Raw genomic sequence first — 55,500 nt, 5'->3', positions numbered from 1 at the left:
GCTGCCGATGTCGACCTCGACCGGCGCACCCGCTGCCTTCGCTTTCTCGGAGGGCTGGAAAGTGCTGACGAAGGGGATTGCGACTGCTGCGCCACCCACAGCGCCGGCACAGCCGGAGGCTATTAACCACGTTCGCTTGCTCTTGTCGATCCGTGGGGCTCCGACGGGGATGTCACTCATGGGGGTCCTCAATCTTGTCGCTGGGATCTGGTTCAACGCGCGATTGTAGCGGAGCGATACAAGTGGATTCAACGCGCCTCACGCACCGCAAATCGCCTGCGACGCCGTGTGCGATGCCCTCCTATACTGCCGACTTTCAACCCTGGAGAGAGGTCCCAACCATGAGCGTCCTGAAGGAATTTCGCGAGTTCGCGATCAAAGGCAACGTCATCGATCTGGCCGTCGGCGTGATCATCGGCGCCGCGTTCGGCAAGATCGTCGATTCGCTCGTCGGCGACGTCATCATGCCGGTGGCGAGCCTGGTCTTCGGCAAGCTCGACTTCTCCAACCTCTTCTTCGTGCTCGGCACCGTGCCGCCGGGCGTCGCGAACAATGTCGCCGACATCAAGAAAGCCGGCATCCCGGTACTCGCCTACGGCAATTTCATCACCATCGCGGTGAACTTCCTGATCCTGGCTTTCATCATTTTCATCATGGTCAAGCAGGTCAATCGCCTTCGCAAGAAGGAAGAAGCCGCACCCGCCGTCGCCGCGCCACCGGAAGACATCGCTCTGCTGCGCGAGATCCGCGACAGCCTCAAGCGCCCCTGATCAGCCCCTGATGCGCCCCTGATCGACTGAACCTTCCGGTCAGGCCACCGGCACCAGCGCCCGCGCCATGCGGATCGCTTCGATCAGGCTGGCCGGATCGGCTCTTCCGGTGCCGGCAATGTCGAATGCGGTGCCGTGGTCGGGGCTGGTGCGCACCAGCGGCAGCCCCAGCGTCACGTTGACGCCCTTGTCGACGCCCAGATACTTAACCGGAATCAGGCCCTGGTCGTGGTACATCGCGATAACGACATCGAATTCGCCGGTCTTGCCTGGCGTGGCGCGTGCGCGCATGAACACGGTATCGGGCGCATAGGGCCCGTGCGCATCGATGCCTTCCCGCTGCGCGGCAGCGACAGCCGGCGCGATGATGTCGCGCTCCTCGGTGCCGAACAGCCCGCCCTCCCCCGCATGCGGATTCAGCCCGGCGACGCCGATGCGTGGCGGACGGCCCAACGCGGTCTCCAGCGCACGATGCGCGATGCGGATCGTGTCCAGCACGCCTTGCGGATGCACGGCGGCGATGGCATCGCGCAGAGACATGTGGATGCTCACCAGCACGGTACGCAACTCGTCGTTGGCCAGCATCATGCGCACAGGCACTTTGGCGATCGGCAGTTTCAACCATGCCGCCGCCTCGGCCTGCAACAGTTCGGTGTGCCCAGGGAACCTGTAACCGGCCGCCGACAGCGATTCCTTGTGCAGCGGCGCCGTCACCAGCGCTGAAATCTCGCCGGCCAACGCCGCGCGCGCCGCCCATTCGACACATCCACCCGCAGCGCGCCCTGCCGATGCGCCGACCTGGCCGAGCGCGATGTCATGCGGCGGCTCGATCACCTGCAGCACCGGAATGCAATTCGGCGGCACGGACAGCAGTTCGCCCAGCGTCTGCAGTACGGCGACCGGCATCGCGAGCCGTCCGGGCGCTGCCAGCATCCGGCTGGCACGCCGAATCGTTTCGACATCGCCGGCCACGAAACAGTCTCGCGTGACGTCGGGCGCGTCGCGGAATGCCTTGACGACGATTTCCGGGCCGATGCCGGCCGGATCGCCCATCGTGATGGCTATCGGTTTCATGCTCATGCCGGGTTGTCGATGTCGATGAATTCGTGCGTCAGGCCCAGCTGTGCCGCGACATGCGCCGCTGCGGCCGGTGCGCCGTAGCGCTCGGTCGCATGGTGGCCGCAGGCCAGGAAGGCGACGCCCATTTCGCGCGCGTAATGCGCCTGCGGCTCGGAGATTTCGCCGGTGATGAAGGCATCGGCACCGGCTGCGATCGCGGCTTCAAAGTAGCCCTGCGCGCCGCCGCTGCACCAGGCAACGGTATGGATCGGCCTTTTTGCACCGCCACCGGGCACCAGCGTGACCTGTCGACCCAGCACCTGCTCGGCATGCGACGCCAGTGCACCGGCATCCGCGAACGCTGCGCCGTCGACGCGTCCGCCGACGAAACCCAGATCCTGCTCGCCGAAACGCCCTTCCGCACCCGCGCGCGGCACGAGCCCGAGCTTCAGGCCGAGTTGCGCGTTGTTGCCCAGATCGGGATGCGCATCCAACGGCAGGTGATAAGCGAAGAGATTGATGTCATGGCCGATCAGCAGCCCCAGCCGCTGGCGCATCCAGCCGGTGATGCAGCCGCTCTGTCCGCGCCAGAACAGGCCGTGGTGCACGAAGATCGCGTCGGCTTCGGCGCGGATGGCTGCCTCGATCAGCGCGCGGCTGGCGGTGACGCCCGACACGATCTTGCGCACCGTCGTGCGGCCTTCGACCTGCAGGCCGTTCGGCCCGTAATCCTTGAAGCGCGCAGGCGCGAGGAGAAGGTCGAAGGCGTGCAGGAGTTCGTGACGTGTCGTGCTCATCCGTTCATTGTGGCGCGGCGCGCATCGGATAGCCACGCGAAGCGATCGGCAGCAGCGCGAGCAGGAAACCCACCACCGCCAGCGTGCCGACATAGTGCGCCGGCGCCATCAGATCCTTCTGCAGCCACAGCGTGAGAATCACCGGCGTCAAGCCGCCGAAGATCGCGTAAGACATGTTGTACGAGAACGAGAGCCCCGAGAAACGCACATGCGCCGGGAACGCGCGCACACCGGCGATCGGCACCGTCGCGATCGTTCCGACGAACAGGCCGACCAGTCCGTAATGCCACACCAGAGAGGTCGGCGTGCCCGGAAGGCTCGTGTAGAAAAGATAGGACGTGACCAGCAGACCGGCCCAGCCGAACAGCATCACCGCGCGGGTGCCGAAACGGTCGGTCGCCCAACCGAAGATCACGCAGCCGATCGTCAGCATCAGCGTGGCGACGGCGTTGGCCTGCAGCGCGAGCGCCGCCGGAATGTGGTGCACCTTCTGCAGGTAAGTTGGCGTGTAGAGCACGACCACGACGATGGCCGCTGAGAGCACCCAGGTCAGCAGGCCGACGAAAAGGCTGGCGCCGCGATGGTCGCGCACGATGGTCTTGAGCGGCAGTTCGCGGTCGACGCTGCGGCGGCCGGCCAGTTCCTTGAACACCGGCGTCTCATGCAGGAAACGGCGCAGATACACCGATACCAGCCCGAACAGTCCACCCACGATGAAAGGCCAGCGCCAGGCGAAACCGCTGACTTCGGCCGGCGTGTAGTGCGTGTTGATGAACACCGCGACGAGCGAACCCAGCAGGATGCCGCCGGTGATGCCCGACGTCAGCGTGCCGATGGCGAAGCCGTAGCGCTTCTGCGGCGTGTGCTCGGCCACGAAGACCCAGGCACCGGGCATTTCGCCGCCGATCGCAGCGCCCTGCAGGACACGCATGGCCAGCAGCAGCAATGGCGCAGCGATGCCGATGGACTCGTAAGTCGGCAGCAGGCCGATGACCAGCGTCGGTGCGGCCATCAAGAAGATCGACAGCGTGAACATGCGCTTCCGTCCCAGGACATCGCCGAAATGCGCGATGACGATGCCGCCCAGCGGACGGGCCAGATAGCCGGCGGCGAAGATGCCGAAGGTCTGCAGCTGGCGCAACCAGTCGGGCATGTCGGCCGGGAAGAACAGCGCGCCCAGCACGGTGGCGAAAAAGACGTAGATGACGAAGTCGTAGAACTCGAGCGTGCCGCCGAGCGCGGAAAGCGCGAGCGTCTTGTAGTCGTTCTTGTCGAGGTTGCGGGCGGGCGCGGCGGAAGCCGGGCGCGCCAAGTCGGGTGCAGTCATGAAAAACCAGGAAAGAAATCAGGGAACCTGCCGGGCGATGTAGGAGGCAGCCGGCTGCGAGGGCCGTGATTTTAAGGGTTTGCACCTAATTGCACGAAACCTGGCGGCGTTGTCCTTCTCGACAGGGTCGCGCGAGCCCGGGTCGTTCAGGGACAATTGAGAACTACTTCCGACTATGAAATCCTGCCCCATGAAGCGCACCTGGCTGCTTTTCGCCCAAACCGTGACCGTTCTGCTGGCGGCCTATTTCGTCGTCTCGACGCTGAAACCCGAGCTGCTCAATCGGCGCACCTCGCTCGGCGGGCTGGTCTCGGTAATAGAGGCGCCCAGTGTCGGCGTCATCGCCGGCAACACCGCGTCCGGCAGCCTGAGCGCTGCGGCGAAGAAGGCCTCGCCAGCTGTGGTCAGCATCAACACGAGCAAAGCCGCGCAGCGCAATCCGCGCAACAACGACCCGTGGTTCAAGTTCTTCTTCGGCGAGCAGAACAGCGACCAGCCGCAGGTCGGCCTCGGCAGCGGCGTGATCGTCAGCGCCGACGGCTATGTGCTCACGAACAACCACGTCGTCGACGGCGCCGACGAAATCGACGTCACGCTCAACGATGGTCGCCACGCGCGCGGCAAGGTGATCGGCACCGACCCGGACACCGACCTCGCGGTGCTCAAGATCGATCTCGACAAGCTGCCGGTCATCGTGCTGGGCAATTCCGACGCGCTGCAGGTCGGCGATCAGGTGCTGGCCATCGGCAATCCGTTCGGCGTCGGCCAGACGGTGACCAGCGGCATCGTTTCGGCACTGGGCCGCAACCAGCTCGGCATCAACATGTTCGAAAACTTCATCCAGACCGACGCGGCCATCAATCCCGGCAATTCGGGCGGTGCGCTGGTGGACGTGAACGGCAACCTCGAAGGCATCAACACCGCGATCTACTCGCGCTCCGGCGGCAGCATGGGCATCGGTTTCGCGATTCCGGTGTCGATGGCGAAGCAGGTGCTCAGCGACATCGTGACCGAAGGCAAGGTGACACGCGGCTGGATCGGCGTCGAGCCGAACGACCTGTCGCCGGAGCTGGCCGAGACCTTCGGCGTGAAGGCGAACGCGGGCGTGATCATCACAGGCGTGCTGCAGAACGGACCGGCAGCCAAGGCCGGAATCCGGCCGGGCGACGTCATTACGCAAGTGGAAGAAAAGAAGATCGACAACGTCCAGGAACTGCTGACCGCCGTCGCCGGCCTCAAGCCCGGCAGCGAAGCGCGTTTTGCGCTGCAGCGGGGCAGCGACAAGATGGAGCTGAATGTGAATCCGGGTCTTCGGCCGAAGAGCCGGGCGCGGCGCAATCCGGCGGAAACCGAATAGTCATCATGGACGGCGCCGGCTTCGCACCGGTCCTGACGCCATCCCTCAGCTCAGCTCAGCTCAGCTCAGCTCGGCTTGATGTCGGTGCCGGGTTCTTCCGGCGCCTTGCTGATCTTGACGAAATACTTGGCGGCGATGATGCCGATCTCGTACAGCAGACACATCGGGATCGCCAGCGCCAGCTGGGAAACCACGTCCGGCGGCGTCAGCACCGCCGCCACCACGAACGACAGCACCACGAAGTAGCCGCGAAACTCGCGTAGCTTCTCGACCGTGACAATCTCGAATCGCACCAGCAGCATCACCACGATCGGCACCTGGAAGGCGCAACCGAAGGCGATGTAGAGCGACAGGATCGCCTCCACGTAGGAAGAGATATCGGGTGTCGCCGCAACGGATTCGGGCGTGAATCGCTGGATGAAGCCGAACATCTTGTCGAGCACGAAGAACTGCACGAATGCGATGCCGGTATAGGCCAGCAGGCTGCCGAAAAGGATCAACGGCAGCGCGAACTTCTTTTCGTGGCTGTAAAGCCCCGGCGCCACGAACATCCAGATCTGGTACATCAGCCACGGCAGCGCCAGCAGCACGGCCGTCATGCCAAGCACTTTGAGCGGCACGAAGAACGGCGAGAACACGCCGATCGCGATCAGCTTGGCATCGTGCGGCATGTGCGCGCGGATCGGCATCGCGATCATGTCGATCAGGCCGCTCGGGCCAGGCCAGAACGCAAGCAGCGCAGCCGCCACCGCGAGGCCGTAGCAGCAGTAGAGCAGGCGGTCGCGCAACTCCATGAGGTGCTGCACGAACGGCTGCTCGGTGCCGGCAAGTTCGTCGTCTTTTTTCGTATCGGAAGAGTCGGCCATGGAAATTGCTGCGAACGGAAAGGAGGCCGGTGTGCGGGAACGGATGGAAATGCCGGCGCAGCGATCTGCGCATCGGGCAGATCGGACTAGTCGATCTTGTGCGGCCGGAACCGCGCGACACGCGCCGCACCGGAAAGCGCCTTGGTACGCACGCCGTTGCGCGACTTGTACCACTGCGGCGTCGCGCCCTGCTTCAGCCGCCAGTTCTTGCGCGGATGCCGGTAGGCCGGATACACGGGATAAGAAGGCGTGTCGGGTTCGGCCAGCGCGGACAGGGTCTGTCCGCTTTCGGAAAACTGCTTCTCGAAATCGCTGGCGCCGGTGTGGATGCTCTGCTCGACGTCGCGCGCGGCGCTGTGCATCGTGTCCTTCATCTTGCGAAGTTCGTCGAGGTCCATCGAGCGATTGACCTCGGCCTTGACGTCGTTCACATAGCGCTGAGCCTTGCCCAGCATCGTGCCGACCATCCGTGCCACGCGAGGCAGCTTCTCCGGTCCGATGACGATGAGCGCGACCGCGCCGATCAGCGCGATCTTGGAAATGCCGAGATCGATCACGCGCTGCGGCTCAGGACTTCTGACGCGCTTCGACGTCGATGGTCGACTTGTCGACAGTCGGGCGGCTGGTCACCTGTGCGTTCGGGCCGGTGGCCGTATCGGTCGTTTCGGTAGTCGCGCCGTCCTTCATGCCGTCCTTGAAACCCTTGACGGCACCGCCGAGGTCGCCGCCCATGTTGCGAAGCTTCTTGGTGCCGAAGATCATGACCACGACGAGCAGCACGATCAGCCAGTGCCAGATTGAAAAAGAACCCATGGATTACTCCTGAAGAATGTGAAGAATTTTAAACAGGATGAGCGTACTCAACCCTTGAGCCACGGTCGTGGCCCGCCCATGACATGGACATGGAGATGATGGACTTCCTGACCGCCGTCGGTGCCCGTGTTGACGACGACGCGGAATCCGCCGTCCGGATAAGGCTTGCAGCCCTGCTCCACCGCCAGCCGCGGCGCCAACGTCATGATTTTTCCCATCAGCGCCGCATCTTCGGATGTCAGCTGCGCCATCGATGCGATGTGACGCTTGGGCACCAGCATGAAATGCACCGGCGCCCAGGGCGCGATGTCGTGGAAGCCGAAGATGTCATCGTCTTCATAGACCTTCTTCGCCGGGATCTGGCCGGCGACGATCTTGCAGAAGATGCAGCTCGGGTCGTGAGCCTGGGATTGAATGTGTTCAGACAAGATTCGGCTCCATCGAACGGCCGGCATTCATGCGGATCATTCCCTTGACGATTCGGTACAGGAACCAGAGCGAAATCACGCCCCAGGCGATCCAGCCCGGAATGACGAACAGCAGCCAGAGCCACGACGTCAGCAGATAAAGAATGCCCGCCCAGATCACCGACCGGATGCGCCAGCTGAAATGCGACGCCTGCCAGGTGCCATCCGCATCGGAGCGCTTGGCGATGTCGATGATCAGCGCGATCAGCAGCAGCACGATGGACGCCTGCGCGCCCGGCAGAACGGCGCCGACCGCCACCACCAGATGCAGCACGTAGCTGACCCAGCCCCAGGTCTTCAGCGTCGGATCGGGTTCGACGATCACGATGTCGTTCGGTCGCATATCTATTTACCCGTCTTTCAGTCGTTGGCAGCTTCGCGGGCCTGTGCCTTGCGAAGCGATTTCTCTTCGATGCCGCTGGTGCCTTCGCGGCGCTCGAGTTCGGCGATGACCGCATCCGGCGACAAGCCGTAATGCGCGAGCGCCACAAGACAGTGGAACCACAGATCGGCCACTTCGTTCACTATTTTTTGCGCATCGCCGCCGTGGTCGGCGTCTTTCGCGGCCAACACGACCTCGGTCGCTTCCTCGCCGATCTTCTTCAGGAAGGCGTCGGGACCCTTGTGCAGCAAACGGGCGACGTAGCTCTTTTCCGGGTCGCCGCCGTTCGCGGGAAGGCGGCTTTCGATCACCGCTGCGAGACGCGCCAGCGCGTCCTCGCCATTGGCTTTTTCTTGAATCGTCGAGGTTGTCATTTGTAGATGGATTCCGGATCTTTCAGCACCGGCTCGACGGCGGTCCACTGGCCGTCTTGCAGCTTGCTGAAGAAGCAGCTGTGACGCCCCGTGTGACATGCAATGCCCGGCTCGTGACCGAGCTGCGTCACTTTCAGCAGAACGACATCGTTGTCGCAATCCAGGCGGATCTCGTGCACCGTCTGCACGTGGCCCGATTCCTCGCCCTTGAACCAGAGCCTGGCGCGCGACCGGCTGAAATACACCGCTCGGCCGAGTTCCGCCGTCTTCGCGAGCGCTTCGCGGTTCATCCAGGCGAACATCAACACGTCGTTGCTGCCCTGCTCCTGCGCGATGACCGGCACAAGGCCGTTCGCGTCCCATTTCACATCGTCGAGCCAATTCATCGGCGGATTGTCGCAAACAGTCGGTACCGACCGATCAAAGCCGTACAGGAATGCCGCGCGCAGCCATGCAGGCCTTGGCCTCGCCGACCGTGAACTCGCCGTAATGGAAGATGCTGGCCGCCAGCACCGCGTCGGCGCCGCCGGTCTGTATGCCGTCGGCCAGATGGTCGAGCGTGCCGACGCCGCCCGATGCGATCACCGGTACGCCGACAGCGTCGCTGACCGCGCGCGTCAGCGCCAGATCGAAGCCGCTTTTGGTGCCGTCGCGGTCCATGCTGGTCAGCAGGATTTCGCCCGCGCCGCGACGTGCCATTTCGGTCGCCCACTGCACTGCGTCGAGCCCGGTGTTCTTGCGCCCGCCGTGGCTGTAGACGTCCCAGCCCGCGCCACGCGCAGCTGCGTCCTCGGGCGAGCGGCGCTTGGCATCGATCGCGACCACGATGCACTGCGCGCCGTAGCGATGCGATGCATCTTCGATCACCTGCGGATTGGCGATGGCTGCGGAGTTGAAGCTGGTCTTGTCGGCGCCGGCATTCAGCAGCCGGCGCACGTCTTCGACCGTACGAACGCCGCCACCGACCGTCAGCGGGATGAAAACCTGCGATGCGACCGCCTCGATGATCGGCAGGATCAGATCGCGGGCGTCGCTGGTGGCCGTGATGTCGAGAAAGGTCAGCTCATCGGCGCCCTGTGCGTTGTAGCGCGCCGCGATCTCCACCGGATCGCCCGCGTCGCGCAATTCCAGGAAATTGACGCCCTTGACGACACGGCCGCCGGTCACGTCGAGGCAGGGAATGATGCGTTTGGCGAGCATGAGAAGGGAATGGATTCGGAAAGATTGGAAAAGTCTGGAGATTCGAGAAGGACTTGCTTGCAGCGCGTCACTTCACGACGAGTTGCTGCCAGCCCAGCCATTCGTCGCCCGGCGCGAGCAACACCGGCTCATCGATGCGGGCAGCCTCGACGCACAGCATGTGGCGATAGCCGTCGTCCGGCATGTCGGCGAGCTTCGCGCAAAGCGCTGCACCGGGATTCCAGACGACCGTCTCGGTGCAGCTCGCACTCTGTGAAATCTCCAGCACGCCGGAAGGCTGCACCAGCCGAAGCGGTGCCGCCGGTGCCGAGTAGACGCTGTCGAATTCGCTGTCGAAGCGAAGTTTCTCCGCCATCTCGACGTGACGCTCGTCCCGCAAGGAATCCCAGCGGTTCGCGCCCTGCAGCCCTTCGAGCCGCACGCCGTCGATGTCGTCGACGCGCAGATAGCTGTGCAGCGCCGCAGCAAACGACCACGGCGCGCCGCCGCGGTTGGTGACCGACAGTGCGACGCGCAGCACGCTAGGTTCGAGCACGACGCGCAGGACGAGATGAAAAGCGTGCGGCCAGATGGCGAGCGTGACGGCATCGTCCTGGAGCGAGAAAGCCATCTGGTTCGGTGCGTCGTCCGGGGCCGCGTCCACAGCCCAGGCCACATTGCGGGCGAAGCCATGCTTTTGCAGAGGACCGCGTGCATTGAACTGCGGCCAGCACAGCGGCATGCCGCCGCGGATCGCGCTCTTGCCGTCGAAAAGAGCGCCAGGGCTCATGTAGAAGCGCTCGACGCCGTCGGCAGTGGTCCAGGAAATCACCTGGGCGCCGTGGAGCGCGACGGTACAGGTATCGCCCTCAGGCAGCGTGAGGCGGACGGCGGCCTGGCCGCGGAAGTCGATCGTTTCGATGGGCATCCGTCGATTCTAGTTTTCGAAAGATGTCCGTACCGATGCCGGGACCGCAACTTGCGTGCTGCACGGACTCCTACGACTCCGCAACGGAACGCCCCATGTCACGCATCGTCCGCGCAGCCCGCGCTTTCGGGCTTGCCGCCCTGCTGCTACCGGCGTTTGCTCGCGCGCAACTCGCCGCGCCGCCCGTCATCACGCTGAGGATGACAACCGAATATCCCGCCACTTCCATGCCCGGACTCGGCGTGTCGACTTTCGCAGCGCAGGTGCGACAGAACACCGACGGCAAGGTCGTCGTGGAGCCCGGCTTCGACGCGTCGGCGGGATTCAAGTCGGCGGACATGATCGATGCGGTGCAAGCCCGCAAGATCGACGCCGCCGATGCCTTCGCTGGCGGCATCGCCAACAAATATCCGCTGTTCGCCGTCTCGTCCCTGCCTTTCCTCGCCGATTCGCTTCCGCGCGCCGAAGCACTGCTCAAAGCGGCCCGCCCCGCCTACGAATGCTTCCTGCAGGCCCACGGTCAGAAACTGCTCTACACCACGCCCTGGCCCGCATCGGGCATCTGGTCGAAACAGCCGGTCGCATCGCTCGACGCACTGAAGTCGCTGCGCATCCGAACCTACGACGATGTCTCGCAATCGGTCATGACGTCGGCCGGCGCCAAAGCCGTCAACATCTCCTTCGCCGACGCGATGCCGCTAATCGCAGCCGGTGAAGTCGATGCCGTGCTGTCGTCGGGCGACGGCGGCGCGGGGCGCAAGCTCTGGGAATACCTGCCGCTGTTCGCTGAAATCAACTACGCGATGCCGATATCGATCGCGACGATCAACCTGGCTGCGTACGAAAGCCTCGATCCGGTCCTGCGCGCTGCAGTCGATCAGGCCGGCGCCGATACGGAAGCCGCGCAGTGGCTGCGCATCCGAAGCCGGCTGGAGGAGAACTACGCGACGATGCGCAGCAATGGTGTGGCGATCGACACGAAAGTGCCGCCAGCGGTGATGGAAGCACTGAAGGAGGCTTCGGTGGGCGTTGTGAAGAGCTGGCAGATGAAGGTTGGGGCGGATGCGGATGAGATCTTGCGGGGGTTGGGGAAGCGCTGAGCTGGCCGGCCATCTCGACGAGGACGATGGTTCGCGCGTGCTCTTTCGGAGGCTGCGGCCCCCTCCCCTGCCCCCCCCCGGAAGGGGAGGGAGTAAGACCGGCGCAGCTGTCGTGTAAATGTCAGCAGCGAGCGCACAAGTCGCGCCACCCCAAAGCCCGGTAGGTGAAGCGCTTGGGGCGACCCCTCTGCGCCGCTGAGGAGCGCAGCTTCAGGCGGATCAGGGCCAAAGCTGTCTGAGCGTGAACGAAGTGGAAGCGAGTTCTTTGGACCCCGCCTGAAGCGAGCACCGCAAGGCAGCCCGAAGGGCCGGCGCAGTGGGGTCGCCCCAAGCGCTTCACCTGCCGGGCGGCCCCCAACAGCGACCACCCTGCCGTTGCTAAGAACTGCGCCTCTTTCGAAGGCTGCGGCCCTCACCCCAACCCTCTCCCGGAGGGAGAGGGAGTAAGAAGAAATCAGCCAGCGGCCAGTTCGTCCGCCCTTGCCTGCGCAGCCGCAAAATCCAGATCGCCCGAGTAGATCGCGCGCCCGCAGATCACACCCTCCACCCCTTCGAACTCCACCGCGCACAACTGATCGATGTCCGCCATGTTCGACAACCCGCCCGACGCGATCACCGGAATCGTCAGCGCCTGCGCCAGCTTCACCGTCGCCTCGATGTTGATGCCCGACAACATCCCGTCGCGCCCGATGTCGGTATAGATGATCGACTCGACCCCGTAGTCCTCGAACTTCTTCCCCAGATCCGCGACCTCGTGCCCCGTCAGCTTGCTCCAGCCGTCCGTCGCGACCTTGCCGTCCTTGGCGTCGAGCCCCACGATGATGTGCCCGCCGAACGCCACGCAGGCGTCCTTCAGAAAGCCCGGATTCTTCACCGCCGCCGTGCCGATGATCACGTAGCGCAGGCCGTCGTCGATGTAGCGCTCGATCGTGTCCAGATCGCGGATGCCGCCACCCAGCTGCACAGGAATCTCGTCGCCCACCTCCCGCAGGATCGCCTTGATCGCCGCGTGGTTCTGCGGCTTGCCCGCGAAGGCGCCGTTCAGGTCGACCAGGTGCAGCCGTCGCGCACCGGCCTGGACCCATTTGCGCGCCATGGCGGCAGGGTCTTCGCTGAAGATGGTCGACTGGTCCATGTCGCCCTGTTTGAGGCGAACACAGTGGCCGTCCTTGAGATCGATGGCGGGAATCAGCAGCATGGCAGGATGACCGTGACGGTCATGGGTTCCAGTTTAGGAAATTTCGATAGAGCTGCAAACCGTGGTCCGCACTCTTCTCGGGGTGGAACTGGGTTGCAAAGATATTGTCGCGGGCGATCGCGGCGGTGAAGTACGCACCATAGTCCGCTTCGCCCACGCTGTAGCTCGCATCGGCAGGCCGCGCGTAGAAACTGTGGACGAAATAGAAGTACGCGTCGTCAGGCACGCCGGCCCAGACCGGATGCGGCTGCGACTGGCGGACCTGGTTCCAGCCCATCTGCGGCACCTTGAAGCGGCTGCCGTCCGGTTGCAGGCGCCCTGCAAGATCGAACTTCACCACTTCGCCGGGAATCAGCCCCAGCCCGTCCGTCGGACCTTCGTGGCTGTGCGACAGCAGCATCTGCATGCCGACGCAGACCCCGAACAGCGGTTTGCCGGCTGCCGCTTCGAGCACCGACGCCTGCAATCCGGAATCGCGCAATTCGCGCATGCAATCGGGCATCGCGCCCTGCCCCGGCAGCACCACGCGCGAAGCCTTGCGCACCACGTCCGGGTCGGAAGTCACGAAGACTTCCACGCCGACCTGATCGGCCGCATGCTGCACAGCCTGCGAAACCGAGCGCAGATTGCCCATGCCGTAATCGACGACGGCGACGGTATTGGATTTCATCGACGCGCTCAGAGCGAACCCTTGGTAGACGGGATCATGCCGGCCGAACGCGGATCGAGTTCCAGCGCACCGCGCAATGCACGGGCGAACGCCTTGAACACCGTCTCGCACTGGTGGTGCGCGTTGATGCCCTTCAGGTTGTCGATGTGCAGCGTGACCGACGCGTGATTCACGAAGCCCTGGAAGAACTCGTAGGTCAGCTGGCTGTCGAAGCCGCCGATCATTCCGCTGGTGAACGGAATGTGCATGTGCAGGCCCGGACGGCCCGAAAAATCGATCACGACACGGCTCAGCGCTTCATCAAGCGGCACGTAGGCATGGCCGTAGCGGCGGATGCCGCGCTTGTCGCCGACTGCTTTGGCAACCGCCTGGCCGAGCGTGATGCCCACGTCTTCCACCGTGTGATGACCGTCGATGTGCAGGTCGCCCTGACAGTCGATGTCGAGGTCGATCAGCCCGTGGCGGGCGATCTGGTCGAGCATGTGGTCGAAAAAGCCGATGCCGGTGGCGAGCTTCGCGCGGCCGGTGCCGTCGAGATTGACCTGGACGGTGATCTTCGTTTCCGCCGTGTTGCGTGTGACGGACGCTGTGCGTCCGACGGTGCTCACGACGGCTTCGGGTGCCGTGGGGGTGTTCATAGGGATGATTCGAGTGCCGCGAGCATCTGCGCGTTGTCGTCGGCCGTTCCGACGGTCAGGCGCAGACAGTTCGCCAGCAAGGAGTGCATTTTAGAAACGTTCTTGATCAGCACGCCGCGCGCCTTCATGCCCTCGAAGGTTTTTGTCGCGTCCGGCACGCGGATCAGGATCATGTTGGCGTCGCTCCGCCATTGCGTCACGCCGGGCAGTCGCGCCAATTTGTCGACGAGCCAGGTGCGCTGGCTGCGGATGTCTTCGGCCTGCGCGGCGAAAACTTCGGCATGTTCGAGCGCGAACAGCGCGCATTCGCAGTTCAGGACGCTGATGTTGTACGGCGGGCGCACCTTGTCGATCTCGCCGATCAGCGCAGCCGGGCCCATCAGGTAGCCGAGCCGCACGCCGGCGAGACCGAACTTGCTCAGCGTGCGCATCAGCAGCACGTGGCCGTGCTTCGCGACGCGGTCGAGGTAGCTGCGCGCGGCGAAGGGCTGGTACGCCTCGTCGATGACGACCAGACCGCCCTGCGCACCCTGCGCCTCGACGATCTGTTCGATCACGGCGTCGTCCCAGAGATTGGCCGTCGGGTTGTTGGGATAGGCCAGATGGACGATCGCCGGCTTCTCGCGCGCGATCGCTTCGAGCATCGCCGCGCCGTCGAGTTCGAAATCCGCCGTCAGCGGCACGCCGACGAAGCGCAATCCCTGCAATTGGGCGCTGACCGCGTACATCACGAAGCCCGGCACCGGTGCCAGCACGGTCGCGCCGGGCATGTCGCAAGCCATGGTGATCAGGGAGATCAGCTCGTCGGAGCCGTTGCCGAGCATCAGCTCGAAGCCATCCGGCATCTGCGCATAAGCGGCGAGCGCGCTGCGCAGGTCGTTGCCGCGATCGCCGGGATAGCGGTTCAGCGCCAGCGCGCCGAGCCTGCGACCGAGCGCTTCCTGGAGCTCCGGCGACAGCGTGTGCGGATTCTCCATCGCGTCGAGCTTGCAGAAACCGGTGGCGTCCTGCACGGCATAAGCGTGCATCGCGCGGACGTCGGGGCGGATGCGCAGCAGCGCGTCGTCGCTTGAACGGTCGAGAGTGGCGTTTGTCATCGGGAGCAATCAGGAATCACTGCGTACAGCGGAAGCTGCTTCGCAGCGCGGCCGACAGCACCAGCTGCACCGGCATGTCGGCTTCGTAGGTATCGGCGTTGCGCGCGAGTTCGCCTTGGTACAGGCCGCGCGCCATGACCGGCTCGAAACGCCGGCCCTGGACACAGAATGGCGGTTTCCGTCCTTCGCGCGCGGCGGCGTCGCCGGCCTCGCGCAGCCCTTCCATCACGCCGACCAGGTAGTAGTTGGCGTAGAGCTTGCCGTCTTTTTCGTTGTTTTCTAGCGTACGCAATTCGCGGATGCTCATCGCCTGCGCGTTTCCGGCGATGCCGGCAAGCCCGGCGACGCACGAAATCAAGGCCAGAGAAGCGGCAAAGCCTGTCGAAATCCTGCGCATGCCTTCACTCCTTGCGCAGACGCAAACGAGCGGCCTCGGCATGTGCCGAAAGCCCCTCGCCCTCGGCCAGCGTGACCGCGATGCGCCCGAGCACCTGCGCGCCCTGCTCGCTCACCTCGATCAGGCTGGAGCGTTTCTGAAAATCGTAGACGCCGAGCGGGCTTGAAAAACGCGCCGTGCCGCTGGTCGGCAGCACGTGGTTAGGGCCAGCGCAGTAATCGCCCAGGCTTTCGCTGGTGTACGCACCGAGAAAGATCGCGCCCGCATGGCGCAACAGCGGCTCCCAGCGGTGCGGCTCGTCGCTGCTGATTTCCAGATGTTCCGGCGCGATGCGGTTGCTGATGGCGCAAGCCTCTTCCATGTCGCGCGTCTGGATCAGCGCGCCGCGGCCGTTCAGCGACGCGGCGATGATTTCCTTGCGCGGCATCGTCGGCAGCAGCCGGTCGATGGATTGCTGAACGCGTTCTATATATGCAGCGTCCGGGCACAACAGGATGCTCTGGGCGAGTTCGTCATGCTCGGCCTGGCTGAAAAGATCCATTGCGACCCAGTCGGGCGGCGTGCTGCCGTCGGCCAGCACCAGGATTTCGCTCGGCCCGGCGATCATGTCGATGCCGACCGTGCCGAACACGCGGCGCTTCGCAGCAGCCACGTAGGCGTTGCCGGGACCGGTGATCTTGTCGACCGCCGGCACCGTCGCCGTTCCGTAAGCCAGCGCGGCCACGGCCTGAGCACCACCGATCGTGAAGGCGCGGGTGACGCCCGCGACGTGTGCCGCAGCCAGCACCAGCGCATTCTTCTCGCCGCCCGGCGTCGGCACGACCATGATGATCTCGCCGACACCCGCAACGTGCGCCGGAATCGCGTTCATCAGCACGCTCGACGGATACGCAGCCTTGCCGCCCGGCACGTAGATGCCGACGCGGTCCAGCGGCGTCACTTTCTGCCCGAGCAGCGTGCCGTCTTCGTCGCGATAACTCCAGCTCTCGCCGCTCGCCTTCTTCTGCGCCTCGTGGTAGCTGCGCACGCGCCGCGCCGCGGCTTCGAGCGCCTCGCGCTGCACGGCGGGAAGCGACTCGAAAGCCGCTTTCAGTTCTTCCGCCGTGAGCTCCAGCGCCTTCATGTCCGGCGCGTCGAGGCGGTCGAAGCGCGCCGTGTACTCGCGCACGGCCAAATCGCCGCGCTGCTGCACGTCGGCCAGGATCTCGGCCACGCGCTGTTCGATGGCCGCATCCGCTTCGGCCGACCAGTGCAGCCGCGCCTTGAATGCGGCTTCGAAATCGGCCGAGGCGGTGGACAGGCGTGCGGGAGCGGCGGTCGATGTCATGACGTTCAAACGTTGGACGTTTATTTCAGGATTACTTGGAAGGAATGGCAGACGCGAAAGCATCGAGGATGCGACGGATCGGTTCGCGCTTGAGCTTCAGCGCGGCCTGGTTCACCACGAGCCGGGCGCTGATGTCCATGATGCGTTCGACTTCGACCAGGTGGTTCGCCTTGAGCGTGTTGCCGGTCGACACCAGATCGACGATGGCATCCGCAAGCCCGGTCAGCGGCGCGAGTTCCATGCTGCCGTAGAGCTTGATCAGGTCGACGTGCACGCCCTTGCCGGCGAAAAAGTCGCGCGCCAATCCCACGTACTTGGTCGCGACCTTGAGCCGCGATCCTTGGCGCACCGCAGTGGCGTAGTCGAAATCGGCACGCACCGCCACGCTGAGGCGGCAGGCGGCGATCTTCAGGTCCAGCGGCTGGTAGAGGCCCTGGTTGCCATGTTCGAGCAGCACGTCGAGCCCGGTCACGCCGAGATCGGCGCCGCCGTACTGCACATAGGTCGGCACGTCGGAAGCGCGCACCAGCACCACACGCACGTCCGGCCGGGTGGTCGCAAGGATCAGCTTGCGCGACTTCTCCGGGTCTTCGGTGACCTCGATGCCGGCAGCCGCCAGCAGCGGCAGCGTCTCCTCGAAGATGCGGCCCTTGGAAAGCGCCAACGTGATCACGCTGCAACTCCGGTCACGCGGCTGATGTCGGCACCCAGGCCGCGCAGCTTGGCTTCGATTCGGTCGTAGCCGCGGTCCAGGTGATAGATGCGGTCGACCATCGTCTCGCCGTCCGCGACCAGACCGGCGATCACCAGGCTGGCGGATGCGCGCAGGTCGGTCGCCATCACCGTCGCACCGGACAACTCGGCGCCGCCCTCGATCAGCGCGAGCCGGCCGTCGACGTGGATCGACGCACCCAGCCGCACCAGTTCGTTCACGTGCATGAAGCGGTTCTCGAAGATCGTCTCGGTGACGGCCGCGGAGCCCTGCGCCACGCAGTTGAGCGCCATGAACTGCGCCTGCATATCGGTCGGGAAACCCGGATATTCGGTCGTGCGGAAGGCCTGCGCCTTGAGCGCAGGGCCGCCTTTCGAAGCGATGCGCACGCCGCCGTCGACGGCCTTCACGTCGCAACCGGCATCGCGCAGCTTGTCGATGACCGCGTCGAGATGATCGGCGCGTGCGTGGCGCAGGAAGACTTCGCCGCCGGTCGCCGCGACCGCGCACAGGAAAGTGCCGGCTTCGATACGGTCGGCCACCACCGCGTGTTCGCAGCCGTGCAGCCTGTCGACGCCCTGGATGCGGATCTGGCTGGTGCCGTGGCCGTCGATCTTCGCGCCCATCTTGATGAGCATTTCGGCCAGGTCGACGATTTCAGGCTCTTGCGCCGCGTTCTCCAGCAGCGTTTCGCCTTCTGCCAGCGCTGCGGCCATCAGGAAATTTTCGGTGCCTGTGACGGTCACCATGTCGGTCAGGATGCGTGCACCGAGAAGCCGCGTGCGACCCGCCGGCAGCTTGGCCAGCATGTAGCCGTGCTCGACGACGATCTCGGCACCCATCGCCTGCAGCCCCTTGATGTGCTGGTCGACCGGCCGCGAGCCGATGCCGCAGCCGCCGGGCAGCGACACCTTGGCGCGACCGAAGCGCGCCAGCAGCGGGCCGAGCGCCAGCACCGACGCGCGCATCGTCTTCACGAGTTCGTAGGGCGCTTCGAGGTTCGTCAGGTCGCCGGCATCGAGCCGTACCGTGCCGCTGCCGTCCGCGTTCTCGGTACGCTCGGCGACGACGCCCATGTTGCGGACCAGCTTGAGCATGGTCGTCACGTCCTGCAGGCGCGGCACGTTGTGCAGCGTCACCGGCTGGTCGGTCAGCAGGGCGGCGCAGAGTTCGGGCAGCGCCGCGTTCTTGGCGCCGGAAACGAGCACCTCGCCGCCGAGCTTGCGCCCGCCGCGAATCAGAAGTTTGTCCATGAGAAATCCAGCAGAAGACTAGCGGGGAAGGCGGGCCCATTCGGCCGGCGTGTAGGTTTTCATCGACAACGCATGCACCTCGTCGGTGTGCATTTTCGCACCCAGGGTCCTGTAGACGCGCTGGTGCCGCTGGATGAGGCGCAGCCCGTCGAATTCGGCCGCGACGATGGTCGCGTACCAGTGCCGGCCGTCACCTTCGAGAGCGATGTGCTCGCAAGGCAGGTCGGCGGAAATGATGGCTTGGAGTTCTTCGGCGGTCATAAAACTGTGTGGGCGGTTTAGCTTCGGATCTTGTAGCCGATGCGCAGCATGTGGACGGCAATGGCGCTGACGACCAGCCAGGCGGTGCCGACGATGCCCAGGCTGAGCCACGGCGACGCGTCGCTGACGCCGAAGAAGCCGTAGCGGAAGCCGTCGATCATGTAGAAAAACGGATTCAGATGGCTCACGGTCTGCCAGAACGGCGGCAGCGAACCGATCGAATAGAACACGCCCGACAAAAAGGTCATGGGCATGATCAGGAAGTTCTGGAACATCGCCATCTGGTCGAATTTCTCCGCCCACAGACCGGCGATCACGCCCAGCGTACCGAGCAGCGCCGCACCCAGGAACGCAAAAACCGCGATCCACAGCGGCGCAGCCATCGGAGGAATCGCGAAAAACAGCGTCACCAGCAGCACGCCCAGCCCCACGACCAGCCCGCGGATCATCGAAGACCCGACATACGCCAGAAACCAGCCCCAGTGCGACAGCGGCGTCAGCAGCACGAACACCAGGCTGCCCATGATCTTGCTCTGGATGATCGACGAAGAACTGTTCGCAAAAGCGTTTTGCAGCACGCTCATCATCACCAGGCCGGGGATCAGGAATGCGGTGTAGCTGACGGTTCCGTAGACCTTGACGTGATCTTCCAGCACGTGGCCGAACACCATCAGGTAAAGCACGGCGGTCAGCACCGGCGCGCCGACGGTCTGGTAGCCGACTTTCCAGAAGCGCAGCGTTTCCTTGTAGAGCAGTGCGCGCCAGCCGGTGGGGTTGAACATCATGGCTTGGCCACCTCCAGCGGCGTCTGTTCGCCGGCCATCAGGTCGATGAACACGTCTTCCAGATCGGCCTTGCGCATCTCGACGTCCTCGACCATCACGCCGGCCTGGCGCAGCGCGGAAAGCAGCTGCTCGACTTCATGCGCATCTTTCGCCGGCAGCTGCACGATGCGACCGGTGACGCGGGCGTGTTGCGCGATGTCCAGCGGCAGATCGGCATCGGTCTTGAAGCGAAGGACGTTGCTTGCCGCCGACTTCAACAGTTCGCTGGTGCGGTCGAGCGCGATCACGCGGCCCTGCTTGAGCATCGCGATCCGGTGGCACAACGCCTCGGCTTCTTCGAGATAGTGCGTGGTGAGCAAGACGGTGCAGCCTTCTTTGTTCAAACGGGCGACGAATTGCCAAAGGGTCTGGCGCAGTTCGACATCGACACCGGCGGTCGGCTCGTCGAGCACGATCACCGGCGGCTTGTGCACCAGCGCCTGCGCGACCAGTACCCGGCGCTTCATCCCGCCCGACAGCTGGCGAAGGTTGGCGTCTGCCTTGTCGGACAGACCCAGGCTGTGTAGCAATTCGTCGATCCAGGCGTCGTTGTTCTTGATGCCGAAGTAGCCCGACTGGATGCGCAGCGACTCCCGCACATTGAAGAACGGGTCGAAAACCAGTTCCTGCGGGACGATGCCGAGATGCCGTCGCGCCTGCGCGTAATCGCGCTGCACGTCGAACCCGTGAACGGAAATTGCACCGCTGGTCGGCTTCGAAAGACCGGCCAGCATACTGATGAGGGAGGTTTTACCGGCACCGTTGGGGCCGAGCAATCCAAAGAACTCGCCCTGTTCGATATTGAAATCGACCTGGTCGACGGCCTTCAGGCCATTGAGGCCCTGTGCGCGTTGTTGTTTGGTGGGGGGGTAGGTCTTTGAGACCGATTGGAACGAGATCGCGGGCATGGGAGCCGGCGATTTTACGGGGAAGTGTCAGGGAGCCGTCGGCAGCAACCCCGCGACCCCATAGAGCGACGCCAACTCGCGCAGGCGCGGAGAGAGTCCCCGCACCGCAAAACTCCGCCCCAGTGCACTCGCCTCGCGCCGGCATTCGAGCAAAACCGCGAGCGCCGAAGAGTCGAAGCGCGTCAGCGCACTGGCATCCACGACAGCAGCAGTGCCCGTCAACGCTGCAAGCCCCTGCTGCAGCATCCGCATGCAGGCAGGTGCCTCGTCGTGCGTCAGCTTGGGCGGCAGCACCAGCATGTTCAGCTCTTCGCGTTGCTCTTGTTGCGGGCAGCCAGCGCAGCGATCAGGCCGTCGATGCCCTTGCTGTTGATCTGCTGCGAGAACTGGGTGCGGTAGGTGTCGACGAGCCACACGCCGAGCACGTTCAGGTTGTAGACCTTCCAGCCGCCGGCCACGCCGGGCGTCTTCTCGAGACGATAGTCGAGCTGGACCGGATCGCCTCCGCCGCGGATCTCGGTGCGCACCAGCACTTCCTTCTCATCCGGCGACCCGCGAAACGGGCGAACCGTCACGCTCTGGTCGCTGACCTGATCGAGCGCGCCGGCATAGGTGCGAACCAGCAGCGTCTTGAACTCGTCCTGCAGCTGCTTCTGCTGCTGCGGCGTCGCCTGGCGCCAGGCCGGACCGACCGCCGACGCCGTCATACGCTGGAAATTCACGTTCGGCATGATCTTGCTGTCGACCAGCAGCATGATCTTGTCGATGTCGCCGGCCTTGATCGACTTGTCGGCCTTGATCGTATCGAGCACATCGCTCGACAGGCGCTTGACCAGAGCGTCCGGCGTTTCGTCGGCTGCATAAGCCACGGGCGCGACAAAAACAGCTGCAGCGCTCAGGAACATGGCGCCGGCAAGGACGATGCGCCCGAGGACGCGGCGTTGGACGGTAACGGTTTGGTTCATATCGAATCGGATCTCTGGATGGGAAGCGCATCGCGCAACCGAAAAATCAAAACACTACAACCGAAGAGCGGTTCGTGAAAGTGTTGGAAGACTGAAATTGACGCCGGTTCCAGCGCCAAAACACCGATTGCAACGGATTGCAACCCGGTGCAGACATCAGTCCTTGCCCGCGCCGTCGTCCGGCGGATTGCCGTCATACACATCGCTGCGGCGGCGTTGCAGGTAGGCGTCGCGCGTGAACGAATACTTGTCGAGCGCCGCATCGCCGATCAGCTGGCCGGCGCGCAGGTAATTCGACCGGATGTCGACGATGCGCAGCACATACATCGAGTTTCGAACCGGAACGTCCGCCACCTGCCCGACCAGATCGCCGTAGACGTCGATCGGCAGCGCTGCGGCATCGCGCACGGTCGAAGGGCCGAGCAGCGGGATCACGACGTAAGGCCCGGGGGGCACGCCCCAGCGGCCGAGCGTCTGACCGAAATCTTCCGAATGACGATCGATGCCTACCTCGGTCGCGATGTCGAGCAAGCCGCCGAGGCCGAAGAACGTGTTCACGTTGAAGCGCATGAGGCTTTCGACGGTCGCCTGCGGCTTCAGCTGGGCCGCGCTGTTGGCGAAATTCCAGACCTCCCCGAGATTGGAGAAAAAGTTGTTCACGCCGGTGCGCACCATGGAGGGCAGCACGCGACGGTAGGTGCTGGCCACGGGAACCAGAACGTTCTCGTCGACGACGTCGTTGAAACGCGAAACGCCGCGGTTGAACGGCTCCAGCGGATCGGCCGGATTGGCGCCCGGTCCGGTGGCGCAGCCGGTCAGCAAACTCAGCAACGCGATGGCGCCGACGAGCCTCGCACGAGGTCCGGAGACGAGCACGACGGGCAAGGAAAGGAGATTTCGGGAGGTCATTTTTTGGGAGCTGGTGTCGCGCTGGAATCGCTTCCGTCGGCGGCTTTGCTGAAAAGGAACTGGCTGATCAGATTCTCGAGCACCACCGCCGATTGCGTGGAGCTGATGACGTCGCCGGCCTGCAGAGTCTTCTCGTCCGCGCCGGCCTCGATGCCGATGTACTGCTCGCCGAGCAATCCGCTGGTCAGGATCTTCAGCGAGCTGTCTTTCGGGAATTTGTAGCGGTCCTGCATCGACAGCGTGACGCCGGCCTGGAAGATCTTGTCGTCGAACGTGATGGATTCGACGCGGCCGACCACGACGCCGGCACTCTTGACCGCCGTCTGCGGCTTCAGCCCGCCGATGTTGTCGAACCGCGCGGTGACGTTGTAGGTCTTCTGGAAGTTGAGGCTGAGGAGGTTGGCCGACTGGAGCGCCAGGAACAGCACTGCGGCTGCGCCGATCAGCACGAACAGGCCGACCCAGATGTCGTTTTTGGAACGTTGCATGGATGCGATCTCTTTTGATCTGTTGAATCTACGGGTTCAGATGCTGAACATCATGGCGGTGAGCAGGAAATCGAGTCCCAGCACGGCCAGTGATGCCACTACGACGGTACGGGTCGTCGCACGCGAAACGCCTTCCGGCGTCGCTTGCGCCGCAAAGCCCTGCAGCAGGGCGATGAAGCTGATGGTGAAGCCGAAGACGATACTCTTGGCGATGCCGTTGCCGACGTCTTTCCAGACATCGACGCCGTTCTGCATCTGGCCCCAGAACGCGCCCGAATCGACATGTAGCAGCAGCACGCCGACCACGTAGCCGCCCATGACGGCGACCGCGCTGAACACGGCGGCCAGCAGCGGCATCGTGATGACGCCGGCCCAGAAACGCGGCGCGAGGATGCGCTGCACCGGATCGACCGCCATCATTTCCATGGCGCTCAATTGCTCGCCAGACTTCATGAGGCCGATCTCGGCCGTCAGCGACGTACCGGCGCGCCCGATGAAAAGCAGCGCAGCCACCACGGGGCCGAGTTCGCGGACCAGGCTCAGCGTAACCAGCAGGCCGAGTGCTTCCGAAGAACCATAGCGCTGCAGCGCGTAATACATCTGCAGGCCCAGCACGAAGCCGACGAACAGGCCCGACACCGCAATGATCGCCAGCGAATAGTTGCCGAGGAAGTGGATCTGGTCGCGCACCAGCCCGAAGCGCCGGAGGCTGCTTGCGCCCGGCCCGACCAAGCGCGCGAACAACCGGGCGCCCTGCCCCAGATCGGCGAGCTTCGTGCGGGCGGCATAGCCGACGTCGGCGGGATTCCAGAAGCTCACGAGCGATCTCCGTGCGCGGTGCCGAAGTCTTCCTCGACACTGGCGCCGGGGTAATGGAAATGCACCGGCCCGTCGGGCAGCGCATGAACGAACTGGTTGACCAGCGGGTCGGTGCTCTGCCGCACGGCGTCGGGCGTGCCTTGTGCGGCGATGCCGCCGTTGGCCAGCACGATCACGTGATCGGCGATGCGGAAGGTTTCTTCCAGATCGTGCGAAACGATGACGCTGGTGAGCCCCAGCGTGTCGTTGAGCTGGCGGATCAGGCGAGCGGCCGTGCCGAGCGAGATGGGGTCGAGGCCGGCGAAGGGCTCGTCGTACATCACCAAGTCGGGATCGAGCGCGATGGCACGCGCCAGCGCGATGCGGCGCGCCATGCCGCCGGACACTTCGCTCGGCATCAGGTCGCGCGCACCGCGCAGGCCGACCGCATCGAGCTTCATCAGCACGATGTCGCGGATCAGCGGTTCGGGGAGCTGCGTGTGTTCTCGCAAAGGGAAGGCGACGTTCTCGAACACCGTCATGTCGGTGAACAGCGCGCCGAACTGGAACAGCATGCCCATGCGGCGACGCGCGCCGTAAAGCGTCTTGACGTCCATGCCGCCGACGTCGACGCCGTCGAGCAGAACTTCGCCGCGCTGCGCGCGCTGCTGACCGCCGATGAGCCGCAGCACCGTGGTCTTGCCGCCACCCGAGGCACCCATCAAGGCAGTGACCTTGCCGCGCGGCACGCTGAAGGACACGCCGTCGAGGATTGCGCGCGCGCTGTACCCGAAGGTAACGCCACGAAATTCGACAAGAGGGGTTTGGAGGTCGGTAGAAATACTGTCCATGACACGAAAAAAGCCGGAGCGCCCTTCAGGACATCCCGGCTTGCGGTTTACCCCATGATAAGGGAGCTTCCGTTGTGCTGCGGCGACAGAATTTTCGTTCCGAAGTCAGTGCCGGGTCAGCACCTTCTCAGCGCGGCAGATCGCTGAATCCCATGAGAAATTCATCGACTGCACGTGCCGCCTGACGGCCTTCGCGGATTGCCCACACGACCAGAGACTGGCCGCGGCGAATGTCGCCGGCAGCGAACACCTTGGGCGCCGTGGTCGCATAGCCACCGATGAATTCGACGCTGGCCTTGGCATTGCCACGCGCATCCTTTTCGACGCCGAACGCGTCCAGGACACCGGCTACCGGGCTCACGAAACCCATCGCCAGAAGCACCAGATCGGCCTTCAGAACCTGCTCGCTGCCCGGCACTTCGACCATCTTGCCGTCCTTCCATTCGATGCGAACGGTCTTCAGGCCGGTGACCTTGCCCTTTTCGCCGATGAATTCCTTGGTCGAGATGGCAAATTCGCGCTCGCAGCCTTCGACGTGGCTGGAACTGGTGCGCAGCTTGTACGGCCAGTAGGGCCAGGTCATAGGCCGGTTCTCTTCTTCCGGCGGTTGCGGCATCAGCTCGAACTGGGTGACGCCGACAGCGCCGTGCCGGTTGCTGGTGCCGACGCAATCGGAGCCGGTGTCGCCGCCGCCGATCACGATCACGTGCTTGCCGTCGGCACGCAACTGCGCCTTCAGCTTGTCGCCGGCGTTGATCTTGTTCTGCTGCGGCAGAAACTCCATCGCGAAATGGATGCCGTCGAGTTCGCGGCCGGGCACCGGCAGGTCGCGCGACTGCTCGGCGCCGCCGGTCAGCAGCACAGCGTCGAATTCCTTGTCGAGTTGCTCGGGCGTGACGGTTTCCTTGGCCCAGTTCGTGACTTTCGAACCCTTGCCCAGCGTGTCCTTCGCAGCGCCGACGATCACTCCCGTGCGGAACACCACACCTTCGGCCTTCATCTGCTCGACGCGGCGATCGATGTGCGTCTTCTCCATCTTGAAGTCGGGAATCCCGTAGCGCAGCAGGCCGCCGACGCGGTCGTTCTTCTCGAACAACGTCACGTCATGGCCGACACGTGCCAGTTGCTGTGCCGCCGCCATGCCGGCCGGGCCGGCGCCGACGACGGCGACCTTCTTGCCGGTCTTGTGCTTCGCAACGCGCGGCTTGACCCAGCCTTCGTCCCAGGCGCGGTCGATGATCGCGTGCTCGATCGACTTGATGCCGACCGCGTCGTCGTTCACGTTCAGCACGCAGGCCGCTTCGCAGGGCGCCGGGCAGATGCGCCCGGTGAATTCCGGGAAGTTGTTGGTCGAGTCGAGCACTGCGAAGGCGTTCTGCCAGTCGTTTCGATAAACCAGATCGTTGAAGTCCGGAATGATGTTGTTGACCGGGCAGCCGCTATTGCAGAACGGCGTGCCGCAGTCCATGCAGCGGGCGCTCTGGACCTTGGCCTGGTCCTTGTCGATTGCGACGACGAACTCGTTGTAGTGCTTGAGGCGCTCTTCGGGCGGCTTGTAGCCCTCCTCGATGCGCTCGAACTCCATGAAGCCGGTGATTTTTCCCATCGTGCTGTCCTGCTCTTTTATTCGTTTCGTTTGAACGGATGCGGTCAGACCGCGGCTGCGGTCGCCATGCCGGCCTTGGCATCGTTGCCGCTGGCGGCCGCGAGTGCCTTGCGGTCGTGGATTTCGCCCAGCGCGCGCTTGTATTCGTTCGGGAACACCTTCACGAAACGGGTGCGAGCGGTCGTCCAGTCGTCGAGCAGTTCGCGTGCGCGTTTGCTGCCGGTCCAGCGATGGTGCTCTTCGAGCAGCTTCTTGAGTTGCGCTTCGTCGGTCTGGCCGGCGTGCCACACCTTGCGGTGCATGGTGGCCGTCTGCTCGGCGATCGTCAGCACTTTTTCCAGCGTGACCATCGACAGGTTGCAGCGCGAGGCGAAATGGCCGTCTTCGTCATAGACGAAAGCCACGCCGCCGCTCATGCCGGCCGCGAAGTTGCGCCCGGTCTTGCCGAGCACCGCGACCGTGCCGCCCGTCATGTACTCGCAGCCGTGGTCGCCGGTGCCTTCGACGACCGCCGTCGCGCCCGACAGCCGTACCGCGAAACGCTCGCCGGCCACGCCGCAGAAATACGCTTCGCCGGTGGTCGCGCCATACATCACGGTGTTGCCGACGATGGTGTTGCGCACCGCTTCGCCGCGGAAGTCGAGGCTCGGACGCACGACGATGCGGCCGCCCGACAGGCCCTTGCCGGTGTAGTCGTTGGCATCGCCGATCAGGTACAGCGTGATGCCGCGTGCGAGGAAGGCGCCGAACGACTGGCCGCCCGTGCCTTCGAGCTGGATGCGGATCGAATCGTCCGGCAGGCCTTCGGGGTGCACGCGCGTCAGCGCGCCCGACAGCTTGGCGCCGACGGTACGGTTCACGTTGCGCACCACCTCGATGAACTGAACCTTCTCGCCCTTGTCGATGGCCGCGCGCGACTTCTCGATCAGCTTGGTGTCCAGGTTGTGCTCTAGGCCGTGGTCCTGGTTCTCGACATGGAAGCGCGGCACGTCGTCCGGAACGATCGGCAGCGCGAACAGGCGGCTGAAATCAAGGCCGCTGGCCTTCCAGTGCGCGATGCCCTTCTTCATGTCGAGCAGGTCGGCGCGACCGATCATGTCGTCGAACTTGCGGATGCCCAGCTGCGCCATGATCTGGCGCACTTCCTCGGCGATGAAGAAGAAGTAGTTGACGACGTGCTCCGGCCGTCCGGAGAACTTCTTGCGCAGCACCGGGTCCTGCGTCGCCACGCCCACCGGGCAGGTGTTCAGGTGGCACTTGCGCATCATGATGCAGCCTTCGACGATCAGCGGCGCGGTCGCGAAACCGAACTCGTCGGCACCCAGCAACGCACCGATCGCAACGTCGCGGCCGGTCTTCATCTGGCCGTCGGCCTGCACGCGTACGCGGCCGCGCAGGCGGTTCAACACCAGCGTCTGCTGCGTCTCGGCCAGACCGATTTCCCACGGACCGCCCGCATGCTTGATCGACGACCACGGCGAAGCGCCGGTGCCGCCGTCATGGCCGGCGATCACGATGTGGTCGCTCTTGCACTTGGTCACGCCCGCAGCCACCGTGCCGACGCCGACTTCGCTGACCAGTTTGGTGCTGATGCTGGCATGCGGCGCGACGTTCTTCAGGTCGTGGATCAGCTGCGCCAGATCTTCGATCGAGTAGATGTCGTGGTGCGGCGGCGGGCTGATGAGGCCCACGCCCGGCACCGAGTAGCGCTGCTTGCCGATGTACTCGGTCACCTTGCCGCCCGGCAGCTGACCACCTTCGCCGGGCTTTGCGCCCTGCGCCATCTTGATCTGGATCTGGTCGGCCGAACTCAGGTACTCGGCCGTGACGCCGAAGCGGCCTGACGCGACCTGCTTGATCTTCGAGCGCAGCGAATCGCCTGCCTGCAGCGCCAGATCGACTTCCACGTTCGCATCGCCGATCACGCTCTTCAACGTGTCGCCGACCTTCACTGGAATGCCCTTCAGCTCGTTGCGATAGCGCGCCGGATCCTCGCCGCCTTCGCCGGTATTGCTCTTGCCGCCGATGCGGTTCATCGCGACGGCCAGCGTCGAATGCGCTTCGGTGCTGATCGAGCCCAGCGACATCGCGCCGGTGGCGAAGCGCTTGACGATGTCGGCGGCCGATTCGACCTCCTCCACCGGAATCGCCTTGGCCGGATCGATCTTGAACTCGAACAGCCCGCGCAGCGTCATGTGGCGGCGGCTCTGGTCGTTGATGATCTGCGCGTATTCCTTGTACGTGCTCCAGTTGTTGGCGCGCGTGCTGTGCTGCAGCTTGGCGATGGCATCGGGCGTCCACATGTGGTCTTCGCCGCGGGTGCGCCAGGCGTACTCGCCGCCGGCATCCAGCATGTTCGCCAGTACCGGGTCGTCGCCGAAAGCGGCGGCGTGCATGCGCAGCGCTTCTTCGGCGATCTCGAAGACGCCGATGCCTTCGACACGGCTGGCAGTGCCGGTGAAGTACTTGTCGGTCGTGACGGTGTTCAGGCCGATCACTTCGAACAATTGCGCACCGCAGTAGCTCATGTACGTCGACACGCCCATCTTGGACATGATCTTCGACAGGCCCTTGCCGATCGCCTTGACGTAGTTGTAGATCGCCTTCTCGGCCGACAGGTCGCCGGAGAGTTCGGCATGCAGCGAAGCCAGCGTTTCCATTGCCAGGTACGGGTGCACGGCTTCGGCGCCGTAGCCGGCCAGCACGCCGAAGTGATGCACTTCGCGGGCGCTGCCAGTCTCCACCACCAGGCCGGCAGTGGTCCGCAGACCTTCGCGGACCAGGTGCTGGTGGATCGCGCTGGAAGCCAGCAATGCCGGAATCGCGACCTGCGTCGCGCTGATCGCACGGTCGCTGACGATCAGGATGTTGCTGCCGCCCTTGATCGCATCGACCGCTTCGGCACACAGCGATGCCAGCTTGGCTTCGACGCCTTCGCGGCCCCAGTCGGCCGGGTAGGTGATGTCGAGCGTCGTGCTGCGGAACTTGCCCTGCGTGTGCTGCTCGATGTTGCGAAGCTTCGCCATGTCGGCGAAGTCGAGGATCGGCTGGCTCACTTCGAGCCGCATCGGCGGGTTGACCTGATTGATGTCCAGCAGGTTCGGCTTCGGGCCGACGAAGGACACCAGCGACATCACGATGGCTTCGCGGATCGGGTCGATCGGCGGGTTCGTGACCTGCGCGAACATCTGACGGAAGTAGTTGTAGAGCGGCTTGTTCTTGCTCGACAGCACGGCCAGCGGGCTGTCGTTGCCCATCGAGCCGATGCCCTCTTCGCCGGCCTGCGCCATCGGGCTCAGCAGGAACTTGATGTCTTCCTGCGTGTAGCCGAAAGCCTGTTGCCGGTCGAGGAGCGAGACCTTGCTCTCATGCACTTCGGGCGCGGGCGCCGCGACGTTGTCCAGCTTGATGCGCAGGTTCTCGATCCACTGCTTGTACGGCTTGGTATTGACGACGTAAGCCTTCAGCTCGTCGTCGTCGATCATGCGGCCCTGTTCGAGGTCGATCAGGAACATCTTGCCCGGCTGCAGACGCCACTTGCGGACGATCTTCTGCTCCGGCACCGGCAGCACGCCGGATTCCGACGCCATGATGACCAGATCGTCGTCGGTCACGCAGTAGCGCGACGGACGCAGGCCGTTGCGGTCAAGCGTGGCGCCGATCTGGCGGCCGTCGGTGAAGACGATCGACGCCGGGCCGTCCCACGGCTCCATCATCGCGGCGTGGTATTCGTAGAAGGCGCGACGGCGCTCGTCCATCGTCGTGTGCTGCTCCCACGGCTCCGGAATCATCATCATCACGGCCTGGCTGATCGGATAGCCGGCCATCGTCATGAGTTCGAGGCAGTTGTCGAAGGTGGCGGTGTCGGACTGGCCGGCAAAGCTGATCGGGTACAGCTTCTTCAGGTCGGGGCCGAGCACCGGGGATGCCATCACGCCTTCGCGCGCCTTCATCCAGTTGTAGTTGCCGCGCACCGTGTTGATTTCGCCGTTGTGGGCGACATAACGGTATGGATGGGCCAGCGGCCACTTCGGGAAGGTGTTGGTCGAGAAACGCTGGTGCACAAGGCCGATGGCCGAGATGCAGCGCTCGTCGGACAGGTCGAGGTAGTACACGCCGACCTGGTCGGCCAGCAGCAGGCCCTTGTAGACCACCGTGCGGCTCGACATGCTCGGAACGTAATATTCCTTGCTGTGCTTGAGCGCGAGGTTCTGGATGTTGGCGCTGGCCGTCTTGCGGATGACGTAGAGCTTCCGCTCCAGCGCGTCCTGCACGATGACATCGTTGCCGCGGCCGATGAAGACCTGCCGCAGAACCGGCTCCGTCTTCTTGACGGCCGGCGACATCGGCATGTCGCGGTTGACCGGCACGTCGCGCCAGCCGAGCAGCACCTGGCCTTCGGCCTTGATCGCGCGCTCCATCTCCTGTTCGCAGGCCATGCGCGATGCATGCTCCTTCGGCAGGAAGATCATGCCGACGCCGTATTCGCCATAGGGCGGCAGTGTCACGCTCTGCTTGCTCATCTCTTCGCGGTAGAGCGCGTCCGGGATCTGGATCAGGATGCCGGCGCCGTCGCCCATCAGCTTGTCGGCGCCGACGGCACCGCGATGGTCGATGTTCTCGAGGATCTTGAGCGCCTGCGTCACGATGTCGTGCCGCTTTTCGCCCTTGATGTGAGCGACGAAACCCAGCCCGCAGGCGTCGTGTTCGTTGCTGGATGAATACAGCCCGTGTTGTTCGAGGTGTTGGATCTCGGCAGCCGTTGTCATGGGGCGCACTCCTTCAATTTTTATTCGCAGGGGAAATTTCGCAGGGAACGGAAGAATATTGCTTTGCACAAACAATGCCAAGCACTTTAATTGGGGTCAGATCCATATTAATCTCCGATTCTTTTGTTCGGATATTAATTGGGGACACATCAAAACGCGTTTCTGCGCCGGTCAAGACGTCGGCAACGATGGCTTCCGCCCTGCCGTCGCCTTGACCACGCGTCGCGGCGTCGTCTGCTGCAACCGGGCGACGAATTCCGCATCGCCGGCGGCCCAACCCTGCAAAGTCGCGTCGACCAGCAAAGCCTGATCCTTCGCACCGATCCCGACTGCGACGCGGTCGGCATACGCCGCTTCGCGCGCGAACGGCGTATTCCCAAGTGCCCAGTACAGCGCATGCGGCGTCAGGAACCGATCGTTCCGCAAACCAACATAGTGCGCATGGCTCGACCAGGGAAAGCTGCGAGCGTCGACTGCCAGGCCGTTGCGCACCGGATTCAGGTCCATATGCACCATGCAGGCGAGCAGATAGCGCTCCGCCTGCAGCACGGTCGAGCGATAGCGCCCTTCCCACAGCGTTCCGGTGCGCGAATGCCGATCGTTGAAGGTGCGCACATAGCTGCGACCGACCGACTGCATGAATCTGGGCAGCCCGTCGTCGGTCGACGGCGTCGCGAGCACGTGGAAATGGTTGTCCATCAGCACGTAAGCATGCAGCGCGACGCCACAACGCGGTGCATGCTCGGCCAGAAGCGCCAGCATGCGCAGCCGATCGGTGTCGTCTATGAAGATCGGCTGGCGGTTGTTGCCCCGCTGGATGACGTGATGCGGCTGATCCGCCAGCGTCAGACGGGGCAATCGCGCCATTTACGGCAGACGAAAGCGCGTTTCCAGCAACGCGGTGAGCCCGAATTCCGCCAGCAGGTCGCGCAGCCGGTCGGAGGCATTCGCTTTCGGTTGCTCGGTACGGCGCGCGATGATGAGCTCGTTCTTCATGCTGTGTTCCCAACCGACCAGTTCGGTCACAGTTACCTGGTAGCCGCTCGCTTCCAGGTACAGGCAGCGCAGCACGTTGGTCAGCTGGCTGCCGATTTCGCGCGTGTGCAGCGGATGGCGCCACAGTTCAGCCAACGGCGTGCGCGCCAGCGACAGAGCGCGCGTCTGGCGCAGGCAAGCGGCAATTTCGGCCTGGCAGCACGGCACCAGAACCATGAAGCGCGCTTTCTTGGCGAGGCCGAATTCGATCGCGTCGTCGGTCGCGGTGTCGCACGCATGCAGCGCGGTCACGATGTCGATCTGCTCCGGAAGCGCGTCCGAATGCGTCGACTCGGCGACCGTCAGGTTGAGGAATGACATGCGGTCGAAACCCAGCCTGTCGGCAAGCTCGCGCGATTTCTCAATCAGTTCGCTGCGTGTCTCGATGCCGTAAACACGGCCGCCGCTCTTGCCGCTGCCGATGCGTTCAGGTGAATTGAAGAACAGGTCGTAGATGATGAAGCCGAGATACGACTTCCCGGCGCCGTGGTCGGCGAGCGTTGCATTCGCGCCGCCGTCCGGCAAATCGCGCAGCAGCTTTTCGATGAACTGGAACAGGTGATAGACCTGCTTCAGCTTGCGCCGCGAATCCTGGTTGAGCCGACCCTCGCGGGTCAGGATGTGCAATTCTTTCAGCAGCTCGATCGACTGGCCGGGCCGCAGTTCCTGCAGTACTTCGGCTTCGGCCTGATTCGCCTTGCTTGGCTTGCCGCCCTTCGCCGGCGGAAGAATCCACGGATCTACTGGCGGTTTCTGGGAGATCTTGTTCATCGGTTCGAGCCGCCCGGACCCACGTCCAGCGCCTTCCAGCCGTCGGCGCCGAGCGCTTCCAGCGTTTCAATGTTGCGCCCGAAGATCGCATCGGCGTCGGGAAAAGCCTCTACCGCGCGGTCGATGCTTTCCTCGCGCAGCAGATGCAGCGTCGGGTACGGCGCGCGATTGGTCGCGTTGGCGATCTCGTTCGCGTTGGAGCCGGCAAACTGGAAGCGCGGATGGAAGCTCGCAAGCTGCAGCGTGCCCTCGTAGCCGGCTTTCTTCATCCGCCGCTCGGCGCGAGCGGTGAAATCGTTGAAATCTAGGAAATCGCCCAGCGCATGCGGCGCGATGAGCAACGTCGTGTCGCGCTCGGACGCCGGCAGCGCGAGCAGCGCGGCCGCTTCGGCCAGCAACGCATCGATCAATCCGGCGTTGTCGTCCAGCGCCAGATCCACGGCGTAATGCACCTGCTGCTTCACGTGCACGGCCTTGGCGAACGGGCACAGGTTCAGCCCGATCACGGCGCGTTCGAGCCAGCGACGGGTGTCGGCGATGGACTGCTCTGCAGTCACCATTGTTTTCTTCATGGGGTCCAGGTCTTGCCGGTCAGGCGTTCGTGTTCGCGCAGCGCGAAGCGATCCGTCATGCCGGCGATGTAATCGGCGACGGCACGCGGTGCGTCCGCCCGTCGCGAGAAAGTGTCCGGCATCTCCTGCGTCTTCGACAGGTAGGCCGCGAAAAGCTCGCGCACGACGTCCTGCGCCTGCACTGTGGTCTGCATCACGCGCGGATGCCGGTAGAGATTAGCGAAAAGAAAGCGCTTCAGGGCGGTCGATTGCGCATGCATCGGTGCGCTGAACAGCACCAGCGGCGGCGCGTGCCGGACCGCATCGGCATCGGCCGGTGCAGCGGCTTCGACAGCGGCGCGGGTGGAATCGATCACGTCGTACACCTGCGCGCTGAGCATTCGGCGGATGGTCTCGTAGAGCACGCGTCGACCGGTCAGCTGCGGATATTCGGCCAGCGCTTCCTGCCGATAGCGCTCGAAGAGCTCCACTTCGGCCAATTGCTCGATGCCGATCAGGCCGGAGCGCACGCCGTCGTCGATGTCGTGCGCGTTGTAGGCGATGGCATCGGCCAGATTGCACAGTTGGGCTTCCAGGCTCGGTTGCGTGCGGTCCAGGAAACGCCGGCCGACGCCGTTCGGCTCGGCCGCCTCGATGCGCTCGGCATTGGCGCGCGAGCAATGCTTGAGGATGCCTTCGCGCGTCTCGAAACTCAGGTTCAACCCGTCGTACTGCGGATAGCGCAACTCCAGCGCGTCGACCATGCGCAGGCTCTGCAGGTTGTGCTCGAAGCCGCCGTGCTCGCGCATGCATTCGTCCAGCGCGTCCTGACCGGCATGGCCGAACGGCGTGTGCCCGAGGTCGTGCGCCAGCGCGATCGCCTCGACCAGATCCTCGTTCAGCCCGAGCGCGCGGGCGATCGAGCGGCCGAGCTGCGCCACTTCGAGTGAATGCGTCAGTCGCGTGCGAAACAGGTCGCCCTCGTGATTCAGGAACACCTGCGTCTTGTAGACCAGGCGGCGGAATGCCGTCGAATGGACGATGCGGTCGCGGTCGCGCTGGAAGGCATCGCGCGTGGGCGCCGGCGGTTCGGGGTGGCGCCGTCCGCGCGACTTGTCGGGCCGGCTGGCGTAATTCATGGCTGGCAAGTCATGCGCCACCGCATTCCGCCAGAACCTCGCGCACCATCGCTTCCGGCGCACTCCGCATCACGGCCGAACCCGGCTTGTCGATGATCACAAAACGGATTTCACCCGCTTCGGATTTCTTGTCGATGCGCATCAGTTCCAGATAGCGCTCGGCGCCGAGCTTCGGCGCCACCACCGGCAGGCCGGCACGCTCGATCAGCGCCGTCAGCCGGGCGACGAACGCAGCGTCGATGCCGCCGAGCTTTTGCGACAGCTTCGCCGCCATCACCATGCCGCAACCGACCGCTTCACCGTGCAGCCACTCGCCGTAGCCGAGGCCTGATTCGATCGCGTGACCGAAAGTGTGGCCAAAATTCAGGATCGCGCGCAACCCGGTTTCGCGCTCATCCTGCCCGACCACCAGCGCCTTGATCTCGCAGCTGCGCCTCACCGCATGAGCCAGAGCCTGCGGACCGCGCGCCATCAGCGCATCGATGTTCGCCTCGATCCAGTCGAAGAACGCCATGTCGTGGATCGGGCCGTACTTGATGACTTCGGCCAGCCCGGCGCTGAGTTCGCGCGACGGCAGGGTCGTCAGCGTCGCGAGATCGCACAGCACGAGTTGCGGCTGATAGAACGCGCCGATCATGTTCTTGCCCAGCGGATGGTTGATGGCCGTCTTGCCGCCGACCGACGAATCCACCTGCGCCAGCAAAGTCGTCGGAATCTGAACGAAAGGCACGCCGCGCATGTAGCTTGCCGCCGCGAAACCCGTCATGTCGCCGACCACGCCGCCGCCGAGCGCGAACAGCACCGTCTTGCGGTCGCTGACCTGCTGCAGCAGCGCGTCGAAGATCAGATTAAGCGTCGGCCAGTCCTTGTAGACCTCGCCATCGGGCAGTTCCAGGACGTGGACATTGCGAAAGCGCAGGCGAAGCGATTTCTCGAGGGCCGCAGCGTAGAGCGGAGCAACGGTGACGTTGGTCACGATCAGCGCACTGGCCGCTGCCGGCACATTGATGAAACTGGCCGGATCGTCCAGCAGACCGGTGCCGATCAGGATCGGATAACTGCGATCGCCGAGCGAAATATCGACGCGTTCGGGTGACGCGGAAGACGCACTTGGCGCGGCGATTTCAGGGGATTCGGACAACGACGACAGCATGGCAGCGATTTTAGGGCGCGGCCGCATCGGCCGAATCAATGAGGGAGAACGGGCGGAATGAAGAGGGAAGACTGGGGCGATGGCGATGGCACGGCCGGCTCGACGGAACCGGGAAGCAGTCCGGCGAGTTCGAGCTGCATGACGATGTGAGTGACCAGCATCGCCACGGACGGCCGGCCGGTTTCCACGATCATGTGCGCCGTCTCGCGATACAGCGGATCGCGCGCATCGTGCAATTCCCGCAGACGCGCCAGCGGATCCTCGACCTGAAGCAACGGACGCTTGAGATCATGACGCAGGCGGCGGTGCAGATCTTCGGGCGACGAGCGCAGGTAGACGACGTGCGCGCCGCCGCGCAGAGCGAGGCGATTGGCTTCACGCAACACTGCGCCGCCGCCGGTGGCGACAACGCCGTGGTGGCCGCCGACGAGTTCGGCGATCACCGATTGCTCGACGTCACGAAAAGCCGGCTCGCCTTCCCGCTCGAAGAATTCGCGGATGGTGCAACCAATGCGTTCTTCGATGAAGCAATCGGAGTCGGCAAACGGCAAATCCAGCCGTTGCGCCAATCGGCGACCAACGCTGGATTTGCCTGAGCCGGGAAGACCGACGAGGACCGTCAGCTTTCCATCGGCACGTTGCTCGATTAGTTTGGCGTTCGGCAACCTTCACCATCCTGATCCACCAAGGGGAATGTTTGCCCACGACTGCTTCCATAAGGCGGAGTCAAGAACGAACCGTTAGCAGCATCTTCCTGGGCAGCCCGAAGAATGTAGACATAAGTCGTTTCGCCTTCGCTACCCGATACGCCAGCAGTCACTTTGATCTTCACTCTCAGCCAAGTTGCAAGATTCTGAGAATAGCTCAACTGAATCAGCGCCAGACCCGAAGCATCGGTCTTAGTCACTGAATTGACAAAAAGTAAAGCGACATCCGACTTCCTTGGTGTGAGGAAACCATCGTGGTTCGTATCCTCAGTGGCATCCAGCACGCTGTTCCGATTGATGTCTTCGTTGAAACACCACTTGTGCGTCAACGTCGCGGGCGTTCCTGAATAGATATCCTGCGTCAGCAGCGTTGCTGGCGCGGGTGGAGTAGAGCCTTTCCAATAGCCATCGATATCAACGACAGCAGAAAGAGAAACATCGGCCTTTGCATTTCCTGCGGAATCGACAGCCTGGATCTGGAATTGTTTGATGTACTGGATGCCACTGGCGCTCTTCGTAATGACGTTATCGGATCCGATTGTCAGCGAGACGGGACTCGATGTCACGGTCAATGCGGTTTCGACAAAGTTAGGGCAAGCAGAAGACGCAAAATCGACTAGGTCGTAGCAGGCACGAACAATAACGCCGTTGGTCGGACTGCCGGTGAGCGCGGCAATGTAGCTGGTGCGCGCAGCGCCAGTCACATCGCTATAGACAACGTTCGACCCCGTCGTCAGTGATTCTCCAGGAAGCGAATTGCTCCTGATCGAAAACCTCACCCGCATGTCCGGAATAGGTACGTTATTTGCTGCGTAAAACAATGCCCTGATTTCCGACTGATTGGCAGTGGAACCACTCGTATTCGACGCGACAACCACTGGAGTTGCGATGGCACTTGCACCCGAAACAGGTCCGACAGCTGGCAATACAGTTCCAGCAACAGAAGACTGCACCTGCAAAGCCAAGGATGTTGTCGCACCCGAACTCTCGATTGCCAAAGGATAGGTTCCAACAGCGGGGGCAGCAAAGCTGAAAGTTACGGAGCCACCCGAACCTGTCGTCTGCGCGGCGATGGCGGCACCCGGGACGCCACTCACATTGACTCTGGTTCCAGCGACGACATTGCCAGTCGCATCCTTGACTACGACACGCATGACGACTGTCTCGCCCGGCTGCGGCTTCGAAGGCGTTGTCGACGATTCCAGAACAATGCCAGTGACGCTGACAGCGCCGGCCTTGGCAAGCGTGCCAGAGTTGACCTTGTAGTTGACCAATCGATTCGATTTATCCGAACCGATACCTATCTTTCCTGTGAAGACACCGTCCGCGCCTGTGACGGCACCAGTGCCTGGCGTAAATACCGCATTGCCATCGAGCGTCACTGAAACCGGTACACCCGCGACGATATTGCGAGACGCATCAACTGCCGTCACCGTCAAAGAAGACTGATCGGTTCCGGAATTGGAAATAGCACTCTTGTCTAGAGAAACGATCAGGTCTGCCGCAACAGGCGTCGTTGTGGAAGTTCCAGTTCCAGTTCCAGTTCCAGTTCCAGTGCTGGTGCCGGTTGCTACAGAAGTCGGAACGCTGGGGCTACCTCCGCCGCCGCCGCAGGCCGCCAGCAGCAAGGCCGCCGCCAGCACGGAGACATTAACTTTCAAATCAATACTCGATTTCATTTCGATCCTCTTCCCCAGAAATTGAACTGCTTCCACTCTTCACCGCGTCGAATTGCGGTCGGTAATCATTCTTGGCGTGATGAACACCAGCATTTCCGTCTTGTTCAAAGTCCGCGTCCGCGTCCTGAACAACGTACCGAGATAAGGCAATTCGCCCAGAACCGGAATGCGTGATTCGTTCGTCGTGTCTTCCAGCTCGAAAATGCCGCCGATCACCACGGTGCCGCCGTTCTCGACCAGGACTTCCGTCTGCACATGCTTGGTATTGATCGCGAAGCCGGCCGTCGTCTGCTGACCGACGGTGTCCTTGTTGACGTCGAGCGTCAGGATGATGTTTCCTTCAGGCGTGATCTGCGGCGTGACTTCGAGCTTCAGGTTGGCCTTGCGGAACGCGATCGAGGTGGCGCCGCTGGAAGTGGCGACCTGGTAAGGCAATTCGGTGCCCTGCTCGATCAGGGCTTTCGTCTGATCGGCCGTGACGACACGCGGGCTGGAAACCACCTTGCCCTTGCCGTCGGCCTCGAGCGCGGAGATTTCGAGATTCAGGAGACGAGAGAAACTCGAATTGAACAGCGACACCGCAAAAGTGCCGGCAGCGGTCCCTGAAACCCCCTGTGACGGCAGATTGACGAAGTTGGCATTCGTGAACGTCGTCGTGGCGCTCGGCGAATTCGCGAAAGCGCCATTGGCGACCGGATTCGCCGTGACGATAGGCATCGCACCGATGGTGCTGCGCGTATTGATCACGCCGCCGCCGAGCCGCACGCCGAGCGACTTGCCGAAGGTGTCGGTTGCTTCGACGATGCGCGCTTCGATCATGACCTGCCGGACAGGAATATCCAGCTTCTGGATGAGTTCTGCGACACGGCTCAAGCGCGACGGAATGTCCGAAACGAAAAGCTGGTTGGTACGTGCTTCGGCGATGACGCTGCCGCGCGGGCTCAGGATGCGCGAGGTCGTTCCGCCGCCACCGCCGCCGCCCGACGAGGCGCCGGTACCGCTCAGTCCTTCGGCGATGGTGAGCGCCTTGGTGTAGTTGAGCTGGAACGACTGGGTGCGCAGCGGCTCGAGATTCTGGATCGCGGCCTGCGCTTCGAACTCGAGCTTTTCCTTGGCGTTGATCTCGTCCTTCGGCGCGATCCACAACACGCTGCCGTTCTTGCGCATGCCGAGGTTCTTCGCCTGCATGATGATGTCGAGCGCCTGATCCCACGGCACGTCCTTCAGGCGCAGCGTGAGCGCGCCGGTGACCGAATCCGAGGTCACGATGTTGAAGTTGGTGAAATCGGCGATGACCTGCAGCAGCGAGCGGATCTCGATGTTCTGGAAGTTCAGCGACAGCTTCTCGCCGTTGTAGCCGGCGCCCTGCGTCAGCTTGGTCGGATCGACCTTGCGCGCACGGACCTCGACCACGAACTGGTTCTCGCTCTGGTACGCACTGTGTTCCCAGTCGCCCTTCGGCTCGATCGTCATGCGGACGCGGTCGCCGACCTGCTGCGTGGTGATGAGTTGCACCGGCGTGCCGAAGTCGGCCACGTCGAGACGGCGGCGCAGGCCTTCGGGCAAGGTCGATTTCGTGAATTCGACCACCAGATTCTTGCCCTGCGGACGGATGTCGACGCCGACCTGGTTGTTCGCCAGATCGACGATGACACGTCCGGTGCTGTCGGAACCGAGCCGGAAATCGACATCGCGCAGCGGCAGCGTGTCGCGGTTGCGGTTCTCGGCGAAGGTGCCGCTGGCCGCGGAAGCGACCAGCGCCGCTCCTGCGACCGGTTCGAGCACGACCAGCAGCGACTTGCCCTGGATCTCGGTCTTGTACGCGGTGGCCTGCTTCAGGTTGAGGACCAGGCGGGTGCGCTCGCCGGCCTGGACGACGTTGATGGAACGCAGATTGCCCTGGTTGACGTCGACTGCCGAACGCCCGATGGCGTTGGTCACGCCCTGGAAATCGAGCGCGATGCGGGCGGGCGTCTGGATCGCGAAACCGGTGGGAGGCGCGGCGAGCGGTTGCGTGAGATCGATCCGCACCACCTCCGAGCCGGACTGCATCGAACTCGTGACCGATTCGATCGCGTTCTGTGCATGCACCAGCGCTGAGGCGCCCAGCGCCACGAGCGCGAAGCCGGCGGCACGAAGCCACCCGGTGAAGTTTGGTTTTTGTGAGCTCATTTCGCTTTCTCTTGCAACTCAAGCGTTGCCGCTCGTTCGATCCATTCGCCCGCGGCGTCCTGCACGATTTCCCGCAAGGCGACTTCTGTTTCGCCGATGCGGGTGATACGCCCGTAATTCAGACCCAGATAGTTGCCCGCGCGCACCTGGTAGAGCAGTTTGTCGACGCGCACGAGAGCGACCATCTGGCCGTTCTTGTTCATGCTTCCCACCATGGCCATGACGTCCAGCGGAAAGGACTCCAGCGACTCCTTGCGACGCGCCAGCTCGGGTGCGATCAGGCCGGACGTGCTGGGCTGGCTCGAGTCCCGGCGCAGCGCCTGCGTGAGTTTCGAGCTGTCGAAAGGCTCGACGAGCGCGGCCTGCGTGTATGCCTGCGGCGTGAATTTCTTGGGTTCGGTGAGAGGCGGCACCGTCGGCTTGACCTCGGCGCGCTGCTGCGCCATCCACTGCTGCAGATCGTCCTGATCGGTGCCGCCGCAACCACCCAGCGCCGCCGTCGCAGCTGCCGCAACGCAAAGCCACACGAATTTGAGCGCTCTCATTGCTTCTTGGCTCCCGATGCAGCAGCGCGCTTCTGCGTCGCCTGCTCCGCTTCGTCGAGGTAGCGGTAGGTCCGCGCCGTGGCGTCCATCGTCAGGCCGCCGTCTTTCTGCGGTGCGATCGACACGTTGTTCAGCGTCACGATGCGCGAAAGGTTCGCGACGTCGGCCACGAACGCACCCATGTCGTGATAGCGCCCGGAAACCCGCAGCGCGATCGGCAATTCGGCGTAGTAATCCTTCACATCGATCTGCCCCGGGCGGAACAGCTCGAACTGGAGGCTGCGGCCGAGACCCGCCTGATTGATGTCCGACAGCAAGGCATCCATCTCGGCCTTGCTGGGCAACTGCTTCTCCAGCAGCGTTACGTACTGCTGGACCTGCTCGCGCTGTTTCTTCAGCAGGTCGAGATTCGCGGCCTTTGCGACCTTGGTCTGGTAGTCCGCGCGCAGCGTGATCTCCTTCGCGCGCTCCGCTTCGAGCTCGTCGTTGGAATTGGTCAGCCAGAGAAACCACAGCGCGCCCACGACCAGCAGCGTCACCGCGACGCACAGGGCGTATCGCGGCACAGCGGGCCAGACAGAGGGATCGTTCGGATTCAGGCCGCGGAACTGGTCGCCGAAACGACGGAATGCCGCCGCGGCATCGACATTGATCTTGGGAGTGGAGCGTTTGGTTGCCATGGTGCCTTGAGCCGCCTTAACGCTTGATGGCGCCAGGCGCCAGCGAATCGGCCGGCTTCTGGTCGTCGGTGGGGCGCTTCAGGCCGATGCGCATGGTGAAATTGGCGACGCGCCGTTGATCGCGCGGGCTCAGCGCCACGGTTCCGGCGGTAATTTCGACCAGTTCCGGCTTGACCAGCCACGGGCTGTTCGTGCCCAGGTTGCGCAAAAGCTCGGACACGCGTTCGTTCGACTGCGCCATGCCCTGCAGCGTGACGGTGCGGTCCTCCTGCTTCATGCTGGCGAGATAGACGCCGTCGGGCAGCTGCCGGACCAGTTCGTTCAGCAGATGAACCGGCAGATTGCGGTCGCCCTGCAGATCTTCGACGGCCTGCTGGCGGGCCTTGAGCGCCGTGATTTCGGACTGGAGCGTCGAGATTTCCTTGATCTCGGCTTCCAGCTTGGTGATTTCGGCCTGGAGAAACGCATTCTTGGATTGCTGACCCGAAATCTGGGACTGATACCAGACGTATGCCGCACCGGCGATCAGGCCGCCCAGCAACGCCGCAGCGCCGAGCGTGGCATAGAAGGTTTCGCGACGTCGCTTGCGCGCGGCTTCCCGATGCGGAAGAAGATTGATCAGGATCACTGGACAAACCTCCGCATTGCCAGGCCGCAGGAGGTCAGGTACGAAGGCGCTTCGCGGCGCACTTTCTTTTCGCGAATGCCGGAACCGATCTCCATGCCGTCGAACGGATTGACGATCGAGCAGGCGAACGATGTCTGCCGGGTGACAGCCGTCGTCAAGCCCGGCAACGCGGCCGAACCGCCTGCCAAGAGGACGTAATCCACTCGGTTGTGGGGCGTGCTGGTGAAGAAGAACTGCAGCGCACGCGCGATTTCCTGCGCGATGCTGGCCACGAAAGGCTTCAGGACGCCGGCGCCGTAGTCTTCGGGCAAATCGCCGCTGCGCTTCTTGTTTTCGGCTTCCTCGTTGGAAAAGCCGTACTGGCGCACGATCAGCTGGGTGAGCTGCGCGCCGCCGAAGGCCTGGTCGCGGTCGTAGAGCACTTCCTGATTGCGCAGAACCTGCATGCTGGTCGTATAGGCGCCGACTTCGAACAGCGCGACCACCGCATCGCGTCCTTTCTCAGGCAGCTGCTCGATGACGCGCGAAGTCGCCAGCCGCGATGCATAGGACTCGATATCGAGAATCACAGCCTTCAGACCGGCAGCTTCGGCGAGACCCTGTCGGTCCTGCACTTTTTCCTTGCGGGAGGCGGCAATCAGCACCTCGACGTCGCCCAGGGAACTTGAGCTTTGTCCGACGACACAAAAGTCAAGGCTCACTTCCTCGAGCGAAAAAGGAATGTACTGGTTGGCTTCGGATTCGACCTGAAGCTCGAGTTCCTGCTCGCTCATGCCGCCGGGGAGGACGATCTTCTTGGTGATGACTGCGGACGGCGGCAACGCCAACGCAACATTCTTGGTGCGCGTACCGCTCTTGCGCACCACGCGACGCACCGCTTCGGCCACTTCATCGAACTTTTCGACATTGCCATCGGTGATCCAGCCACGCTCGAGCGGTTCGATCGCGCAGCGTTCGAGGATCAGCTTGCCGCCGGAGTCCCGGCCAAGCTCAACCAGTTTCACGCTGGAAGAACTAACATCCAGCCCCACCAACGGTGACGGCTGACGGCGAAATAGTGAGCCCAAGGCGGTCAAATTAAAAACCCGATTGGTTTGTAACCATTGGAAAGAAATGCGTGTGGTTGCATGCTAGCAGCAAGCTATTCGGACGACAAAGCAATGCGGCCTTTGCCGATAGATGAACGTCGCAAAAAAGAAACGCAGACGTACGTGTCTGCAACTTTAGTGACGCATACCAATCAGTTAATGATTTGGTATTACATGCGTGATGCATTGAGTCTCAATTTTTTTATAATGCGCAGTTACCCGCAGTTCATCTAATGCCAGATTCCACCAATTCCAGAAAAGCCCCGAAGACGAAAAGTGCTCCGAGTGCGCATTGGTCGAAATGGCCGTTGCGAATCCTGCTGTGGAGCATGGGCATCGTCGCGGCAGGTATTGTGTCCGCGTTGTGCGTGCTGGCCGTTGCGCTTGCAGTCGCATATCCGAATCTCCCCGACATTTCCGAGCTCGCCGACTATCGGCCGAAGCTGCCGCTGCGTGTGTTCTCCGCCGAAGGCACGCTGATCGGGGAATTCGGCGAAGAGCGCCGCAACCTCACCCCGATCGCCACGATTCCCAAGGTGATGAAAGACGCGGTGCTTGCAGCCGAGGACACGCGCTTTTACGACCACGGCGGTGTCGACTACAAGGGCATGGTCCGGGCCGGCCTGGCCAACATGAACCGCGTGAAGAGCCAGGGCGCATCGACGATCACTATGCAGGTGGCGCGCAATGTGTACCTGAGTTCCGAGAAGACGCTGACCCGCAAGATCTACGAGGTCTTGCTGACATTCAAGCTCGAGCATCTGCTGAGCAAGGACCAGATCTTCGAGATCTATCTCAACCAGATCTATCTCGGCAACCGAGCCTACGGTTTCGCCGCCGCATCCGAAGCGTATTTCGGTAAGCCGCTACAGGACATCACCATTGCGCAGGCTGCCATGCTGGCCGGCCTTCCGAAAGCACCGGGCGCAAACAACCCGGTCAACAATCCGACGCGGGCGCGCGGACGCCAGCTCTATGTGATCGATCGCATGCGCGATGCCGGTTTCATCACTGCCGAGCAGGCCGCCGTAGCCAAGAAGGAAGAACTTCACCTGCGCGACGCCGCCGATCCGAACCGCCTGCATGCCGAATACGTGGCGGAAACCGTGCGCCAGCTGATGTATGCGCAATATGGCGACAGCATCTACACGCGCGGCCTCAAGGTCTACACCTCGCTGGTCGCTGCCGACCAGGCCGCCGCGTACAAGGCGCTGCGCAAGGGCATCATGGATTACGAACGCCGCCAGATCTATCGCGGCCCGGAGAAATTCGCCGAATTGCCCAACGATGCAAAGGAATTGGACGAGGCCGTCGACGACGCGCTTTCGGACCATCCCGACAACGGCGACGTGATGGCAGCCGTCGTCCTCAAAGCCACCGCCAAGGAAATCACCGCTGTGCGCGCCAACGGCGAAGTGCTTCTGATCAACGGCGAGGGATTGAAGCCGGCGCAATCCGGTCTTGCCGACAAGGCGCCGCCGAACATTCGCGTGCGGCGCGGCGCGGTGATCCGTGTCGTCAAGACGCCCAAGAACACGTTCGAGATCACGCAGCTGCCCGAGGTCGAAGGTGCGTTCGTCGCCGTCGATCCGCGCGACGGCGCAATCAAGGCGATGGTCGGCGGCTTCGATTTCGGCAAGAACAAGTTCAACCACGTGACGCAGGCCTGGCGCCAGCCGGGCTCGAGCTTCAAGCCGTTCATCTATTCGGCTTCGCTCGAAAAAGGCTTCTCGCCGGCCACGGTCATCAACGACGGCCCGCTGTTCTTCGATGCCGGCACGACCGGCGGACAGCCCTGGGAACCGAAGAATTACGACGGCGGCTTCGAAGGGCCGATGTCGATGCGCCGGGCGCTGATGAAGTCCAAGAACATGGTGTCGATCCGCATCCTGCAATCGATCGGCACCCGCTACGCGCAGGACTGGATCACCAACTTCGGCTTCGAGCGGGAGAAACATCCGGCATATCTGCCAATGGCGCTCGGCGCCGGTTCGGTCACGCCCATGCAGATGGCGACCGCGTATTCGGTGTTCGCCAACGGCGGCTACCGCGTCAATCCGTACTTGGTGACGCGCGTCACAGACCATAAGGACCGGGTGCTGGTCGATACCCAGCCGCCGCTCCTGAACGAGACGATGCGTGCCATTCCGCCGCGCAATGCCTTCATCATGGACAGCCTGCTGCAGTCGGTCGCGAGCGGCGGCACCGCGGCCAAGGCGCAGGCGATGCTCAAGCGCCCCGACATCTACGGCAAGACCGGCACCACCAACGATTCGCTCGATGCCTGGTTCGCCGGCTTTCAGCCCACGCGCACGGCTGTCGCCTGGATCGGCTACGACACGCCGCGCAAGCTGGGCGATCGCGAAACCGGCGGCGGGCTGAGCCTGCCGATCTGGATCAGCTACATGGAAACCGCCCTCAAGGGCGTGCCGGTGACCGAACTCACGACACCGCCGGCGGGCGTGGTGAACGTCGGCGGCGAGTGGTATTACGACGACTTCGGACCCGGACGCGGCGTCTCCAGCCTGGGCGTCGACGTGACACCGGCGATGCCGGCCGAGAACGGTGGCTTCGGTACGTCGCCGAGCAACACCCCGCCGCCTGAAGAACGCAACCGCATCCTGGAGATGTTCAGGAACTGAAGAAGATCAGGCGCCGAACGCTGAAGCTCAGAATTTCAGCGCCTGCCCCGACTGCAGCGACGCTTCGCGAGAGAGATTCGCAAAGAATTCCTCGCCGGTCTTGGTGTCCACCCACGCACTGCCGTCATGCCGGTAGTGATAACCGCCCGACTTCGCCGCCAGCCAGATTTCCTGCAGCGGTTTCTGCAGATTGACGATCAACTGGCTGCCATTCGGAAAGACGATCGTGATCATGCCGCCGACGCGCTGATTGTCGATGTCCGCCTCGGTCGCGTCGTTGATGCGATCGCAGGCTGTCTCGATGGCGCCCAAGGCTGCCTCGGCGCGATCCATGTACTCGGTGTCGGTCATTACAATTTCACGATGTTGAAAGTCCGTCAAATTCTAGTGAGCGCCGCCGGCCTCTTCGTCTTAGGGGTCGGCTTGGCCGGTTGCGGACAAAAGGGCGAGCTCTATCTGCCGACAGATCCGGCAGCGGCTAACCGCGCGACACTTCCCAGCTTGCTGCGACCGTCTTTCGGCGATTCGCGAATGGGAGGCACGGGAAACACCGGAACAGCCACGACGCCCGAGCCGCCGACCCAGTTGCCTTCTGCCTCGCCACTCACGACACCCCTCCTCGACGACAGCGGAACCCTCAAGTGACTTCAATTCCCCAGATGCCGGGCCACCCGCATATTGCGCGTGATGCTTCGGAAGCCTTGCACGTCGAATCCGTCTCACTTGCGGCGCTGGCGGAAGAACACGGCACGCCTCTCTTCGTCTATTCGAAGCAGTGGATGCTGGACGCCCTCGCGGCTTACCAGCGCGGCTTCGAAGGCCGCGATGCGCTGGTCTGCTATGCAATGAAGGCCAACTCCTCGCTCGGCGTGCTGCGCGTGTTCGCGGAAGCGGGTTGCGGATTCGACATCGTTTCCGGCGGCGAACTGAAGCGTGTTCTGGCCGTCGGCGCCGATCCGGCGAAGATCATCTTCTCGGGCGTCGGCAAGACCCGCGCCGAGATGCGGCAGGCGCTCGCGGCCGGCATTGCCTGCTTCAATGTCGAAAGCGAAGCCGAACTGGACGTGCTGAGCGCGGTCGCGCTGGAGACGGGCCAACGCGCGCGCATCAGCATCCGCATCAATCCGAATGTCGACCCGAAGACGCATCCCTACATCTCGACCGGCCTCAAGGGAAACAAGTTCGGCGTCGCTCACGACCGTGCGGTCGAGGTCTATCGCCACGCGGCGTCGCTGCCGGGAATCGAAGTCGTCGGCATCGACTGCCACATCGGCTCGCAGATCACCGAATCGTCGCCGTATCTGGATGCGCTCGAACGCGTGCTCGATCTGGTCGAAGCCATCGAAGCGGCAGGCATTCCGCTGCACCACCTCGACTTCGGCGGTGGTTTGGGCATCGACTACAACGGCGACACGCCACCGGCTGCCGATACGCTGTGGACGCAGCTGCTGGCGCGCATCGACGCACGCGGTTTCGGCAAGCGACGGCTGATCGTCGAACCGGGACGCTCGCTGGTCGGCAATGCGGGCGTCTGCGTGACCGAAGTGCTCTACACGAAGCCGGGCGAGGACAAGAACTTCTGCATCGTCGATGCGGCGATGAACGACCTCCCCCGCCCTGCGATGTACCAGGCCTTCCACCGGATCGAAGCGGTGGCGCCGCGCAGCGGACAGAAAACGATCTACGACGTCGTCGGCCCGATTTGCGAAAGCGGCGACTGGATAGGGCACGACCGCGTGCTCGGCGTACAGGCCGGCGATCTGCTGGCGGTGCTGTCGGCCGGGGCATATTGCATGTCGATGGCCAGCAACTACAACTCGCGCGGCCGTGCAGCGGAAGTGCTGGTGAGCGGCAGTCGCGCCACGCTGATTCGCCGTCGCGAAACCGACGACGACCAGCTTAGAACCGAGTTGCAGCTCAGCGACTGACCGGGCGCGCAGGCTGCGCGCCTGTGCTCTTCATTGCCGCGCCTGCTGCTTTCTGCTTTTGGATGCGCGACTTGCGGGTCGCGTCCCAGACACGCCACAGCATCAGCACCGCGACGATGCCGGCATAGATGAACACTTCGGAAAAATTGTTCTTGCCAGCGCGCATCCAGAAGAAATGCAGCAGACCCAATCCGGCGATCAGATAGACCAGCTTGTGCAGCCGCTGCCAGCGCTTGGCGCCAAGCGCCTTGATCGCACGGTTGAAAGAAGTCGCCGCCAGCGGTGTCAGCAGCACGAATGCAGCGAATCCGACGAGGATGAAATTGCGCTTCGCGATGTCCTTCGCGATCTCGCCGATATCGAACCCCATGTCGAACCAGCTGTAGCTCAGCAGATGGACGACGACGTAGAAATAGACGAACAGCCCGAGCATCCGTCGATAGCGCGCCAGGCCTGTCAGCTTGAACGTGACGCGGAACGGCGTCACGGCCAGCACGATGCAGATGAACCGCAACGTCCAGTCGCCGGTCGACCGGATCAGGTATTCAGCCGGATTTGCACCCAATCCATCGTTGAACGCGCCGTAAACGAGCCACAGGAAAGGCAGCAGACACAGCAGGAAAACGATCGGCTTTCCGGCCTTGCTCATCAACAGCTTGTTCACGCAGAGGTCCGGCTCAGAAGTTCTTCTTCAGGTCCATGCCTGCATAAAGCTGGCCGACCTGCGCTTCATAACCGTTGAACATCTCGGTCTTGCGACGCTTGGCGAAGAGCCCGCCGCCGTCCCCGATACGGCGCTCGGTCGCCTGACTCCAGCGCGGATGGTCGACGTTCGGGTTCACGTTCGAATAGAAGCCGTACTCGTTGGCGGCGGCCTTGTTCCATGCGGTGCCCGGCTCCTTCTCGACAAAGCGGATCTTCACGATCGATTTCGCCGACTTGAAACCGTATTTCCATGGCACAACGAGTCGCACCGGCGCGCCGTTCTGGTTAGGCAGCACTTCTCCGTACATGCCGAAGCTCAGCAACGTCAGCGGATGCATCGCCTCGTCCATGCGCAGGCCTTCGGCATACGGCCAGTCGAGCACACGCGAACCGACGAACGGCATCGTCTTCGGATCGGCCAGCGTGACGAACTCGACGTACTTGGCATTGCCCTGCGGCTCGACCTTCTTGATCAGTTCGGCCAGCGAATAACCGACCCACGGAATCACCATCGACCAGCCTTCGACGCAACGCAGCTTGTAGATGCGCTCCTCCTGAGCGCTCATCTTGATCAGGTCCTCGATGCCGTATTTGCCCGGCTTCTTGACCAGACCTTCGACCTCGACCGTCCACGGACGTGTCTTCAGCGTGCCTGCGTTCTTGGCCGGATCGGCCTTGTCGGTGCCGAATTCGTAGAAGTTGTTGTAGGTGGTCGCGTCCTTGTAATCGCTGACCTTCTCCATCGACTGCGCACCCGGAACCGCCGATTTCGCACCTTTGAGCGTTGCCAGCTTGCCCGGCGCTTCGGCCTGGGCGAGTGCGTCGCGGGCTGCCCAGGAAGCCATTGCGACGCCAGCTGCGCCGGTCGCCATCAGCTTGAGCATGTCGCGCCGACCTTCGTAAGCCTCGCGCGGCGTGATCTCGCTGGGAAAGGGATGGGAAAAACCTGTGTCGCTGGATTTGATCAGCATGTCGCGCCTTTGACTTTTACGTTGACCGGTAAGTATTCAGGATACGCAGAGCCGGCGCGAATGGATTCCTTCAAAGGGTGCCATAGCTGTGCAGCCCGCTCAGGAACATATTGACGCCGAGAAATGCAAATGTCGTAACCGCCAGCCCGATGAGAGCCCACCAGGCGGCGACGGTTCCCCGCAATCCCTTGACGAGACGCATGTGCAGCCATGCCGCGTAATTGAGCCAGACGATCAGCGCCCAGGTCTCTTTCGGGTCCCAGCTCCAGTAGCCGCCCCAGGCGTCGGCTGCCCACAGCGCGCCGAGCACGGTGGCGATGGTGAAGAACGCGAAACCGACCGCGATCGACTTGTACATGACGTCGTCGAGCACCTCGTTGCTCGGCAATCGCGCCGCGATCCGCTTTCGGCCGAGCAGGATGCCGCCGGCGATCAGCGTGGCTATAGCCGCATAACCGACCCAGTAGCTGCCGCCCGCCTCCTGAACCCGCTGGCGGAACGCGACCGGCACGAAACACAGCGCGACGCCCAGCAGCCAGATCGGCGTCAGCTTGTACCAGCGCGTTTCGCTCGCCTGCTCCTTGATGAGGTAGGCGAACGCCACCATCGCCGCCAGCGAGAAAGTGCCGTAACCGATGAAATTGGCCGGCACGTGCAACTTCATCCACCAGCTTTGCAGCGCGGGAACCAGCGGCTGGATTTCCTGCGCATCGCGCACCAGCGTGTACCAGAGCAGGAAGCCGATGGCCGCGCTGACGATCAGCATCACGAAGGCACCCATCGCGCGCGTCGCGTAGCGCTCCTCGAAGTACAGGTAGAACGCAGCCGTCAACCAGCTGAACAGCACGAACACTTCATACAGATTGCTGACCGGGATGTGGCCGATGTCCGGGCCGAGCTGATGGCTCTCGTACCAGCGCACCATCGTGCCGATCAACGCCATCGTGATGGCCGCCCAGGCGATGCGCGAACCGATCAGCTCCATCGCGTCGCCCTGCTTGCCGCCGAAAAGGCCCAGCCAGTAGAACGTCGTGCTCATGAAGAACAGGACGCTCATCCAGAGGATGGCCGACTGGCTCGACAGGAAGTACTTCAGCCAGAACACGCTCTCGGCGCGTGCCAGATCGCCCTGATAGGAACTGATCGCCAGCAGCGAAGCCGCCGCGACGACGATGGCCAGCACCCGCAGCGGCCGCCAGAACCAGCCCATTCCGACCATCGCGGCCAGCGCGGCGACGAGGATCGGTTTTTCGTAATAGTCCATCGATGCGCCGTGCCGCGCGAACGCGAAAAGGCCACCTGCCACGACCAGCGCGGCGAAGATCCAGTCGAAGGTATCTCGGCGCGAGCGCCAGCTGTCGTGCAGCGTGAGTGTCGTTGTGTTCATGACGCAGTGTCTTTCGAAACTTCGGATTCCCGACCGCGGTGTTTCCCGAGGGCGAGCAGCTTGGCCTTGAGGTTGTCGAATTCGCGGTCGCTGTCCATGGTCGGGCGGTTGACCGAAAACGCCATCGTGGCTTCGCTGCCCGACCCGTCGACCTTCGGCGCCAGCCAGACCCAGAGACGACGGTCGCGCACATAAAGCATGGCGAAAATCCCGACGATCAGGAACAGGCAGCCCAGATAGACGATGTTCTTGCCCGGCGCGCGCGCCACCTGGAACACGCTGGCCTGCACCTGCGTGAAGTCGGTCATCATCATCGCGAGGGGCGCCGGGTAGAAATGCGCGTCGCTGATCGCCAGCACCGCCTGCGTCAGAAACGCCTGCGACTTGTCGTCGCCAGGCAAGGCGGCATGCCCGGCCGATTCGCGGCTCAGGTTGAGCACCTCGAACAGCACTTCATTGAGGATGCGCACCAGAACCGTGCCGGCACGTTCGCGCTCGGCCATCGGCACATTGGCTTCCATGAATTCGGCAATCGCCTGCCAGCCTCCCAGGCTGGTTGCACCATCCTTCGCGCGCTCGGAGCCGGCGAAAAGTGCCAGCGCGCGGGTCGCCGATGCGCGCAACTGGCCGGCAAGCTCGGTACGCGTCGGATCGGCGGCGCGGGCGATGTAGCGATCGACGGCGCGGGCACGCGTTGCCGGATCGGCCAGCGCGGTGCGCATGCGCACGAAGCCGTCCATTGAGCCTTCCTCGTCGGCTGGCACGCGCAGGTAGCGGAATGCGTCTTCCGGCCTTTCGCGCATGCCGAGGAGGAATACCGGCTGGCCGTCGCCGGTATCGACCGGCACCATGTAGTTCTGGTATTCCCGCGCCTGCCCGGATGCGTCGCGCAGCTTGTAGCCGATGCTCGGGCCGATGTTGCGCAGGGTCTTGGGTTTGTCGGTCTTGTTGGCTGCGCCCATGCGCGATTCGAGACGGGTGTGCAGATCGACCTTGCGCACGTCGGCGCCGCTGGTCATCGGGCCGTTGGCCTCGTCGGCGAAGTTCTCGACGTTGATGACACGCAGTGCGACGTATTCGAGCGTGAGCTTGTCGCTGCCGTTCGTGATCTCCGCGCTGGTGCCGATCTTTCCTTCGAGCTCGAACGGCCTGGCTGCAGCCGCCATCGGCACCGCCTTGAGCTTCACGCTGGAGCCGCCGTCGTCGAAGCTGGACTGGTAGATTTCCACGCCCTTGTAGCTGGCCGGATGGTTGACCTCGATCCGTGCCGGCACCTGGGCGCCGGTTTCGCGGTCGTGCAGCACGACTTCGCTGGCGAACAGCTTCGGCATGCCGGTCGAGTAGTAGTCGACGATGAATTTCTTCAACTCGATCGAAAAAGGCAGTTCCTGCAGCAGCACGCCGTCGGATTGATTCAGGATCGCGACGCTCGATTGACCGCCTTCCGCAACGAGGATGTTGCCGCGAAAAGTCGGGTTGCCCGGAGACAGGCGGTGCTCCGGCGCGACGTCGGCGATCATGCCGCCGCCGGTGAAGACGCTCTTTCCGTTGAACCAGGTCTGCGCCCGCACCACCAGGTCGCCATCGAGGAGGCCACCCAGGCAGATCAGCACGATGGCGCCGTGCGCAGCGATATAGCCGAGCTTGTGCGCCCCACCGGCCCGCGCCGCCACCATCCAGCCGCGGCCGTCGCCTGCGGCCTCGCGGTGCTGCAGCTTCACCTTCCAGCCGCCGCCTACGAGCATCTGGCCGATGCGCTGCGCTGCGGCCTCGGGCGCCTCGGGCAGCGTCGTCGCCGCGCGCTGGCCAAAGGCTTTCAGGCTCTGCGCGCGGATGTCTTCCTTGAAAGTGCGCAGATCGGCCAGGATGCGCGGCGTGTTGCGCGAGATGCAGAGCGAAGTGCTGATCACCAGAAACAGCAGGATCAGCAGGAACCACCAGGCGCTGTAGATCGAATCCAGCCGCGCCAGACGGAACAGCGCAGCCCAGAACGGCCCGAACTGGTTGACGTAGTTGCCGACCGGCTCATGCTGCTTGAGCACCGTGCCGATGATCGATGCGATGCAGATGACCGTGAGCAGCGCGATGGCGAAGCGCATCGAAGAGAAAAGCTCGACCGCCGCGCGAACCGTTTGCGGACCGCGACGGACGCGAAGACCGTGGGTGGAAACTGACATGGCTTCAGGCTCTGTCTCTGGAAAATGCAAAAAAGGCGGGCCGTCCTCGATGGATCGGCCCGCCCTGTTTGGAATTGTTATCGGCGGTTAGTTCAACGTCGACGCGCAATACGCGGGGAATAGGATCGAATCAACGCAGTCCTGCGATGTAGTCAGCTACCGCCTTTATCTCGCGGTCGTTCAGCTTGGCTGCGACACCGGTCATCTGCAGGCTGTTCGTGCGGATGCCATCGCGGAAAGCGACCAGCTGCGCCGCCGTGTAGTCGGCATGCTGACCGCCCAGACGCGGGTACTGGGCCGGGATGCCGGCACCGTTCGGACTGTGGCAGCCGGCGCAGGCGGCGATCTGGCGATCGGCGATGCCGCCGCGGTAAATCTTCTCGCCCAGTGCGACGCTGTCCTTTTCTTTCGAGAAACCGGTCTTGATCGGCTTGGCACCGACGAACCATGCGATGTTGCGCATGTCTTCGTCGGAAAGCGCCGATGCGTACGGCTTCATGATCGCGCTCTTGCGCTTGCCGGACTTGATGTCCTGCAGCTGCTTGACGATGTATTCGGGGTGCTGTTGCGCCAGCTTGGGGTTGGTCGGAATGGCCGAGTTGCCGTCTGCGTTGTGGCAGGAAGCACAACTCTGGCTATTGGCCGGCGCAGTATTGAAGAGCGTGTCGCCCTTGGCCGGATCGGGCTTAGCAGGCCGGGCGGGCTTGGCCGGAACCGCGGCTTCTTCAGCGGCCTCCGCCACGAAACTGACGCCAACGGCAGTGCCGATGAGGGCTGCAAGCAGGAGATTGGCAAACAACTTCATATCGGGGGGCTTCGATTTATTGGCGCAAAACGGCGCGATTCTACAATGGCCCCTTGTTCCGAAAGCCTTCAGATGACCTCCCCCGCGCCCTCCCCGGCCAACGCCACGGTTCCTGCCGCGGCTCACGCCACGCGACCCGCCGCGCTCAGTCCCGACAAAATCCGCACGGCCATGGGCTGGCTGCACACAGCACATTTCCTGACCAGCGCGCCTCAGCTGGAACATCTGCCACCCTTCGATCTCCCCGAAATCGCCTTCGTCGGTCGCTCCAACGCCGGCAAATCCACCGCCATCAACACGCTCACGCAGCAACACCGGCTGGCCTACGCGTCCAAGACGCCTGGCCGCACGCAGCACATCAACCTGTTCGGCGTCGGCAAGCAGAAGCTGGACGATGCCGTGCTCGCCGACCTGCCCGGCTACGGTTACGCGGCGGTGCCGCGCGAGGCCAAGCTGCGCTGGCAGCGCGTGATGGGCAACTACCTGATGACGCGCGAGAACCTGCGCGGCGTGGTGCTGATGTGCGACCCGCGCCATGGTCTGACCGAGCTCGACGACATCCTGCTCGACGTCATCCGTCCGCGTGTCGAGGCAGGGCTGAAGTTTCTGGTGCTGCTGACAAAGTCAGACAAGCTCACGCGTTCTGAAGGCGCCAAGGCGCTGTCCATCGCGCGACTGCAGGCCGGCGGCGGCGAGGTGAAACTGTTCTCGGCGCTGAAGAAGCAAGGCGTCGAAGAAGCCGGCGAACTGATCTGGAGATGGGCCCATCCGGAAATCTAGGCTCGCCCCCAGGCTTCGCGCACTTCGTGTCGCTGCGCCTACCCCCTACCGGGGGCAACACCAGCGGCCGGGCGAAGCCCGTTCCGCGGTGTTTCTGGAACAAGCAAGTTGGGAGAGAGCCGCATGATCGAAACCTTCCAGCGCACCCTGCCGAATGGCATCGTGCTCGACTGTCGCGCTGCGGGCATATCCGGCCGGCCCCTGATGCTCTTCCTGCACGGCTTTCCCGAGGCCGCGTTCATCTGGGACGCCTTGCTTCGCCATTTCTCCTTGCCGGAGAACGGCGGCTACCGCTGCATCGCACCGAACCTGCGTGGCTTCGCCGGCTCCAGCGCTCCGGCGGACGTCGCGTCTTACAAGGCGCATCTGCTGGTGCAGGACATCAGACAACTCGTCGCCACCGAGAGCGAAGGCGGCACCATCGCCGTGCTGGTCGCGCACGACTGGGGCGGCGCTTTCGGATGGGGCATGGCGAACGCGTTTCCGCAGGAGGTGCAGCGGCTGGTCATCGTCAATTCGCCGCATCCCGGCACCTTCGCCCGCGAGTTGCGCGACAACCCGGCGCAGCAGGAAGCCAGCGCATACATGCACTTTCTCTCGCGGCCGGACGCCGAAGCGCTGCTTGCCGAAGGCGATTACCGCCGCATGTGGGGCTTTTTCACGTCGATGGGGGCGGGCGCTGAAGGTTTCGGGTGGCTCACCGAGGCGGTCAAGGCGCAGTACCGCGAAGTCTGGAATGCCGGGCTGACCGGCGCATGCAACCTGTACCGCGTCACGCCGTTGAAGCCGCCGTTCGAAGCCGGTGCAACCATCGGGTTCCAGATGCCGCCCCACGAAAAAGTGACGGTCGACGTGCCGACGCTGGTG

General features: G+C 63.5%; 58 protein-coding genes (2 of these 58 cut by a window edge). 8 read left to right on the top strand and 50 right to left on the bottom strand.

Annotated elements, in window-relative coordinates; genetic code table 11:
* Positions 1–180, bottom strand: the beginning of a protein-coding gene (gene petA, locus ACSFA3_RS10685) for a ubiquinol-cytochrome c reductase iron-sulfur subunit (protein WP_435505421.1). The gene continues 435 nt to the left of window position 1, outside the view; only the first 180 of its 615 coding nucleotides appear in the window; the start codon lies at positions 178–180; the stop codon falls past the left edge of the window.
* Positions 181–341: 161 nt separating this feature from the next.
* On the opposite strand from petA, the gene mscL reads away from it, so the two are divergent.
* Positions 342–770, top strand: a complete 429-nt coding sequence (gene mscL, locus ACSFA3_RS10680) for a large conductance mechanosensitive channel protein MscL (RefSeq protein ID WP_435505420.1) — start codon at positions 342–344, stop codon at positions 768–770.
* Between the two features lie 39 nt (positions 771–809).
* On the opposite strand, the gene pdxA is transcribed toward mscL, so the two are convergent.
* Genes pdxA through ACSFA3_RS10665 form a run of 3 tightly spaced genes read right to left on the bottom strand, consistent with a single transcriptional unit; the run spans position 810 to position 3,953 of the window.
* The gene (pdxA, locus tag ACSFA3_RS10675; RefSeq protein WP_435506201.1) at positions 810–1,844 is read right to left on the bottom strand and encodes a 4-hydroxythreonine-4-phosphate dehydrogenase PdxA; all 1,035 of its coding nucleotides are present in this window, start codon (positions 1,842–1,844) and stop codon (positions 810–812) included.
* A gap of 2 nt (positions 1,845–1,846) precedes the next feature.
* The gene (locus tag ACSFA3_RS10670) at positions 1,847–2,626 is read right to left on the bottom strand and encodes a Nif3-like dinuclear metal center hexameric protein (protein ID WP_435505419.1); all 780 of its coding nucleotides are present in this window, start codon (positions 2,624–2,626) and stop codon (positions 1,847–1,849) included.
* A 4-nt stretch (positions 2,627–2,630) separates the two neighbouring features.
* On the bottom strand, positions 2,631–3,953 hold the full coding sequence (locus ACSFA3_RS10665; RefSeq protein WP_435505418.1) for an MFS transporter: 1,323 nt from the start codon (positions 3,951–3,953) through the stop codon (positions 2,631–2,633).
* Positions 3,954–4,143: 190 nt separating this feature from the next.
* On the opposite strand from ACSFA3_RS10665, the gene ACSFA3_RS10660 reads away from it, so the two are divergent.
* A complete protein-coding gene (locus tag ACSFA3_RS10660; protein ID WP_435505417.1) occupies positions 4,144–5,310 on the top strand; it encodes a S1C family serine protease in 1,167 nt (388 codons plus the stop codon).
* Between the two features lie 65 nt (positions 5,311–5,375).
* Here ACSFA3_RS10660 and tatC read toward each other — a convergent pair whose 3' ends face one another.
* The 9 genes from tatC to ACSFA3_RS10615 form a co-directional block, all read right to left on the bottom strand.
* Complete coding sequence (tatC, locus tag ACSFA3_RS10655; protein ID WP_435505416.1) at positions 5,376–6,176, bottom strand: twin-arginine translocase subunit TatC; 801 nt, start codon at positions 6,174–6,176, stop codon at positions 5,376–5,378.
* A gap of 86 nt (positions 6,177–6,262) precedes the next feature.
* Entirely contained in the window at positions 6,263–6,733 is a 471-nt protein-coding gene (gene tatB, locus ACSFA3_RS10650) for a Sec-independent protein translocase protein TatB (RefSeq protein ID WP_435505415.1), read from the bottom strand.
* 10 nt (positions 6,734–6,743) lie between these two features.
* Entirely contained in the window at positions 6,744–6,989 is a 246-nt protein-coding gene (gene tatA / locus ACSFA3_RS10645; RefSeq protein ID WP_435505414.1) for a Sec-independent protein translocase subunit TatA, read from the bottom strand.
* A gap of 47 nt (positions 6,990–7,036) precedes the next feature.
* Positions 7,037–7,417 carry a histidine triad nucleotide-binding protein gene (locus tag ACSFA3_RS10640; RefSeq protein ID WP_435505413.1) on the bottom strand — a complete coding sequence of 127 codons (381 nt, stop codon included), beginning with the start codon at positions 7,415–7,417 and terminating at the stop codon, positions 7,037–7,039.
* Positions 7,410–7,799, bottom strand: a complete 390-nt coding sequence (locus ACSFA3_RS10635; protein ID WP_435505412.1) for a DUF4870 family protein — start codon at positions 7,797–7,799, stop codon at positions 7,410–7,412. The genes ACSFA3_RS10640 and ACSFA3_RS10635 overlap by 8 nt, the downstream gene beginning before the upstream one ends.
* A gap of 17 nt (positions 7,800–7,816) precedes the next feature.
* The gene (locus ACSFA3_RS10630) at positions 7,817–8,212 is read right to left on the bottom strand and encodes a phosphoribosyl-ATP diphosphatase (protein ID WP_435505411.1); all 396 of its coding nucleotides are present in this window, start codon (positions 8,210–8,212) and stop codon (positions 7,817–7,819) included.
* Positions 8,209–8,598: a phosphoribosyl-AMP cyclohydrolase gene (gene hisI / locus ACSFA3_RS10625; RefSeq protein ID WP_435505410.1), complete on the bottom strand. Its 390-nt coding sequence runs from the start codon at positions 8,596–8,598 to the stop codon at positions 8,209–8,211. Before hisI ends, ACSFA3_RS10630 begins: the two co-directional genes overlap by 4 nt.
* 34 nt (positions 8,599–8,632) lie before the next feature.
* Positions 8,633–9,412 carry an imidazole glycerol phosphate synthase subunit HisF gene (hisF, locus tag ACSFA3_RS10620; protein WP_435505409.1) on the bottom strand — a complete coding sequence of 260 codons (780 nt, stop codon included), beginning with the start codon at positions 9,410–9,412 and terminating at the stop codon, positions 8,633–8,635.
* Between the two features lie 67 nt (positions 9,413–9,479).
* The gene (locus tag ACSFA3_RS10615; protein ID WP_435505408.1) at positions 9,480–10,319 is read right to left on the bottom strand and encodes a D-hexose-6-phosphate mutarotase; all 840 of its coding nucleotides are present in this window, start codon (positions 10,317–10,319) and stop codon (positions 9,480–9,482) included.
* A gap of 95 nt (positions 10,320–10,414) precedes the next feature.
* Here ACSFA3_RS10615 and ACSFA3_RS10610 point away from each other — a divergent pair, with 95 nt between their 5' ends.
* Complete coding sequence (locus ACSFA3_RS10610; protein WP_435505407.1) at positions 10,415–11,419, top strand: TRAP transporter substrate-binding protein; 1,005 nt, start codon at positions 10,415–10,417, stop codon at positions 11,417–11,419.
* 454 nt (positions 11,420–11,873) lie between these two features.
* On the opposite strand, the gene hisA is transcribed toward ACSFA3_RS10610, so the two are convergent.
* The 31 genes from hisA to ACSFA3_RS10455 all read right to left on the bottom strand — a co-directional run bounded on the left by hisA (position 11,874) and on the right by ACSFA3_RS10455 (position 43,226).
* Entirely contained in the window at positions 11,874–12,617 is a 744-nt protein-coding gene (gene hisA / locus ACSFA3_RS10605; RefSeq protein ID WP_435505406.1) for a 1-(5-phosphoribosyl)-5-[(5-phosphoribosylamino)methylideneamino]imidazole-4-carboxamide isomerase, read from the bottom strand.
* A 19-nt stretch (positions 12,618–12,636) separates the two neighbouring features.
* The gene (hisH, locus tag ACSFA3_RS10600) at positions 12,637–13,287 is read right to left on the bottom strand and encodes an imidazole glycerol phosphate synthase subunit HisH (protein ID WP_435505405.1); all 651 of its coding nucleotides are present in this window, start codon (positions 13,285–13,287) and stop codon (positions 12,637–12,639) included.
* An 8-nt stretch (positions 13,288–13,295) separates the two neighbouring features.
* Positions 13,296–13,925, bottom strand: a complete 630-nt coding sequence (gene hisB, locus ACSFA3_RS10595) for an imidazoleglycerol-phosphate dehydratase HisB (protein ID WP_435505404.1) — start codon at positions 13,923–13,925, stop codon at positions 13,296–13,298.
* Complete coding sequence (gene hisC, locus ACSFA3_RS10590; RefSeq protein WP_435505403.1) at positions 13,922–15,022, bottom strand: histidinol-phosphate transaminase; 1,101 nt, start codon at positions 15,020–15,022, stop codon at positions 13,922–13,924. The genes hisB and hisC overlap by 4 nt, the downstream gene beginning before the upstream one ends.
* 16 nt (positions 15,023–15,038) lie before the next feature.
* On the bottom strand, positions 15,039–15,419 hold the full coding sequence (locus tag ACSFA3_RS10585) for a hypothetical protein (protein ID WP_435505402.1): 381 nt from the start codon (positions 15,417–15,419) through the stop codon (positions 15,039–15,041).
* A gap of 4 nt (positions 15,420–15,423) precedes the next feature.
* Positions 15,424–16,746, bottom strand: a complete 1,323-nt coding sequence (hisD, locus tag ACSFA3_RS10580; protein WP_435505401.1) for a histidinol dehydrogenase — start codon at positions 16,744–16,746, stop codon at positions 15,424–15,426.
* A gap of 31 nt (positions 16,747–16,777) precedes the next feature.
* On the bottom strand, positions 16,778–17,419 hold the full coding sequence (gene hisG, locus ACSFA3_RS10575) for an ATP phosphoribosyltransferase (RefSeq protein ID WP_435505400.1): 642 nt from the start codon (positions 17,417–17,419) through the stop codon (positions 16,778–16,780).
* Positions 17,416–18,711 (bottom strand): UDP-N-acetylglucosamine 1-carboxyvinyltransferase, encoded by a 1,296-nt coding sequence (gene murA / locus ACSFA3_RS10570; protein ID WP_435505399.1) that lies wholly within the window; start codon positions 18,709–18,711, stop codon positions 17,416–17,418. Before murA ends, hisG begins: the two co-directional genes overlap by 4 nt.
* An 18-nt stretch (positions 18,712–18,729) precedes the next feature.
* Entirely contained in the window at positions 18,730–18,972 is a 243-nt protein-coding gene (locus ACSFA3_RS10565; protein WP_435505398.1) for a BolA family protein, read from the bottom strand.
* A 17-nt stretch (positions 18,973–18,989) separates the two neighbouring features.
* A complete protein-coding gene (locus tag ACSFA3_RS10560) occupies positions 18,990–19,754 on the bottom strand; it encodes an ABC transporter permease (protein WP_435506200.1) in 765 nt (254 codons plus the stop codon).
* Complete coding sequence (locus ACSFA3_RS10555; RefSeq protein WP_435505397.1) at positions 19,754–20,704, bottom strand: ABC transporter ATP-binding protein; 951 nt, start codon at positions 20,702–20,704, stop codon at positions 19,754–19,756. Before ACSFA3_RS10555 ends, ACSFA3_RS10560 begins: the two co-directional genes overlap by 1 nt.
* Before the next feature lie 27 nt (positions 20,705–20,731).
* Positions 20,732–21,004 (bottom strand): STAS domain-containing protein, encoded by a 273-nt coding sequence (locus tag ACSFA3_RS10550; RefSeq protein WP_435505396.1) that lies wholly within the window; start codon positions 21,002–21,004, stop codon positions 20,732–20,734.
* A gap of 2 nt (positions 21,005–21,006) precedes the next feature.
* Positions 21,007–21,669 (bottom strand): MlaC/ttg2D family ABC transporter substrate-binding protein, encoded by a 663-nt coding sequence (locus ACSFA3_RS10545; RefSeq protein ID WP_435505395.1) that lies wholly within the window; start codon positions 21,667–21,669, stop codon positions 21,007–21,009.
* A 156-nt stretch (positions 21,670–21,825) separates the two neighbouring features.
* On the bottom strand, positions 21,826–22,578 hold the full coding sequence (locus ACSFA3_RS10540) for an MlaA family lipoprotein (protein ID WP_435505394.1): 753 nt from the start codon (positions 22,576–22,578) through the stop codon (positions 21,826–21,828).
* On the bottom strand, positions 22,575–23,066 hold the full coding sequence (gene mlaD, locus ACSFA3_RS10535; protein ID WP_435505393.1) for an outer membrane lipid asymmetry maintenance protein MlaD: 492 nt from the start codon (positions 23,064–23,066) through the stop codon (positions 22,575–22,577). Before mlaD ends, ACSFA3_RS10540 begins: the two co-directional genes overlap by 4 nt.
* A gap of 36 nt (positions 23,067–23,102) precedes the next feature.
* Complete coding sequence (gene mlaE, locus ACSFA3_RS10530) at positions 23,103–23,885, bottom strand: lipid asymmetry maintenance ABC transporter permease subunit MlaE (RefSeq protein ID WP_435505392.1); 783 nt, start codon at positions 23,883–23,885, stop codon at positions 23,103–23,105.
* Positions 23,882–24,715 (bottom strand): ABC transporter ATP-binding protein, encoded by an 834-nt coding sequence (locus ACSFA3_RS10525; RefSeq protein WP_435505391.1) that lies wholly within the window; start codon positions 24,713–24,715, stop codon positions 23,882–23,884. Before ACSFA3_RS10525 ends, mlaE begins: the two co-directional genes overlap by 4 nt.
* A 127-nt stretch (positions 24,716–24,842) precedes the next feature.
* Positions 24,843–26,321, bottom strand: coding sequence for a glutamate synthase subunit beta (locus tag ACSFA3_RS10520; protein WP_435505390.1), 1,479 nt, complete (start codon positions 26,319–26,321; stop codon positions 24,843–24,845).
* A 44-nt stretch (positions 26,322–26,365) separates the two neighbouring features.
* A complete protein-coding gene (locus ACSFA3_RS10515; RefSeq protein WP_435505389.1) occupies positions 26,366–31,090 on the bottom strand; it encodes a glutamate synthase-related protein in 4,725 nt (1,574 codons plus the stop codon).
* A gap of 171 nt (positions 31,091–31,261) precedes the next feature.
* On the bottom strand, positions 31,262–31,957 hold the full coding sequence (locus ACSFA3_RS10510) for a transposase (protein ID WP_435505388.1): 696 nt from the start codon (positions 31,955–31,957) through the stop codon (positions 31,262–31,264).
* A complete protein-coding gene (locus ACSFA3_RS10505; protein WP_435505387.1) occupies positions 31,958–32,896 on the bottom strand; it encodes a class I SAM-dependent methyltransferase in 939 nt (312 codons plus the stop codon).
* Complete coding sequence (locus ACSFA3_RS10500) at positions 32,893–33,468, bottom strand: DUF1415 domain-containing protein (protein ID WP_435505386.1); 576 nt, start codon at positions 33,466–33,468, stop codon at positions 32,893–32,895. Before ACSFA3_RS10500 ends, ACSFA3_RS10505 begins: the two co-directional genes overlap by 4 nt.
* Complete coding sequence (locus ACSFA3_RS10495) at positions 33,465–34,586, bottom strand: deoxyguanosinetriphosphate triphosphohydrolase (protein WP_435505385.1); 1,122 nt, start codon at positions 34,584–34,586, stop codon at positions 33,465–33,467. Before ACSFA3_RS10495 ends, ACSFA3_RS10500 begins: the two co-directional genes overlap by 4 nt.
* A gap of 10 nt (positions 34,587–34,596) precedes the next feature.
* Positions 34,597–35,739: a 3-dehydroquinate synthase gene (gene aroB / locus ACSFA3_RS10490; protein ID WP_435505384.1), complete on the bottom strand. Its 1,143-nt coding sequence runs from the start codon at positions 35,737–35,739 to the stop codon at positions 34,597–34,599.
* Positions 35,740–35,774: 35 nt separating this feature from the next.
* Positions 35,775–36,404 carry a shikimate kinase gene (locus ACSFA3_RS10485; RefSeq protein ID WP_435505383.1) on the bottom strand — a complete coding sequence of 210 codons (630 nt, stop codon included), beginning with the start codon at positions 36,402–36,404 and terminating at the stop codon, positions 35,775–35,777.
* Positions 36,386–38,125 (bottom strand): hypothetical protein, encoded by a 1,740-nt coding sequence (locus ACSFA3_RS10480; protein ID WP_435505382.1) that lies wholly within the window; start codon positions 38,123–38,125, stop codon positions 36,386–36,388. Before ACSFA3_RS10480 ends, ACSFA3_RS10485 begins: the two co-directional genes overlap by 19 nt.
* A gap of 39 nt (positions 38,126–38,164) precedes the next feature.
* Complete coding sequence (locus ACSFA3_RS10475; protein WP_435505381.1) at positions 38,165–40,297, bottom strand: type IV pilus secretin PilQ; 2,133 nt, start codon at positions 40,295–40,297, stop codon at positions 38,165–38,167.
* Positions 40,294–40,842: a pilus assembly protein PilP gene (locus ACSFA3_RS10470; RefSeq protein WP_435505380.1), complete on the bottom strand. Its 549-nt coding sequence runs from the start codon at positions 40,840–40,842 to the stop codon at positions 40,294–40,296. The genes ACSFA3_RS10475 and ACSFA3_RS10470 overlap by 4 nt, the downstream gene beginning before the upstream one ends.
* Complete coding sequence (locus tag ACSFA3_RS10465) at positions 40,839–41,522, bottom strand: type IV pilus inner membrane component PilO (RefSeq protein ID WP_435505379.1); 684 nt, start codon at positions 41,520–41,522, stop codon at positions 40,839–40,841. The genes ACSFA3_RS10470 and ACSFA3_RS10465 overlap by 4 nt, the downstream gene beginning before the upstream one ends.
* Before the next feature lie 16 nt (positions 41,523–41,538).
* Positions 41,539–42,150, bottom strand: coding sequence for a PilN domain-containing protein (locus ACSFA3_RS10460; protein WP_435505378.1), 612 nt, complete (start codon positions 42,148–42,150; stop codon positions 41,539–41,541).
* Positions 42,147–43,226 (bottom strand): pilus assembly protein PilM, encoded by a 1,080-nt coding sequence (locus tag ACSFA3_RS10455; RefSeq protein ID WP_435505377.1) that lies wholly within the window; start codon positions 43,224–43,226, stop codon positions 42,147–42,149. Before ACSFA3_RS10455 ends, ACSFA3_RS10460 begins: the two co-directional genes overlap by 4 nt.
* 245 nt (positions 43,227–43,471) lie before the next feature.
* Between ACSFA3_RS10455 and ACSFA3_RS10450 the strand changes: the two genes are divergently transcribed.
* On the top strand, positions 43,472–45,880 hold the full coding sequence (locus ACSFA3_RS10450; RefSeq protein WP_435505376.1) for a penicillin-binding protein 1A: 2,409 nt from the start codon (positions 43,472–43,474) through the stop codon (positions 45,878–45,880).
* 27 nt (positions 45,881–45,907) lie between these two features.
* Here ACSFA3_RS10450 and cyaY read toward each other — a convergent pair whose 3' ends face one another.
* A complete protein-coding gene (cyaY, locus tag ACSFA3_RS10445) occupies positions 45,908–46,231 on the bottom strand; it encodes an iron donor protein CyaY (RefSeq protein ID WP_435505375.1) in 324 nt (107 codons plus the stop codon).
* A 12-nt stretch (positions 46,232–46,243) separates the two neighbouring features.
* Between cyaY and lptM the strand changes: the two genes are divergently transcribed.
* Both lptM and lysA read left to right on the top strand, forming a co-directional pair.
* Positions 46,244–46,525 (top strand): LPS translocon maturation chaperone LptM, encoded by a 282-nt coding sequence (lptM, locus tag ACSFA3_RS10440; protein WP_435505374.1) that lies wholly within the window; start codon positions 46,244–46,246, stop codon positions 46,523–46,525.
* Positions 46,526–46,539: 14 nt separating this feature from the next.
* Positions 46,540–47,808, top strand: a complete 1,269-nt coding sequence (lysA, locus tag ACSFA3_RS10435) for a diaminopimelate decarboxylase (RefSeq protein ID WP_435506199.1) — start codon at positions 46,540–46,542, stop codon at positions 47,806–47,808.
* On the opposite strand, the gene ACSFA3_RS10430 is transcribed toward lysA, so the two are convergent.
* From ACSFA3_RS10430 to ACSFA3_RS10410, 5 genes are all read right to left on the bottom strand, one after another.
* Positions 47,798–48,472 carry a protein-methionine-sulfoxide reductase heme-binding subunit MsrQ gene (locus tag ACSFA3_RS10430; RefSeq protein ID WP_435505373.1) on the bottom strand — a complete coding sequence of 225 codons (675 nt, stop codon included), beginning with the start codon at positions 48,470–48,472 and terminating at the stop codon, positions 47,798–47,800. The two genes, lysA and ACSFA3_RS10430, sit on opposite strands and share 11 nt — an antisense overlap.
* A 13-nt stretch (positions 48,473–48,485) precedes the next feature.
* Entirely contained in the window at positions 48,486–49,484 is a 999-nt protein-coding gene (gene msrP, locus ACSFA3_RS10425) for a protein-methionine-sulfoxide reductase catalytic subunit MsrP (protein WP_435505372.1), read from the bottom strand.
* Positions 49,485–49,554: 70 nt separating this feature from the next.
* Positions 49,555–50,871, bottom strand: a complete 1,317-nt coding sequence (ccsB, locus tag ACSFA3_RS10420; RefSeq protein WP_435505371.1) for a c-type cytochrome biogenesis protein CcsB — start codon at positions 50,869–50,871, stop codon at positions 49,555–49,557.
* Positions 50,868–53,048 (bottom strand): cytochrome c biogenesis protein ResB, encoded by a 2,181-nt coding sequence (locus tag ACSFA3_RS10415; protein WP_435505370.1) that lies wholly within the window; start codon positions 53,046–53,048, stop codon positions 50,868–50,870. Before ACSFA3_RS10415 ends, ccsB begins: the two co-directional genes overlap by 4 nt.
* A 130-nt stretch (positions 53,049–53,178) precedes the next feature.
* The gene (locus ACSFA3_RS10410) at positions 53,179–53,853 is read right to left on the bottom strand and encodes a c-type cytochrome (RefSeq protein ID WP_435505369.1); all 675 of its coding nucleotides are present in this window, start codon (positions 53,851–53,853) and stop codon (positions 53,179–53,181) included.
* A gap of 72 nt (positions 53,854–53,925) precedes the next feature.
* On the opposite strand from ACSFA3_RS10410, the gene yihA reads away from it, so the two are divergent.
* Together yihA and ACSFA3_RS10400 are read left to right on the top strand one after the other, a co-directional pair.
* Positions 53,926–54,633, top strand: coding sequence for a ribosome biogenesis GTP-binding protein YihA/YsxC (yihA, locus tag ACSFA3_RS10405; RefSeq protein ID WP_435505368.1), 708 nt, complete (start codon positions 53,926–53,928; stop codon positions 54,631–54,633).
* Positions 54,634–54,756: 123 nt separating this feature from the next.
* Positions 54,757–55,500, top strand: partial view of an alpha/beta fold hydrolase gene (locus tag ACSFA3_RS10400; protein ID WP_435505367.1) — the 5' portion only. Its footprint extends 189 nt past the window's final position; the window shows 744 of its 933 coding nt (coding positions 1–744); the start codon lies at positions 54,757–54,759; its stop codon lies beyond the right edge, outside the window.

Origin of the sequence: Variovorax glucosi (assembly GCF_051216695.1) — a bacterium.
GTDB lineage: Bacteria > Pseudomonadota > Gammaproteobacteria > Burkholderiales > Burkholderiaceae_C > Variovorax.
Note: the sequence above shows the minus strand (reverse complement) of the source record. Positions and strands in the feature narration are given on the sequence as shown.

Excerpts from the sequence above, each read along its gene's own strand:
- hisC (WP_435505403.1), bottom strand. The coding sequence starts at position 15,022 with ATGACAAACGCCACTCTCGACCGTTCAAGCGACGACGCGCTGCTGCGC.
- ACSFA3_RS10475 (WP_435505381.1), bottom strand. The coding sequence starts at position 40,297 with ATGAGCTCACAAAAACCAAACTTCACCGGGTGGCTTCGTGCCGCCGGC.
- tatA (WP_435505414.1), bottom strand. The coding sequence starts at position 6,989 with ATGGGTTCTTTTTCAATCTGGCACTGGCTGATCGTGCTGCTCGTCGTG.
- ACSFA3_RS10670 (WP_435505419.1), bottom strand. The coding sequence starts at position 2,626 with ATGAGCACGACACGTCACGAACTCCTGCACGCCTTCGACCTTCTCCTC.
- ACSFA3_RS10500 (WP_435505386.1), bottom strand. The coding sequence starts at position 33,468 with ATGAAGAAAACAATGGTGACTGCAGAGCAGTCCATCGCCGACACCCGT.
- ACSFA3_RS10520 (WP_435505390.1), bottom strand. The coding sequence starts at position 26,321 with ATGGGAAAAATCACCGGCTTCATGGAGTTCGAGCGCATCGAGGAGGGC.
- ACSFA3_RS10630 (WP_435505411.1), bottom strand. The coding sequence starts at position 8,212 with ATGACAACCTCGACGATTCAAGAAAAAGCCAATGGCGAGGACGCGCTG.
- hisF (WP_435505409.1), bottom strand. The coding sequence starts at position 9,412 with ATGCTCGCCAAACGCATCATTCCCTGCCTCGACGTGACCGGCGGCCGT.
- lptM (WP_435505374.1), top strand. The coding sequence starts at position 46,244 with ATGTTGAAAGTCCGTCAAATTCTAGTGAGCGCCGCCGGCCTCTTCGTC.
- ACSFA3_RS10470 (WP_435505380.1), bottom strand. The coding sequence starts at position 40,842 with ATGAGAGCGCTCAAATTCGTGTGGCTTTGCGTTGCGGCAGCTGCGACG.
- murA (WP_435505399.1), bottom strand. The coding sequence starts at position 18,711 with ATGGACAAACTTCTGATTCGCGGCGGGCGCAAGCTCGGCGGCGAGGTG.
- ACSFA3_RS10515 (WP_435505389.1), bottom strand. The coding sequence starts at position 31,090 with ATGACAACGGCTGCCGAGATCCAACACCTCGAACAACACGGGCTGTAT.
- msrP (WP_435505372.1), bottom strand. The coding sequence starts at position 49,484 with ATGCTGATCAAATCCAGCGACACAGGTTTTTCCCATCCCTTTCCCAGC.
- ACSFA3_RS10560 (WP_435506200.1), bottom strand. The coding sequence starts at position 19,754 with ATGTTCAACCCCACCGGCTGGCGCGCACTGCTCTACAAGGAAACGCTG.
- cyaY (WP_435505375.1), bottom strand. The coding sequence starts at position 46,231 with ATGACCGACACCGAGTACATGGATCGCGCCGAGGCAGCCTTGGGCGCC.
- aroB (WP_435505384.1), bottom strand. The coding sequence starts at position 35,739 with ATGCTGTCGTCGTTGTCCGAATCCCCTGAAATCGCCGCGCCAAGTGCG.
- ACSFA3_RS10615 (WP_435505408.1), bottom strand. The coding sequence starts at position 10,319 with ATGCCCATCGAAACGATCGACTTCCGCGGCCAGGCCGCCGTCCGCCTC.
- hisA (WP_435505406.1), bottom strand. The coding sequence starts at position 12,617 with ATGCTGCTGATTCCCGCCATCGATCTCAAGGACGGCCACTGTGTTCGC.
- hisI (WP_435505410.1), bottom strand. The coding sequence starts at position 8,598 with ATGAATTGGCTCGACGATGTGAAATGGGACGCGAACGGCCTTGTGCCG.
- ACSFA3_RS10495 (WP_435505385.1), bottom strand. The coding sequence starts at position 34,586 with ATGAATTACGCCAGCCGGCCCGACAAGTCGCGCGGACGGCGCCACCCC.
- ACSFA3_RS10450 (WP_435505376.1), top strand. The coding sequence starts at position 43,472 with ATGCCAGATTCCACCAATTCCAGAAAAGCCCCGAAGACGAAAAGTGCT.
- hisH (WP_435505405.1), bottom strand. The coding sequence starts at position 13,287 with ATGAAATCCAATACCGTCGCCGTCGTCGATTACGGCATGGGCAATCTG.
- ACSFA3_RS10585 (WP_435505402.1), bottom strand. The coding sequence starts at position 15,419 with ATGCGCAGGATTTCGACAGGCTTTGCCGCTTCTCTGGCCTTGATTTCG.
- ACSFA3_RS10665 (WP_435505418.1), bottom strand. The coding sequence starts at position 3,953 with ATGACTGCACCCGACTTGGCGCGCCCGGCTTCCGCCGCGCCCGCCCGC.
- ACSFA3_RS10525 (WP_435505391.1), bottom strand. The coding sequence starts at position 24,715 with ATGGACAGTATTTCTACCGACCTCCAAACCCCTCTTGTCGAATTTCGT.
- hisB (WP_435505404.1), bottom strand. The coding sequence starts at position 13,925 with ATGAACACCCCCACGGCACCCGAAGCCGTCGTGAGCACCGTCGGACGC.
- ACSFA3_RS10540 (WP_435505394.1), bottom strand. The coding sequence starts at position 22,578 with ATGACCTCCCGAAATCTCCTTTCCTTGCCCGTCGTGCTCGTCTCCGGA.
- mscL (WP_435505420.1), top strand. The coding sequence starts at position 342 with ATGAGCGTCCTGAAGGAATTTCGCGAGTTCGCGATCAAAGGCAACGTC.
- ACSFA3_RS10510 (WP_435505388.1), bottom strand. The coding sequence starts at position 31,957 with ATGGCGCGATTGCCCCGTCTGACGCTGGCGGATCAGCCGCATCACGTC.
- ACSFA3_RS10480 (WP_435505382.1), bottom strand. The coding sequence starts at position 38,125 with ATGAAATCGAGTATTGATTTGAAAGTTAATGTCTCCGTGCTGGCGGCG.
- lysA (WP_435506199.1), top strand. The coding sequence starts at position 46,540 with ATGCCGGGCCACCCGCATATTGCGCGTGATGCTTCGGAAGCCTTGCAC.
- ccsB (WP_435505371.1), bottom strand. The coding sequence starts at position 50,871 with ATGAACACAACGACACTCACGCTGCACGACAGCTGGCGCTCGCGCCGA.
- ACSFA3_RS10660 (WP_435505417.1), top strand. The coding sequence starts at position 4,144 with ATGAAGCGCACCTGGCTGCTTTTCGCCCAAACCGTGACCGTTCTGCTG.
- ACSFA3_RS10635 (WP_435505412.1), bottom strand. The coding sequence starts at position 7,799 with ATGCGACCGAACGACATCGTGATCGTCGAACCCGATCCGACGCTGAAG.
- ACSFA3_RS10505 (WP_435505387.1), bottom strand. The coding sequence starts at position 32,896 with ATGAACAAGATCTCCCAGAAACCGCCAGTAGATCCGTGGATTCTTCCG.
- ACSFA3_RS10565 (WP_435505398.1), bottom strand. The coding sequence starts at position 18,972 with ATGACCGCCGAAGAACTCCAAGCCATCATTTCCGCCGACCTGCCTTGC.
- pdxA (WP_435506201.1), bottom strand. The coding sequence starts at position 1,844 with ATGAAACCGATAGCCATCACGATGGGCGATCCGGCCGGCATCGGCCCG.
- mlaD (WP_435505393.1), bottom strand. The coding sequence starts at position 23,066 with ATGCAACGTTCCAAAAACGACATCTGGGTCGGCCTGTTCGTGCTGATC.
- tatC (WP_435505416.1), bottom strand. The coding sequence starts at position 6,176 with ATGGCCGACTCTTCCGATACGAAAAAAGACGACGAACTTGCCGGCACC.
- ACSFA3_RS10465 (WP_435505379.1), bottom strand. The coding sequence starts at position 41,522 with ATGGCAACCAAACGCTCCACTCCCAAGATCAATGTCGATGCCGCGGCG.
- hisD (WP_435505401.1), bottom strand. The coding sequence starts at position 16,746 with ATGACATCGACCGCCGCTCCCGCACGCCTGTCCACCGCCTCGGCCGAT.
- ACSFA3_RS10555 (WP_435505397.1), bottom strand. The coding sequence starts at position 20,704 with ATGCCCGCGATCTCGTTCCAATCGGTCTCAAAGACCTACCCCCCCACC.
- ACSFA3_RS10410 (WP_435505369.1), bottom strand. The coding sequence starts at position 53,853 with ATGAAGTTGTTTGCCAATCTCCTGCTTGCAGCCCTCATCGGCACTGCC.
- ACSFA3_RS10415 (WP_435505370.1), bottom strand. The coding sequence starts at position 53,048 with ATGTCAGTTTCCACCCACGGTCTTCGCGTCCGTCGCGGTCCGCAAACG.
- ACSFA3_RS10610 (WP_435505407.1), top strand. The coding sequence starts at position 10,415 with ATGTCACGCATCGTCCGCGCAGCCCGCGCTTTCGGGCTTGCCGCCCTG.
- ACSFA3_RS10550 (WP_435505396.1), bottom strand. The coding sequence starts at position 21,004 with ATGCTGGTGCTGCCGCCCAAGCTGACGCACGACGAGGCACCTGCCTGC.
- yihA (WP_435505368.1), top strand. The coding sequence starts at position 53,926 with ATGACCTCCCCCGCGCCCTCCCCGGCCAACGCCACGGTTCCTGCCGCG.
- ACSFA3_RS10545 (WP_435505395.1), bottom strand. The coding sequence starts at position 21,669 with ATGAACCAAACCGTTACCGTCCAACGCCGCGTCCTCGGGCGCATCGTC.